The organism is Aequorivita marina, from assembly GCF_031631895.2.
GTDB classification, from domain to species: domain Bacteria; phylum Bacteroidota; class Bacteroidia; order Flavobacteriales; family Flavobacteriaceae; genus Aequorivita; species Aequorivita marina.
Genome location: NZ_JAVMBW020000012.1, coordinates 57,672 through 101,293, shown reverse-complemented (window position 1 = coordinate 101,293; position 43,622 = coordinate 57,672). Strand labels below are relative to the sequence as shown.

General features: G+C 36.1%; 38 protein-coding genes (1 of these 38 only partly in view). 24 read left to right on the top strand and 14 right to left on the bottom strand.

Annotation, left to right across the window (positions count from 1 at the left end; translation table 11 throughout):
* Together QPK98_RS12370 and QPK98_RS12365 are read right to left on the bottom strand one after the other, a co-directional pair.
* Positions 1 to 616: hypothetical protein (locus QPK98_RS12370; protein WP_310993769.1), on the bottom strand; the 616-nt coding region annotated here is incomplete at its 3' end.
* Positions 617 to 786: 170 nt separating this feature from the next.
* Positions 787 to 2,199 carry a tetratricopeptide repeat protein gene (locus tag QPK98_RS12365; RefSeq protein ID WP_310993768.1) on the bottom strand — a complete coding sequence of 471 codons (1,413 nt, stop codon included), beginning with the start codon at positions 2,197 to 2,199 and terminating at the stop codon, positions 787 to 789.
* 2,003 nt (positions 2,200 to 4,202) lie between these two features.
* Here QPK98_RS12365 and QPK98_RS12360 point away from each other — a divergent pair.
* Together QPK98_RS12360 and QPK98_RS12355 are read left to right on the top strand one after the other, a co-directional pair.
* Entirely contained in the window at positions 4,203 to 4,439 is a 237-nt protein-coding gene (locus QPK98_RS12360; protein ID WP_310993773.1) for a helix-turn-helix domain-containing protein, read from the top strand.
* Between the two features lie 268 nt (positions 4,440 to 4,707).
* Entirely contained in the window at positions 4,708 to 5,130 is a 423-nt protein-coding gene (locus QPK98_RS12355; RefSeq protein ID WP_310993767.1) for a DUF6943 family protein, read from the top strand.
* 84 nt (positions 5,131 to 5,214) lie between these two features.
* Here QPK98_RS12355 and QPK98_RS12350 read toward each other — a convergent pair whose 3' ends face one another.
* The 5 genes from QPK98_RS12350 to QPK98_RS12330 all read right to left on the bottom strand — a co-directional run bounded on the left by QPK98_RS12350 (position 5,215) and on the right by QPK98_RS12330 (position 9,803).
* Positions 5,215 to 5,457 carry a hypothetical protein gene (locus QPK98_RS12350; RefSeq protein ID WP_310993766.1) on the bottom strand — a complete coding sequence of 81 codons (243 nt, stop codon included), beginning with the start codon at positions 5,455 to 5,457 and terminating at the stop codon, positions 5,215 to 5,217.
* 173 nt (positions 5,458 to 5,630) lie between these two features.
* Complete coding sequence (locus tag QPK98_RS12345) at positions 5,631 to 6,044, bottom strand: DUF5675 family protein (RefSeq protein ID WP_310993765.1); 414 nt, start codon at positions 6,042 to 6,044, stop codon at positions 5,631 to 5,633.
* A 3-nt stretch (positions 6,045 to 6,047) separates the two neighbouring features.
* Positions 6,048 to 6,803, bottom strand: a complete 756-nt coding sequence (locus tag QPK98_RS12340; RefSeq protein WP_310993764.1) for a hypothetical protein — start codon at positions 6,801 to 6,803, stop codon at positions 6,048 to 6,050.
* A gap of 1,450 nt (positions 6,804 to 8,253) precedes the next feature.
* Positions 8,254 to 9,390 carry an FAD-dependent monooxygenase gene (locus QPK98_RS12335; protein ID WP_310993763.1) on the bottom strand — a complete coding sequence of 379 codons (1,137 nt, stop codon included), beginning with the start codon at positions 9,388 to 9,390 and terminating at the stop codon, positions 8,254 to 8,256.
* Positions 9,387 to 9,803, bottom strand: a complete 417-nt coding sequence (locus tag QPK98_RS12330; RefSeq protein WP_310993762.1) for an LIC_13387 family protein — start codon at positions 9,801 to 9,803, stop codon at positions 9,387 to 9,389. The genes QPK98_RS12335 and QPK98_RS12330 overlap by 4 nt, the downstream gene beginning before the upstream one ends.
* Positions 9,804 to 9,886: 83 nt before the next feature.
* Between QPK98_RS12330 and QPK98_RS12325 the strand changes: the two genes are divergently transcribed.
* A complete protein-coding gene (locus tag QPK98_RS12325) occupies positions 9,887 to 10,519 on the top strand; it encodes a TetR/AcrR family transcriptional regulator (protein WP_310993761.1) in 633 nt (210 codons plus the stop codon).
* Between the two features lie 148 nt (positions 10,520 to 10,667).
* On the opposite strand, the gene QPK98_RS12320 is transcribed toward QPK98_RS12325, so the two are convergent.
* The 3 genes from QPK98_RS12320 to QPK98_RS12310 form a co-directional block, all read right to left on the bottom strand.
* Positions 10,668 to 11,012, bottom strand: coding sequence for a hypothetical protein (locus QPK98_RS12320; protein WP_310993760.1), 345 nt, complete (start codon positions 11,010 to 11,012; stop codon positions 10,668 to 10,670).
* Complete coding sequence (locus tag QPK98_RS12315; RefSeq protein WP_310993759.1) at positions 11,009 to 12,283, bottom strand: bifunctional DNA primase/polymerase; 1,275 nt, start codon at positions 12,281 to 12,283, stop codon at positions 11,009 to 11,011. The genes QPK98_RS12320 and QPK98_RS12315 overlap by 4 nt, the downstream gene beginning before the upstream one ends.
* Before the next feature lie 301 nt (positions 12,284 to 12,584).
* Positions 12,585 to 13,061 (bottom strand): hypothetical protein, encoded by a 477-nt coding sequence (locus QPK98_RS12310; protein WP_310993758.1) that lies wholly within the window; start codon positions 13,059 to 13,061, stop codon positions 12,585 to 12,587.
* Positions 13,062 to 13,442: 381 nt separating this feature from the next.
* Here QPK98_RS12310 and QPK98_RS12305 point away from each other — a divergent pair, with 381 nt between their 5' ends.
* The 11 genes from QPK98_RS12305 (at position 13,443) to QPK98_RS12255 (ending at position 28,753) form a co-directional block, all read left to right on the top strand.
* Positions 13,443 to 13,658, top strand: coding sequence for a hypothetical protein (locus QPK98_RS12305; protein ID WP_310993757.1), 216 nt, complete (start codon positions 13,443 to 13,445; stop codon positions 13,656 to 13,658).
* A gap of 326 nt (positions 13,659 to 13,984) precedes the next feature.
* On the top strand, positions 13,985 to 15,022 hold the full coding sequence (locus QPK98_RS12300) for a helix-turn-helix transcriptional regulator (RefSeq protein ID WP_310993756.1): 1,038 nt from the start codon (positions 13,985 to 13,987) through the stop codon (positions 15,020 to 15,022).
* A 58-nt stretch (positions 15,023 to 15,080) separates the two neighbouring features.
* Entirely contained in the window at positions 15,081 to 15,257 is a 177-nt protein-coding gene (locus tag QPK98_RS12295; RefSeq protein WP_310993755.1) for a hypothetical protein, read from the top strand.
* A 160-nt stretch (positions 15,258 to 15,417) separates the two neighbouring features.
* Positions 15,418 to 15,834: a hypothetical protein gene (locus QPK98_RS12290; RefSeq protein WP_310993754.1), complete on the top strand. Its 417-nt coding sequence runs from the start codon at positions 15,418 to 15,420 to the stop codon at positions 15,832 to 15,834.
* Complete coding sequence (locus QPK98_RS12285; RefSeq protein ID WP_310993753.1) at positions 15,831 to 19,490, top strand: DUF6079 family protein; 3,660 nt, start codon at positions 15,831 to 15,833, stop codon at positions 19,488 to 19,490. The genes QPK98_RS12290 and QPK98_RS12285 overlap by 4 nt, the downstream gene beginning before the upstream one ends.
* A 9-nt stretch (positions 19,491 to 19,499) precedes the next feature.
* Positions 19,500 to 22,100 carry a DNA methyltransferase gene (locus QPK98_RS12280; RefSeq protein WP_310993752.1) on the top strand — a complete coding sequence of 867 codons (2,601 nt, stop codon included), beginning with the start codon at positions 19,500 to 19,502 and terminating at the stop codon, positions 22,098 to 22,100.
* A 156-nt stretch (positions 22,101 to 22,256) separates the two neighbouring features.
* The gene (locus QPK98_RS12275) at positions 22,257 to 22,607 is read left to right on the top strand and encodes a helix-turn-helix domain-containing protein (protein WP_310993750.1); all 351 of its coding nucleotides are present in this window, start codon (positions 22,257 to 22,259) and stop codon (positions 22,605 to 22,607) included.
* On the top strand, positions 22,607 to 23,917 hold the full coding sequence (locus QPK98_RS12270; RefSeq protein WP_310993749.1) for a type II toxin-antitoxin system HipA family toxin: 1,311 nt from the start codon (positions 22,607 to 22,609) through the stop codon (positions 23,915 to 23,917). The genes QPK98_RS12275 and QPK98_RS12270 overlap by 1 nt, the downstream gene beginning before the upstream one ends.
* A gap of 1 nt (position 23,918) precedes the next feature.
* Positions 23,919 to 26,687 carry a DEAD/DEAH box helicase gene (locus QPK98_RS12265; RefSeq protein WP_310993748.1) on the top strand — a complete coding sequence of 923 codons (2,769 nt, stop codon included), beginning with the start codon at positions 23,919 to 23,921 and terminating at the stop codon, positions 26,685 to 26,687.
* Positions 26,680 to 28,128 carry a PglZ domain-containing protein gene (locus QPK98_RS12260; RefSeq protein ID WP_310993746.1) on the top strand — a complete coding sequence of 483 codons (1,449 nt, stop codon included), beginning with the start codon at positions 26,680 to 26,682 and terminating at the stop codon, positions 28,126 to 28,128. Before QPK98_RS12265 ends, QPK98_RS12260 begins: the two co-directional genes overlap by 8 nt.
* A 1-nt stretch (position 28,129) precedes the next feature.
* A complete protein-coding gene (locus QPK98_RS12255; RefSeq protein WP_310993744.1) occupies positions 28,130 to 28,753 on the top strand; it encodes a hypothetical protein in 624 nt (207 codons plus the stop codon).
* 247 nt (positions 28,754 to 29,000) lie between these two features.
* Here QPK98_RS12255 and QPK98_RS12250 read toward each other — a convergent pair whose 3' ends face one another.
* Positions 29,001 to 29,588 (bottom strand): hypothetical protein, encoded by a 588-nt coding sequence (locus QPK98_RS12250; protein ID WP_310993742.1) that lies wholly within the window; start codon positions 29,586 to 29,588, stop codon positions 29,001 to 29,003.
* Between the two features lie 166 nt (positions 29,589 to 29,754).
* Between QPK98_RS12250 and QPK98_RS12245 the strand changes: the two genes are divergently transcribed.
* The 3 genes from QPK98_RS12245 (at position 29,755) to QPK98_RS12235 (ending at position 32,223) form a co-directional block, all read left to right on the top strand.
* The gene (locus QPK98_RS12245; RefSeq protein ID WP_310993741.1) at positions 29,755 to 29,946 is read left to right on the top strand and encodes a helix-turn-helix domain-containing protein; all 192 of its coding nucleotides are present in this window, start codon (positions 29,755 to 29,757) and stop codon (positions 29,944 to 29,946) included.
* Positions 29,947 to 29,985: 39 nt separating this feature from the next.
* Entirely contained in the window at positions 29,986 to 30,129 is a 144-nt protein-coding gene (locus QPK98_RS12240) for a hypothetical protein (RefSeq protein ID WP_310993739.1), read from the top strand.
* Between the two features lie 255 nt (positions 30,130 to 30,384).
* Positions 30,385 to 32,223, top strand: coding sequence for a DUF885 domain-containing protein (locus QPK98_RS12235; RefSeq protein WP_310993736.1), 1,839 nt, complete (start codon positions 30,385 to 30,387; stop codon positions 32,221 to 32,223).
* A gap of 213 nt (positions 32,224 to 32,436) precedes the next feature.
* On the opposite strand, the gene QPK98_RS12230 is transcribed toward QPK98_RS12235, so the two are convergent.
* Both QPK98_RS12230 and QPK98_RS12225 read right to left on the bottom strand, forming a co-directional pair.
* The gene (locus tag QPK98_RS12230; RefSeq protein ID WP_310993735.1) at positions 32,437 to 32,889 is read right to left on the bottom strand and encodes a DUF420 domain-containing protein; all 453 of its coding nucleotides are present in this window, start codon (positions 32,887 to 32,889) and stop codon (positions 32,437 to 32,439) included.
* Positions 32,890 to 33,126: 237 nt separating this feature from the next.
* Complete coding sequence (locus tag QPK98_RS12225) at positions 33,127 to 33,888, bottom strand: YebC/PmpR family DNA-binding transcriptional regulator (RefSeq protein ID WP_310993734.1); 762 nt, start codon at positions 33,886 to 33,888, stop codon at positions 33,127 to 33,129.
* A gap of 739 nt (positions 33,889 to 34,627) precedes the next feature.
* Between QPK98_RS12225 and QPK98_RS12220 the strand changes: the two genes are divergently transcribed.
* The 5 genes from QPK98_RS12220 to QPK98_RS12200 all read left to right on the top strand — a co-directional run bounded on the left by QPK98_RS12220 (position 34,628) and on the right by QPK98_RS12200 (position 40,733).
* Positions 34,628 to 35,566: a LysR family transcriptional regulator gene (locus QPK98_RS12220; protein WP_310993733.1), complete on the top strand. Its 939-nt coding sequence runs from the start codon at positions 34,628 to 34,630 to the stop codon at positions 35,564 to 35,566.
* Between the two features lie 425 nt (positions 35,567 to 35,991).
* Entirely contained in the window at positions 35,992 to 37,374 is a 1,383-nt protein-coding gene (locus QPK98_RS12215; protein WP_310993732.1) for an MmgE/PrpD family protein, read from the top strand.
* A 383-nt stretch (positions 37,375 to 37,757) separates the two neighbouring features.
* Complete coding sequence (locus QPK98_RS12210) at positions 37,758 to 38,642, top strand: phosphosulfolactate synthase (RefSeq protein WP_310993731.1); 885 nt, start codon at positions 37,758 to 37,760, stop codon at positions 38,640 to 38,642.
* Between the two features lie 145 nt (positions 38,643 to 38,787).
* A complete protein-coding gene (locus QPK98_RS12205; protein ID WP_310993730.1) occupies positions 38,788 to 39,516 on the top strand; it encodes a YggS family pyridoxal phosphate-dependent enzyme in 729 nt (242 codons plus the stop codon).
* Between the two features lie 104 nt (positions 39,517 to 39,620).
* Entirely contained in the window at positions 39,621 to 40,733 is a 1,113-nt protein-coding gene (locus tag QPK98_RS12200; protein WP_310993728.1) for a GIY-YIG nuclease family protein, read from the top strand.
* 656 nt (positions 40,734 to 41,389) lie between these two features.
* Here QPK98_RS12200 and QPK98_RS12195 read toward each other — a convergent pair.
* Complete coding sequence (locus QPK98_RS12195) at positions 41,390 to 41,707, bottom strand: hypothetical protein (protein ID WP_310993726.1); 318 nt, start codon at positions 41,705 to 41,707, stop codon at positions 41,390 to 41,392.
* 439 nt (positions 41,708 to 42,146) lie between these two features.
* Between QPK98_RS12195 and QPK98_RS12190 the strand changes: the two genes are divergently transcribed.
* On the top strand, positions 42,147 to 42,584 hold the full coding sequence (locus tag QPK98_RS12190) for an RrF2 family transcriptional regulator (protein ID WP_310993724.1): 438 nt from the start codon (positions 42,147 to 42,149) through the stop codon (positions 42,582 to 42,584).
* 143 nt (positions 42,585 to 42,727) lie between these two features.
* Positions 42,728 to 43,622, top strand: the 5' portion of a protein-coding gene (locus tag QPK98_RS12185) for an NAD(P)/FAD-dependent oxidoreductase (RefSeq protein ID WP_310993722.1). Its footprint extends 431 nt past the window's final position; the window shows 895 of its 1,326 coding nt (coding positions 1-895); its start codon is at positions 42,728 to 42,730; its stop codon lies beyond the right edge, outside the window.

Here is a 43,622-nt window from a genome sequence, read left to right as displayed (position 1 = left end):
ACACCCCATCTTTTGAGGTATCGTACAAATCAAACCAACTACCAGTGCTATAAGCTGCTGGCTGGCCAATCATATCCTCATTGGTTACTTCCCAAATAGGTGTGCCGCCATCGGAAGTTGTGGCCGAAATCCCCACCCAATAGCGGGTTTCGTATTCGCTTTGGCCTTCAAGAACAATGGGGGTAAGATCCCACAAAACTTCATAAAGGTCCATATCTGCATCATTGTAAAGAAAAGTGTGAGAAGTGGGCACCACTACTTGGGAGGTAACTTCATATCCTGGATACATATATGGATAGCCATATTCATCTTCAAAAATCCAAATAGTGGCAGAGGTTATGGTCTCTCCTTCTGCGATGGCCATATTTGCCATTATGCTATTTAGGGTAAGATCGGAATCAACAGGCACAAGAATGTCATTGGCTGCAATTTCACCGTTGGCTTCGTTACATTCAATGCCGTCGGAAAAACCACTGCTGGGGTTGGTTACATCACAATTGCTTGTATTTCTTTGGGATAATAATGGTTCAAGATCAAGATTAGATTTTGCCAATAAACTAGAACTTACTAAGAGTCCTATACCAATTGCAAAAAATTTGAGGTAAATGTTTTTCATAAATTGAGGAGTTATTGAGGTTAATTATTAAAAGTCCAGGACAAGTATAGAAGATATGATTCAAAAGGCAAAAATTTCACCTTCCCGATACATTCCCGACGGCTTAAAAAAATACTCCTCAATAAATCCCAACTCACACAACACTTCATAACCAGCTAACTACGTGTGTTTTAAAAAGCATCAAACCATTCATAAGTATCTACGGTTTTTGGGATGTTTAATTTCTTTCGAATTAAATATCGTTTGTTTTGAACTGTTTTGGGAGCGATAAATCGGTATTTTGCAATCTCTTTTGTAGGTAATCTCAACTTTAATAATGCACAAAACTCTGCATCAGAATGTGTGATTTTTGGATTCACTTCCTCCAGTTTCTGAATAAACCCAGGATAGACTTCCTTAAAATATATTATAAATGCAGGATTGTTTTCCTTTACCAAATCAATCAACCTAAGATGATCGTCGCCAATAGTCTGATTTCTTATTAAATATTGCTCACTGATTTTTTCTTGGGCAAGGAGAAGTTTTTTTCTTCGGATTCCAATAAATATATAAACCGTTAAGAGCCCAAGCAAAATAATACTTGAATACAGATATATTTTATAAGTCCTGGCATTGATACCATCCAACAGATTGCGTAAAAATTTATTTTGGTTTTCGGAAATATTAAGCCGTAATGAATCCTTTTTGTACTGATACAATTGTGCAGATTCCGTAAGATTCAACTTTTGATAAGTCTCAATCATATTATCATATAAATCTAATAGGTTTATATGGATTTTCGAGCCCTCAATTTTTTCCGCCTTCACGAAATAGGAAATAGCCTCATCATATTCCTTATTTTGCATGGCAGCTTCGCCTAGAATCAAAAGGTTCATAAATTTCACATGTCCTAAATTATAACCTTGATCTATGGAGTTTGATAAATGTGAGTAATATTGTGCAGAATCTAATTGATTCATCTCGTTATAAACCTGAGCCAAATTAGAATAATACAAATACATTAATTCATGTTTTCTTTCTCCCTCAGGCATGTTACTCACTTCCTCTCCTGATAATTTGATATACTTCAGTTGATTTTTAAAATCTTTTTTCTGTTGATAATAATTAGAGTAAGCGATATGAAAATTATTTCTCAAACCCGAAGAAGACGTTCCTTCCTTATTAGCTTGATTGACAAATTTCATTCCCTCTTTCAATTGCTCAAATGCTTTCTCAGGCAGTCCATTAAAAAGATAGGCCTCAAAAACATAGTACTTTCCAATAGCTTGGAAGTCTGTCATCTTATGGGTCTTTGCTCTATTGAACAAAGAATTTGCGGTCATTTTTAAATTCTCAAAGTCGATTTTCGCCTTGTAATAAATACATTGATTTACAAGAGCTAAAAGCTCGACTTCCCTTTCACTAACCTTTCGAGCTTCTGCTTCTATAAGCTTTGCCTCCAGGAACTCTTCCTCAGAATTTTTATTAATAAACCGTCTGTTCTCTTGGATTCTTTCCAATAAATCTTTATAGATAGTAAAATCCTGTGCGAATAAAAAGGACATACCAAAACAAAAGAAAAGTATAGCACCGGAATATTTCATTTTATATCTTTATAAGTTAAGCAGTAAGTCTCTGTGTTTGTTAATCGCTCATTACTTCTCCTTACAATCAAATAACGTTTCCTGATAAAAGGCAGCGAAAATAATTTACTGCTGTCCAAAATAATAAAAAATAATCAAGCAATTTAATCATTACTCAAAATAAGAATTGAGATAAAATATATTCTGGCTGTCTAAGGTGTAAAAATTAAATCTCCGTGCATTCCTCCTTATTCTCAAAATCCTTAAAACCAAGCTTATCTTCTCGAAGTCTCCAAAAATAGCCAAAAGACAATTTCACATCCATTTTCTTCGAAATTTAGGGATCAATTACGATTTCCTCCCGTCACACAAACCCACTAAGAACTAAGCATCAATCTTCGGGAAGACAGGTAAAGCGGTGTTCGTCAGTCGTTCCATTTTGTTCCGCAAAACATCCCGACAAGGGTATACAAGCAGCTATGCGTTAATATTTAAAAAAAATAGCTACCCTTGTCGGGACCATAACTAGCACCGCTGCGGCGACACGTCCTCGCTGGCACTATTTATTTGTCTTGCTTCACACACTTCCCTCCTTCCTCACCCGTGGCTACTCCAGCCCCCAAACGCTGCGCAAGGTGAACGCAAAACTCAGCTCGCTGAAGTTTTGCTGAACCGCAGCCAACGTTCGCACCGCAACCCCAATAAGGTGTTCGCAAGCTCACAACTTAATAATTGGGGGCTGCCGCCACTTGTTAATTCAGCTCGCCTGCAGGTCGCTTCGGGCTGATCGGGCTGTCACGATTTTTGCAAAAAGCCACTTGCCTACAGTCGCTTCATTTCACTCATTCGTGCCTCATTCTATCAACGCAGCCACTTTCGGCAACCCGCACAAGAGTAGCTCATTCCCTCCACTACACGAGCCTACGCAACTCCATTTCGCAATACCACATCTAAAATCTTAACTCCTTTCACTACTCATAAAAAATTAGTAAAAACCACCATATAAACCACCCCCAGGCATTGCTCCATTACGGCTCTGGCAGCGTTCTGTTTCTTTCTATCGCTACCCTTGCCTTTCCAGCCGCCGAAGCAAAAATTCGCGCCAGCCCTGCCGTAAACGGTAGGCGTCTACCACCCTCCTACCTCGGGTTTAGGCATCCACCACCCTTGCTCCGCTCGCAGGCGGCTCGCATTATAGTTCCAGCAATCCATTCCGTTCCTCTCCATTCCTCGCTTCCACTATAGCTCCGCTTTGGTTTACCTGCCTTTTCAGTCTCAAACCAATAAAAACCATGCTATAATTCTAACTACTAATTTCACATTCAGCATAAATAAGAAATATACTTTTTATCAGCATGCCATAATCATCAGAATCCGTTCCTATATATTTAAAAACAATAGCGCGGTTGTCGTATGATGTAGAAAGAACGAAGTCATTTTTAAAAGAACGAAACCTATATTTTTTCACCTCTTTAATTAAGGATTAAATGAAGATTTCTTTGATTTCCATTTAGAGTCGGGATAATAAATTAAAGAAACCTGAATTCCGAGTCAAATTAACACTCCGGTATAGGGTGGTAAAAACTCAAACATATAGCAAAGGTACAGGCGTGCGGATGCGAGAGCCGCAAGGATACGCTTCGCCTGTTTGGAAAAAATCTCCACCCTGCGGGTCGTATTTTTCCCCACAGCCCTTGCACCAAACGCACCGATCCTGTAGCACAAGGCATTATGTTTAAATTTTTATTTAGAGTCCGTTTAGGCAGCCGGTGGTTGTTGGCGGGCATTCGCACCTCGGGCAGTCCGTTCCTAGTACGTGCGCATTACGTTGGCTTTAAAGAGTACACGTTGCGCATCTTCTGGGTAGAGTGCTGCCTTACAGAGCTCCCATATTAGGGGGCTCTTTTTTTTATCGTTCCTCGAAAAACGACCTTTAAGAAACTTAAAAAATAAGAAATGCTAACTAAAACGATTGAAATTACGGAAATAACAGTGGATAACTTAGCAGATCAAGTTGCAGCAAAATTGTTAGTAAAATTAAACACTACATAAATGAATTACAGACAAATGAAAATGATGTTTACCTAACGCGAACAGAAACAGCAGAGTTTTTTAAAATAAATTCTTCAACACTATGGCATTGGACGAAACAAAGGAAACTAAAGTCATACGAAATAGGGAATCGACGCTATTACAACAAAATGAAGTTAATCGAAACCCTAAAAAAGAATGAATTACGCCATTCATCCATTTCTAAATGAAGAACACTTCAATGCTTTTCTAAATTTATGAAAACAGTGCTGCAAAGGTAGGCGGGTTGCCCCCCACCTCAGCCAAAACGGGTTTTCAAGGTCAAGCCCTCCGGGTTTTGATGAAAATCTCCACCCTTTGGGTAGTATTTTCATTCAAAAACCTTGACACCCCTAGCACCCCGCCTAATCGAAAGCTTCCTCTTTTCTTTCTTTCCGAAAAAAAATATAAGCGGAAAGGAAGAAATTCAAAATATGTTTAATCTTAAAACTTTGTATTATGAAAGCTTTCAAAATCAAAACACACAAACCAGGGAAAACTTACTGCTCCCCTCATTTCTTTATCCTTAATAAAGGAAAGAATGCCGGAAGACCAAGCCGCTGCTCTTTTTCAAATTCATTTGTTGTCTTTACCAATACACAAAAAAAGGCCCATCAGCTTTATTGGATTTGCAACATCCTTTTTCATGGCTATTACTTCAAAACCTATTTTTCAGGATCTGTAATCCCCTTTATTCACATCGGTCAGGTAAATTCACTTTTAAAGAAAATGATTAAAAACTATGAAGGCCATCATTGGAACGGCCGTTTCAACGCTTTGGAAGAATTGGAACACCTATCCACCCACCTCCTACACCAGCAGCGTTGTCTGGAAGAATACAAGATTGCCCTCCTAAAATCTTATAATCTCAACAGAGAATAAAATGACTGTATAACACAGAAAAGCCCGGGATTAAATCTCGGGCTTTCTTATTATTTCTAAAATCTAACAGTAGAAGTCCAGGCGCTAAACATCTTCCTCTTTATCCTTCTTCTTCCGAAAATTTACATCCGACTTAAAATAGGCCGAAAAAATATTCTTAACCACAATCTTTAACGAAAAGGAAACCGAAAAACTAACCGCCGCACCAACAAACGCCAAAATTACCGTCCTGATTAAATCCTCAGATCCAATGATCGGCCAAGTCGCCAATACCGTTCCGCCACAGGTTCCCATAATAGTCGAAAAAGATCTAAAAGGCATCATCATATTTTTAATTTAAATTCAAATGAGTTCCGTCTTTACCTTGATTACTTACCACCGCCTGACTAACAATAGATGCTACCATCGGTGCCGACAAGATCACGGCTCTCATAGACCCCAATACAATTCCGATACTCCATAATGTCTAAAAGGGTTTTGGAGTGGGTTTCTTATAAGGCTCAATTAAATTCATAACCAGCACCTTTAATAGTAAGTAATACAGTTTCTTTTCGTTCAAAAGCTTGATGGCATAATGACAACACTTTTTGCATCGCCATCGGCGAATTAGAGCCGCGTCCTATTCTCGTTAATTCCAAAACTGGAGCAATGCCCCCCTGAAACTCTTTTTTAGCATAATTAGCAGCATGGATTAAAATCAGATTTCGACAATATACCTCCTTCACCAAAATATGATTCCCAAACTTTTTTGAAAACCGAGCCTTCAATTCATAACGCCCCTCAGGAATGCAAGACTCAAAACGCCTGTTCTCTCGCCAAGGCAGTTCAATGGTAAAGCACACAAACCGAGTATTCAAAAAGAGGGCACCATGGGTACCCTCTTTGTAATAACTTCGCGCTAAAACCAGTTCCATAATTTATGGGGTATCGGTAATCACAACAGACAGCGCATTAAAAGCCCCATTTTTCAGAGGATACATTTGTCCATTAACCTCCTGGTAAAACTCCACCCCCAATACCTGGAGTACAGGTAAAGTTGAAGCAGGGGTCAATACAGCTGCTAAATTTATTAAAGCCGTATCAGGAGCAGTATACGGCAAAATACCCGAGTCATCCATTTCAAAAACAAAAGCTTCATCCACAAAATTCAACTCCGTTCCCCCCATCACCAATCGGAAATGTGTGGTTCCTTCCGGTGCCGCAATACGCATTAACGGACTAAAAGGGTCCAGATCTGCCGTAATATCTCCAGTCACGCGATCAAAAGCAACATCATAGGGAGCAAAAAGAGTCGTACCCAACTTCCCTCTAATATTAAAGTCAAAACCATTTAAAAGCCCCAAATCACCATCTTGAATAGTTCGCTCTCCCCTTGCGTTCACAGGATCCGTTTTTGTCACGGCAACCAGATCTTTAGTTAATCTACTGGTCACTCGTTTATCCTTCGCATTCTGCAATAATAGCCGAATGGCATTTCTAATAAGCTTTCCACCTTTTCCCGCACGTCCAAATTCAGAACCATTTTCACGCGTTCTTTGGAATGCAGGATCCGTCATAATACGATTCTTTTCGATCCCACCCTTTTCCCGGGCCAAATGACCGTCACTCGTCTTGTAAAAGGAAATATCGCCAATAGTCCCTTTCAATTTGATAATACCTTTTTGTCTAGCCATTACAATATAATTTTAAGTTCTCAACAAAACACCGTATTTTTATCCTAACACACGATTTTGACCTGCCACCCATTCCGAATACGTACCTTTTTACCGAATCTTCCGGTAAAACACAGCTATTTTCAAATATGGATAGGGTATAGATAAAGCATAGATACAGTATGGATAGTGTATGAAAAAAGTATTATGAAGTCAAACCGAGTGTGTATATTCCCAAAAGACGTCCAACGCATCACTGGCAGAAGTGAGCGCTACGGCAGATTACTCCTACACCAAATTCGAGAGCATTTAGACAAACAGCCCCATCAGTTCATCACCGCAGAAGAATTTGCCGTTTTCACAGGAATAAAAGTCCAGACCGTCAATGAATTCCTCAAAGATTAACAAACCCCAATAAACCCTACACTAGAAAAACTCCGAATAATTTGTATATTTATTCCGAATTGGGTGTTAAATCAATTCAATGTTCATCAAAATAAATGTACCCATTTTGGTTCCCTTTTTTAAAATAAGACTCCAAATCACTGAAAACCAATACAATACACCAAAGGTTCAAATCCTGTCATCCCGACTTAACGGAAAATGATCCAGCAGAGCTGGATCATTTTTTATTTCCAGCAACGTCAAAAGCTCGCTTTTGTAAGTGGATGGAAATAAAAAATGAAAAACGCGACAGCGTTCATTTTCCATTTGCAATGAGGGTTTATTAGGATTCTGTAAATCCAATCAATATACTCTCAGTAGATCCTTATGGATTCAAAAAAATGAAAAACGCGACAGCGTTCATTTTCCATTTGCAATAAGGGTTTATTAGGATTCTGTAAATCCAATCAATATACTCTCAGTAGATCCTTATGGATTCAAAAAATGAAAAACGCGACAGCGTTCATTTTCCATTTGCAATGAGGGTTTATTAGGATTCTGTAAATCCAATCAATATACTCTCAGTAGATCCTTATGGATTCAAAAAAATGAAAAACGCGACAGCGTTCATTTTCCATTTGCAATGAGGGTTTATTAGGATTCTGTGAATCCAATCAATATACTCTCAGTAGATCCTTATGGATTCAAAAAAATGAAAAACGCGATAGCGTTCATTTTCCATTTGCAATAAGGATTTATTAGGATTCTGTAAATCCCCCCGCTGGTGCGCGATTACATCGCGTTCCAATGCGTTGAACTAAAAAACAGAGTAAAAAAACTACAAAAAGCAACGTGTTCTTTTATTACAGAGAAGTATAAGAGTCCGATATAACCAAAACCGGAACAACCAACTCCTGAAAACCCATCCCAAACCAGACCAATCCCCATAGTGGCTAATCGACTAACAGCCGGTTTAGTCAACACTGCATTCATGTTCGGTTCCCGAAAAGTCGGGACAGGCAGTACCGGCCACACAGCCTGCCCCGATTTTTATCGGGGAATGCTTAGTTATTCTCTGTAGTTATTTTCAATAGTTCAGCTTATAAATAGAAGTTGATTTTTTTTCAGTGATTATTTTTGGTATTAATTTCATAATGTTATTCCTGAAAAAGATTCCAACTCTGTTATCTAAGTGAGCTGTTCTACCAACTGTCCAGCTTGTATTTATAACTTTTTCGGCATTCTTTTTTCTAATTTTTTCGAGTTTTTGAAATGCTAAATTTGTACTGTTTTCAGTTGATAGACATTCTGCAATTACAAAAGCAGTTTCAATGGCTTGACAAGCACCTTGCCCTAAATTTGGTGTAGTTGCGTGAGATGCATCTCCGATTAAACATACATTTTTATAATGCCAACTTGAAATTGGTTTTAAGTCCATCATTTCATTGAAAATCACATTCCTTTTTTCTGTTGTAGATATTATTTCTTTAACTAATGGACTGAAATTTGAAAACAATTCTTCCAAATGAGCATTATAAAATTCCTTTTTATAGTCAGTTTTATAATTTGCAAGTGCGTACCAATACACTTCATTTTCATTAATTTTAACAAAGCCAAAACGTTTTCCTTTTCCCCATAACTCGTTCAATTCTGCTTGATATTTTTTTGGAATATCCATTTTTACTATTCCTCTCCAACATACTTGTTTCGCTTTTCGTATTTCAGTGTTGTCAATGATTGATTTTCTAACCACAGAATGAATCCCATCAGCACCAATTAAAATATTTGTAGTGTATGAAGTGTCGTCTTCAAAAGTGAAATTTACTTCATCTTTTACTTGATTTAATGACTTTATTTTTTTGCCTAAATGTATTTTTATGCCATTTAATTCATTGACCAAAATATTATGTAGAGTGGCTCTATGAATAGCATATGTTTTGACCTTATGTTCAAGTTCTGCGTTTTCTAAATTTACCTTGGTAATTGTATTTAGTTTTTCATCCGTTATAAGCATAGAATCTGTATAACTACCTAAAGCCGAAATCTTATTATAAATGCCTAATCTTTTAAAAACCTGCATTGCGTTAATTGCTAAATTAATACCAGAACCTGCCTTTTTTAATTCTTTTGATGCTTCAAATATTTCTACCTCAAACCCTTTTTGTTTTAAAGCAATGGCAGAAGTTAACCCTCCAATTCCTGCACCTATTATTGAGATTTTCATTTTCTAAGTTTAATAATTAATGAAATTGCGAATCCTAAAAGTGCAATGCCTGTGAATACAATTGGCACAATAAAAAAATATTTAATTGATAAAACGAATGAGATTACACAAATTATATTGTTAAGAATTATAATGTTAGTTGGAATAGTTGACGCTTGGTTGTTTCTCAAAATCAGAATATTTAATAGTCCATAACCAAAAAGTAATAATCCCATCATTAAACTATAACCTTGATGAAAGGAAAATATATTGGTTTCACTTCCTAAAACTTCTATAGGGAATTCTTTCATTTTTATGATGAAATCATTTTGTGATTCCGTTTTTGGACTTGTTAAATCTGTAATTGTGTGACCGATACCAACGAATATTAACGACCAACTGGCTATTTTACTGCTGATTTTTTCAACTTTCATTTCTATTAATTTAAAATTAGGTCAAAAGTACTAATTTATTTTGTTTTTAGGTCAAGTCTACTATTTTTATTTATCTTTGTAAGATGAAAAAAACCAAAGAAATAATTTTAGACACTTCTTTAGAATTATTTAATTCACTTGGCTTGTCTAAAGTAACGCTTAGGACAATTGCCAATAAGATGGAAATAAGTCAAGGGAATTTAAATTATCATTTCAAAAAGCGTGAAGATATTATTGAGGCTTTGTATTTTCAATTGGTACAAAATATTGACAGTAGTATGTCTTGTATTAAAGAGCCTAAAAACCCTTTCCAGTTATTAGTAAGTATTTCTCAAACAATAATGTTCAATTTTTATGAATATCGTTTTTTCCTTCTTGATTTTGTTCAAATTATGCGTGAAAACGAAAAGATAAAAACTCATTATTCTGAATTATCTACTCACAGAGAGCAGCAGTTTTTAATGATTTTTAAGTTATTAATTGAAAATGATTTAATGCGAAAAGAAATATTGCCAAATGAATATAAAAACTTGTATAAGCGTTTTCAGATGTTAAGTGAGTTTTGGATTTCTGATGTTGAAATTTATAATTCTAAGACTACAAAAAAAGTAATCCCAATATATTCGGAAATTTTAACTCAAGCAATTTTTCCTTATTTAACTTCAAAAGGTCAAAAAGAATATCATTCTATTCTTTCAGTATCGGGTGATTTTTAATTACAGAGAAACGTGTTTGTGTATGATTAGTGGCGTGTTTCAGCAACTAATTTAGCAAATACAAACCAAATAGAAAATCCGCGAGGATTTTCGTAAGTAGGCGAGAACCTAGTAATTATTTATACACGGTGTTGCCCACAGTTTTTTTTCAGAATGGCATTGTATCTAAAAATATTTTCTCGTCAAATTTTTTCACTACAATTGATAATCGAGAGTGTTTATGTTTACTGTCATATAAATTATAATATTCAATTAATTTATCCTTTTCCCATTTAGGTTTTTCAATTTTAAAAGTTAATTGTCCGACCGAATTTTCTTTTGCACAGAGAAGCATATATTTATAAAATATATAAAAGCTTACTTTATTTGGCCAATCTGTGATTACTTTTTTAGATAGCAAATGAGGAATAAAATAACTGGGATTAAAATTTAGACAAGATTCAACTAGTCCATTCAAAATCTCTTGGTTAGTATGATGTTGTTCTCTTTTCATACAATGTTTTTAAGCTTTTCTAATTTCCCTTTGTATAATAATTCTTTAACACATTTAGCAAGAATCGTAACATCTGAATTGGCATTATGGAACTGCTTAATTTTGTGATTAAAAAGGTGTTCAAATAACTCTGTTAATTTCGGAAATTTCGGCTCTGGGTTTAGTTCAGTTGATAACAGTTCTGTGCCAAAATCCATTGTGCAAAATTTTTCCAAAGAATCGAAATTAAAGTCAATCTGATATTTGAGAAATTCGTTTTCGAGAATAGACATATCAAATTTTAAATTATGAGCAGAAATGATTTTGCAATGTTTTAAGTCATAAGTCATATCAAGAAAAACATCCGAAGGTTGTTTTCCAATCTTTTTAATGATTGAAGGGTTTAACTTGTTGACTTTAAACGCATCAGAGTTTTCGTTAAAATCTGAATTTACTAATTCTGTAGTCTTTTTATAAACAACTCCTTTAGTGTCCATTATCATCCAAGATACTTGAACAATATTAGGGATTTCCCCGTTTTTTATTAGGCCATCGGTTTCTATATCAAATAAGAAAAATAAGTTTTCTTCTATTTTCGAAAGGTCAATTAAGTTAATATTGTTGGGTAATTTGACATTTCTATGTTTTTCTTTTGAAAGTGAGAAATATACTTTCTTCTTTTCAATTTCCGAGATATTTAAAAATAGGCTTTCAATAATTTTAAATTTATTGATATCTACAAAATTTGGTTTCTCTTTTGGAAATTTACAATTGGTAAAACTATAATTTGAACCAGATTTATGTAGAGAATTAGGTAGAACAATATGTGTACTCCATAGTAATTCTATTTTTTCAAATAAAGCTGTATTATCTAAATTAGGTGGATATGATGAGGCAACTTGGTCTTCTTCCAAGGCTTCAATTAAGTCTGAAAAAAAGTATATGTGATATCCATCTAAACTCCCAGTTTTTACAACCCATTGATAACTTTTTGGAAGTCCTAAAATAATTAATAAATCCTCAATAAATCCGTAATTGGAACAACCGTCAATATCTAAAATATGTAGATTTTCAAATCCAGCTATCGTTCCAATTCCAACAGCATTATTCCAATCATAACTCTCAAGTTCTTCAATTTTTTGTCGTGTATTTTTGAGATGCTTCCATTCGTGGTAAGGACCTTTGAGGATATTCGCATCATAAAAATTATGTTCTGTAATGTAGTTAGTAATACAAGTGATATTAAAACCTAGTTTGAACAAATGTTTTCCTAAAATTTCAATTTCGGTCATATCAGTTTTTTGCTTAATAAAATTTCTAAACAATTGAATACTTTATCATAATCATTTTCACTATTTACAGATAATTGTATTTCGTTTTCGGCTTTATTATAATTGTTTGGATAAATCTTTATTAATTCTCGGATGTGCTTTTCATTATTAATAATGAACCACCTTGGCCACCAATCAAAATAGTTGGTAAAAAAATAAAAAAACCAAGCATTGTCGACGTAATCGATTGCATCTTGTGATGCCAACCATTCAAAGAATAGATTACAGCTTTTTGGATAGTTTTTTTTATAAATTGCGTAATTCATTCTTTTTCCAATTTTTCTATTTGCTTAACTAGATTATTAGCTATTATTGAAGCATTTTTTATTAATACGAAATTACGTTCATATTGATTTTCAGAAACTTCAAATTTTCCATAATGAATTATATTATCCCGAATTGTTTGTAAAAGCTCATAAAGTGCTCGCTCTAAACTTTTATTGTAACTATGCTGTACATTCTTTTTTAAAATTTCTTTTCTTAAAAAATCGGTTGAATTTTTGACTGTAGGTCGAACCTTAAAATTGTTAGCATTGGATTTTATATAATCTTGTTTTATTAGTTCCGCTATTTCATTTTGACAAATTTCCGTTGCATTTGTTGTTTTAGCTACAAAATCTAGATAATTACCACTTTTATATTTATTTCGCCCATAATTTTCGATATAAGTATAGCAATCACGAAAGTTATCTCTGTGATGTCGGTATTTTTCTGATACTTTTTCTTGAAATTCTCTCATTTTTTCAAATTATGCCCAACAATCATATAAACCTCATTTCCATAAAACATGGCGTATATCCCTGATGGACACTACAGTTTATACTGATTTAACCTCAAATGTACCCGAATCCTATTTATAAACCAAATGAAATGTTAACATCAACCATTTAATGTTAAAAACCAACCCAAATCCCCCGCTGGCGCGAGCGTCACGCTCGTGCCTTCTCCATCCTACATCCACAATCAAATTACAAAAAATAAAATTACAGTATCTTTAACTAACATTTAAACTTTTATGAGTAGAAAATATAAGCCTGACTGTCGGCAGACAGGTTTTACAATCCAAGTGCTGCATATTTTTGTTCTTTCGCGGTTATCAATTGGATAGACGTATTTACGCATGAAGCCTATTGAGTTATGGAGCGCTCCAATGAATAAAGAGAAATTTAATTATATCCACAATAATCCCGTAAATGCTGCTCCGGTTACTGAGCCTTGGGAATGGAAGCACAGTAGTGCCAGAAATTATGCTGAGCTTGATGCGGTTATTGAAATTGACGAAATTGGATTTCTTGGTCAGCCATGGTCTTTAGGGAATGCCGAGAGAGTTTCTTGAACCTTGTTTATTGTGAAACACGAGCGACGCGCTCGCGCCAGCGGGGATTCTGTAAATCCTATCAATATACCCCTTATAGATCATACAGACATTGGTATGCCCACTATAATCAACATAGAACCAAAAAACCTCCCTTCACAGTCTGGTATTTTAGTATGATTTTACCTGATAACCAACCTAATATATATTGACCTCAAAACTGTTAAAGCTTTCACAAAACAATTTGTATATTTGAGTCTTAATTATCACTCTTTTCACACTGTTATAGCGTAAAAAGACAGATATACATACCCCATATTTGGGATTCCAATTTTGACCAACCAATAATGTCCAACAGTAAACACGCCCATTACCGATACAATATTCTAGATAAAAGTTTCCGCCGAAGGGAGAAACCCTTGAGCTTCCAAGAATTGATGGATGAAGTCAACTTAAAAGTTGCAGCGGTTTATCCAGGTGAAGGAATTTCGGTTCGCACACTAAGAGAAGATATCCGTTTGTTTCGTGATGCTAAAATTGGTTTTGGGGCGCCTTTAGAGGTGAAAAAAGTAAATGGGAAAGACGTTTATATTTATTCCAATCCCAATTTCTCTATTGCGCAAAAACACCTCTTGCCTTACGAACAATATTTAATAGACGCTGCCCAACAATTATTGGAACGTTATGACGGCCATCCCAAATACGATAAGCTATCGGAAGCTTTGGTTCTATTCCAAGAAGAAGAAGGTGCTACTACCCTACCCGATTATCACAAGATTCTGTTTTACGATAAAAACGAGGCGTATGAGGGTCTAAGCCATTTAAAACCAATGTTCTTAGCGATAAAGAATAAGGATGTTTTAAAGATAACTTTTCAAGGTTTTGGAAGTACCGAGACTCAAGAATACGCTTTCCATCCCTATGTTTTAAAACAATATAACCAGAGATGGTTTGTGTTTGGCTATAATGAAACGGCCAATATAAATCAATGGAGTATTCCTTTAGATGAAAGGCTTAAGGATTTCGAGACTGTTGAAGATGCAGGATTAATAAAGGATAAAACAGATTGGACTAGCTTTTTTAATGAAATGGTTGGTGTACGAAAACAAAGCGTGACTCAAGATGAGCCCAAGGCAGAAAGAGTCGTGCTGCGTTTTTCACCTCAGCGATTACAATATTTTAAAACCAAGCCCATCCATCCGTACTGGGATGAGTTTACCGAAGAAGGAAAAGAAGATCAGGTGTTTTTTGAAACCGTAATTAATTTGGAATTGATACAGCAGATACTTTCTTATGGGAAGGATGTGGAGGTATTGGAGCCGGATAGTTTAAAAGAAAAAATGAAAGAGCACACAGCACAAATGCAAGAATATTACAATAACTGACTGTGCAATTAATCTGCAACCACTTTTTGTTATTTTGCAGAAATTGAATAATAGGGATATGAAAGTAAAAAACGAAGATAATTTGATACTACTTGCCAGCTATATGTTTAATTGCGCCAATACTGCCATTCATTTTTTTGATTCGGAGTATAAAAAGATAATAGATAAAGAATTCAAAAGCCATATGGATGGGCTTTATATTTATAAAAAATACAGTATGGTTAGTGGAAATTAATCATCATATACTCCAATAGATATTATCTTATGTAAAAGTTTTGGAAGTACTAAAACCAGAGGGTTTAAAAAACAAACTAAAAGAGCACTGTGAGGGAATGATGGAGTATTAAGTAAACTGAAACTCTTTCTAAAATGAAGACCAATATTTATTTAAATAAATGAAAAACATAATACATTTTATCAAAACCCACCCACGAAATAGGCTAATTATAGTCAAAAATGATTTTGTAGATGTTCCTTATGTTGATATTGGAAAGTCGCTTTCCAAAAGACTAAGAGGTGAATTAGAAGAAAAAAGCCTTCCATTAATAACTTCCAAAGTCTTTGATGAAATTGTAGATTTGAATCTGAAATATTCTGAGGATCTTAGAAATTATATAGCCATAAAGAATATTGGAATACTGATGGAAAAAGAACTCAAAATTGACTTAAAATCAATATTAGAGAAACATTCCCGAGGAACTACCTTGATTGTAAATTGGGATGGAGAGATTGAAGACAGAAGCCTGTACTTTTTGTCCAAAGAAAAAGGTGTAGAAATTAATTTAAAAGATATAAGTCATTTAACATTATGAAATATAAAGAACTAATAAACTTCGAACCAATAACGGAAATTGTGAAGTTTAGCCGAACAAAAGATTCCGATTATCAAATATCCTTGATAAAGACATTCGTTTTCTCAGAGACTTTTAAAGACCACCTTATTCCGCTAATGATAAGGAATCTCGACTTTACACAAAGTGGAGAATCTTTTGGATTGCAAGTAGTCGGTAACTACGGTACGGGGAAATCGCATTTAATGTCATTGGTTTCTTTAATAGCAGAAGATGAAAATTTAATCGAGCTCGTAAATGATCCCAAACCAAAAGAGAACTTATCTGCTATTGCCGGAAAATTTAAAGTCTTACGTTTTGAATTGGGGAATACCGAAAGTCTTTGGGAGGTGATAACATACCAAATTGAAAACTACCTAAGTGAAATAGGTGTTACCTTTTCCTTTGATGGTCACGGACCAAAACCATATTTCGATAAGCTCTTATTGATGATGGCTGAATTTGAAGAAAAATTCCCAGACAAAGGATTCTTAATAGTTATTGATGAAATGCTCGCATACTTGAAAGGACGTAGTGCTGCCGATAAACTCAATCAAGATTTGGCAGTGCTACAGGCTTTAGGACAGGCTTGTGATGGCTCAAAATTCAAATTTATCTTTGGGGTGCAGGAAATGATATATCATTCTTCTGAATTTCAATTTGCTGCCGAAATGCTTCAAAAAGTAAACGACAGATATAAGGATATCATTATTACAAAAGACGACGTGGCCTTTATAGTGAAAAACCGTCTTTTAAGTAAAACCGAGCATCAAAAACAAAAGGTGAAAGAACACTTAGATCCATTTCTAAAATTCTTTACCGATATGCATGCACGTACTCAGGACTATGTGGATCTATTTCCAGTACACCCCACCTACTTTGAAAACTTCGAGAAAATAAGAATAGGAAAAAGCCAACGTGAGATTTTAAAAACGCTATCCAAACAGTTTTCTGAAATGCTAGAACAGGAGGTTCCTGCTGAAAATCCTGGATTGCTTACCTATGATCGCTATTGGGATGACATGAAAAAAGAGCAGGATCTAATGGCAATTCCTGATGTTAGAAGAATAAAAGAAATTACAGATACTATAGACGATAAAATCACTTCCCATTTCATAGGAGTTAGAGCCTCTAAAAAACCTGTAGCTGAACGAATTGTCAATGCCTGTGCTATTAAATCTTTGCAACAGGAACTGAAAAATCAAAATGGCACCAACGCCGAGCATTTAGTAGATGATCTATGTTTAACAGATCCCTTAGCATCAGACAGAGATTTCCTTATAGACATTATAGACTCTTCTGCCCAACAAATTATTACAGCAACCTCAGGTCAGTTTTTTGACAGGAATGCTGAAAACGATGAATTTCATTTACGGATCGAAGGTGGAATCAATTTTGATCAGAAAATTAAAGATTATGCCGCTACCATGGCCGATTCTCAAAAAGATGAATACTTCTTTAAATTCCTTGAGGTCAACTTACCGTTGGACCATAACACATACCGCACTGGATTTAGAATATGGCAGCATTCTATTGATTGGAAATCCCATAAAACGTATAGAGACGGTTATATTTTCTTCGGTAATCCAAACGAAAAGTCAACTACCCAGCCACGACAGCATTTCTATATGTATTTCATGCCTATTTTTGATCAGTCTAAGAAAGGTCGAAATCACGAAGAAGATGAAGTGTATTTTGTTTTTGATGGTCTATCCCAAGAGTTTAAAGATGCTGTAGTATTATTTGGCGCCGCCTTGGCGCTAGAGGTTCGAGCAGATTCTTCACAAAAGCTTATCTACGGCCAGAAAATCGATGAGTTTAATAAAAGGGCTAGAGTTTTGTTCGATCAAGAATATGTACAAACCACTAAGGTAGATTATCAAGGTCAAGAAACTCCATTAAGCGGATATTCCCTGCCTGGAACTGGCTCCAGTAAAGAACAAGTGTTTTCTGAAGTTACCTCTACTGTCCTAGAAAAATGGTTTGAGAATGATCGCCCTCACTATCCTAAATTCACACAACTAAACACCAGTGTAACCAAAGACAATCTTGACCGTTTGATAAAGCAAGCATTGACAAAAATTGCAAACCCTGATCAAGCAACCAGGGATGGAGAAGGAATTTTATCAGGTTTAGGATTATGGGTGCCAGGAATGTTAGACTACAGTCATTCTCCTTATGCAAAAAGTTTGCTCGAGATGCTGAAAGACAAAGGCGAAGGCAAAGTACTAAATAGAGACGAAATTATTGAATATGTAGATAAAAGTGACAACCTCTGGCTTTCCAAAGATTTTCAAATTGAAGCGGAATTGGAATTTGTAGTTATGGCTACATTGGCTGCCTTGGGAGAAATAGAAATCACTTTGTCCTCTGGTAATACTATCAATTCTACCAATTTACAAGAGCTAAAGAATATTGATAAACAGGATTTCTTTTCATTCACCCATATAAAGCCACCTAAAGGATTAAACCTGGCAGCTTTAAAAATGATGTTTGTAAGCCTTTTAGGGAAAGATTTAAGCAACCATCTCAGAGATCCTTCTACTTATACCAGCTTGGTGAATGCTGCCAGTGAATGGGCTAAACGCACTGTCATTTTATCAAATAAAATACAAGGTGGCTTTATTTTTCATGGCATTGAAATAGTATCTCCATCAGATGCAGCAAAATATGAAAGAGAGTTTTTAAAGTTCTCTAGGTTTTGTGATAAACTTGCTAACTATACTTCCGAAGCAAGGATTAAAAACTTCCAGTTCTCCGTGGAGGATTTGAACAGTCTTCTTCCTATAAAAATTGAAGTAGAAAGCTTAGAAAAGAAACTACAAGCCTTGGATGTCCTTAATGCTGATATTTCCTATTTGCAGCAATCAAGACAATATATCACCGACGATAACTTTAAGAAGGAAATAACCGATGCATTAAATCAGCTCGGAACAGTAGTGGGTTCAAATAATCCAAAGGAAATGGAAACCTATAAAGCAAAGCTTACCCAATACAAGGAGAATTATGCGGATTGGTATCTAACTACGTATTTAAAGTATCGAATTAGTGAGCGGGACAATACCCAAAAGCAAGCTTTATTAGATTCTGAGGAAAAAAATATCTGTGATATTCTAAAAGATGCAGATTTTTTATCAACAGGTCAATATGCAGACCTAGAGCGCCAACTCGCTAGTTTAAAGCCTGCCGATAATAAGGTTAATAAAAACCTGATTTTAACCGCTCCCTACCAAGATTTTAATCCTTTGGAATATGTGGGCCAGGAAGGTCTATCAGTTAAACAGCTTAAAACAGATTTAAGCGATCTTTTAGAAAAATGGGTAGAGACTCTAAAAGAAACTTTGGAAGATCCTGTGGTCAAGAAAAATATGAGTCTTTTAGGAGATTCGCAACAAAAGCTTCTTTCTGCATTTAAAGCTGATGCTATTACATTAACAAAAGATAATGCCCTCGCCATACGTAAAGCAATTATGGTTTTGCACCAAGGTCTTGAAAAAATAGAATTGAGTTTGGAGGGAATGAAATCGAAGTTCAATAAACCCTTAACGCCTGATGAGGCTATAAATGCCTTTCGAGATTATATAGATAGTGTTTCTATAGGTAAGAAGCGAGAGAGTATTAGAATTATATTAAAATAAAGATTTACTATGCCAAATACAGATACTTCAGATAAAATTACAGTTCTAGGAAAAACTTTTAACTCCGAAGAAGAACGCAGAACCTACTTCCGGGAGGAGCTACGAAAAAAACTGCCAGAGCTAAAAAAAATGGATGGTTTTCCTATTGGGGAAGATGAAGATATTTTAAATCTTTCAGATCCACCGTTTTATACAGCTTGCCCAAATCCTTGGCTTAATGATTTTGTGGCAGAATGGGAAGAAGAGAAAAAAGCATTGGAAAAAGAAGGAAAGCGTGACGCAGATTTTGAAGTTACAGAGCCTTATGCAGCAGATGTCAGTGAGGGAAAGAACAATCCAATTTATAATGCCCATTCTTACCATACAAAAGTGCCTCATCCTGCCATAATGCGTTATTTACTTCATTACACGCAGCCTGGCGATATTATATTTGATGGATTTGCAGGAACCGGAATGACTGGGGTGGCTGCATCCTTCATATCAGATAATAAAAATCCCAATGGAATACGTAATTATGGTAAAAGACATTCCATACTTGGAGATCTAAGTCCAATAGCAACTTTAATCTCTCATAACTTCAATTCACGGCAGAAAACAACTTCTACTAAAAAAGAATTAAATAAAATAATAGAAGAAACTTGGCAAGAAGTTTCGTGGATGTACGAAACGAAACATACGAAAAATATAAAGGGCTTTATAGATAATACAATTTGGAGTGATATTTTTTTATGTGAAAGTTGTCAAGGCCAAATAATTTATTGGGATGCTGTTGTCGATTATGAAAACAAGAAGATTTCATCTACTAATATTCTTTGTAAATCTTGTGGTCATCAAAATTCTAGAAGAGGAATGGAGAGAAGTTTTACCTCAATCTTTGATAAGAATCAAGATACTGTAATCAGAAAAGCTGCTGACACTCCAGTGATGATTGAATACTCTGTAGGGACAAAAAGATATAAGAAGTCTTTAAACGATTTTGATAAAGAATTGTTAAGTCGAATCGACACATTCTCTACAGAAAGTTTATTCCTCCCGAAATCGAGAATGATGGAAGGTAAAGAATCAAGAAGAAATGATAAATTAGGTATGACACATACCTATCATTATTTTACTCGAAGAAACCTTATTACTTTAGGAGTTTTCTATAATAAAATTGTTCAAAGTGATAATTTTTTGAAACACCTTCCTATATTAACTGCTTCAATTTCAAGAGCTACTCAGACAAATCGATTTAGATTTGGTGGTACGGGTGGGTTAAGTGGTACGTTATATATTCCATCATTAAAAATTGAAAGATCAGCAATCCCCTTAATTAAGAGTAAATTTAGGGACATATATAAAGCGGAGAAAATAAAAACGTGGACAGAAAATCTATCAATAAATACTACCCAATCAGCTACGGATTTTCCGAATTTTAAAGCTAACTCAGTTGATTATATCTTTACAGACCCTCCATTCGGCTCAAATATATATTATTCTGAACTAAACTTCATCAGCGAAGACTGGTTGAAGGTGTATCAAAATATTTCAAAAGAAGCAATAGAGAATTCAGGCCATGGAAAAGGCTTTGTTGAGTATATAAATTTAATGTCAGAATCTTTTAGAAATTACTTTCGGGTTCTTAAACCCGGAAAATGGATGACTGTGGAATTTAGTAATACGAGTGCTGCTATTTGGAATGGAATCCAAACCTCCATACAAAATGCTGGTTTTATAATTTCAAATGTTGCAGGTTTAGATAGAAAGCAAGGAACTTTCAAAACAGTAACGACAGCAACAGCAGTTAAACAAGATTTAGTAATATCATGCTACAAGCCATCTTCAGAGTTTGACAAGAAATTCAATCAAAATAAAAATTCAAATGTTTCAATCTGGGATTTCGTAGAAGAACATTTAAATCATTTACCAATTCACTTAGTGGCAGGAAATTCTACTACTGCAATTATAGAACGTAGCCCAAAAATATTATTCGATAGATTAATCGCATTTTATGTTCAAAGAGGTTTACCAGTTCCAATTGATGCTGGGAAATTTCAGCAAGGCTTACGCGAGCGTTTTATCGAACGCGACGGGATGTTCTTTACCAATGAACAAGTACAAGAATACGATAAAAAGAAAAAAGAAAACCCAGAGTTTATACAGTTGTCGCTATTAGTTTCTACCGAGCAAGATGGCGTATTATGGTTAAAGAATTTATTATCCAAAGAACATTTAACTTACCAAGATATTCAACCGCAATGGATGCAAGCTTTAGCTGGCGTTAGAAAAGGAGATGTTATTCCAGAACTGGCAACCATCCTAGAAGAAAACTTCTTAAAAGACGACGAAGGAAAATGGTATGCACCAGATCCGGAAAACGAAGCAGACTTAGAAAAACTTCGAAACACACGTCTCTTAAGATTGTTTGAAGGTTATAAAAAAGAAATTGAAAATCCACGGGCCAAAATAAAAGAAGTACGGGTTGAAGCCTTGCGTGCTGGATTTAAACAATGCTACCAAGACAAGGATTTTAAAACTATTGTCAGTGTAGGTGACCGCATCCCCAACAATCTATTGATGGAAGATGAGGTGTTGTTGCAGTTTTATGATATAGCCAGCTCAAGGATTTAAATTTACTTCTTCTTGTTTTTATGAATGATTTATCATACGTTAAAGGGTTGATAAGCTCCTTATGTATGATAAATAGCACATAGCACATGATGAATGAAATTATTTTAATGTATATTTGAGTGAGTTATCATACATTAATAATAAAACACTGGAGCTATGACTGATTTATCACACGCACCAAACTGGAATGCTATGAGCGATCATGCATTGAACAAAGCTATTGGCACGTTTATAAAAGAGCATCGATTAAATCAGAATAAAACACAACAAGAAGTTGCAAGTGCAGCAGGGATTAGTCGTTCTACTTTAAGTTTATTAGAAAATGGTAAAACAGTTACCCTTACAACTTTTTTACAGGTGCTTCGGGTTTTAGATCTTTTATATATCATGGATAATTTTCTAATTAAAAAGCAAATAAGCCCCATAGCATTGGCAAAATTGGAAAAGGCAAAAAGAAAAAGAGCCAGTAGTACAAAAGAGACAGACACAACGGAAAGCGACTGGTAATGATAAAAACGGCATTTATAAAAATATGGGGAGAAACAGTTGGTGCTGTTGCTTGGGATGAAAGCCAGCAATTAGGAACATTTGAGTACGCACCAAAATTTACCCCCTTAAATTGGCAATTGGCGCCACTTAAAATGCCAGTTTCCCAAAATAGAACCATTTTTTCTTTTCCAGAATTACGTCTACAACGCAATAGTGAATTCAATACATTTAAAGGTTTGCCAGGCTTGTTAGCAGATGTCCTACCAGATAAATATGGAAATCAGTTGATTGATATTTGGTTGGCGCAACAAGGACGTTCATCAGAAGGTATGAACCCTGTAGAAATGCTGTGTTTTATAGGAACCAGAGGAATGGGTGCCTTAGAATTTGAACCCACGCAGCTAAATAATTCGAAGAAAACATTCAAAGTTGAAATTCAGAGTTTAGTAGATATAGCTCAAAAAATGATTTCCGAAAGAGAAGATTTTAAAACAAACATTCAACGGAATGACGAGCAAGCTATTAAAGAAATTATAACCATTGGCACCTCCGCAGGTGGCGCAAGACCAAAAGCAGTTATCGCATTTAATGAAGAAACAGGTGAAGTGAAATCTGGACAAACCAGTGCTCCAAAGGGTTTTGAGCATTGGTTAATAAAACTAGACGGTGTTAGTGACGTGCAGGTTGGAGAAACTAAAGGCTATGGTAGAATAGAAATGGCATATTACTTAATGGCAAAAGAATGTGGAATTGATATGATGGAGTCGCGTTTGCTTGAAGAGAATGGAAGAGCACATTTTATGACTAAACGTTTTGATCGGGAAGGCAGCACAACCAAACACCACATTCAGACTTGGTGTGCAATGAAGCACTTTGATTTTAATGAAGTCACGAGTTTTAGTTACGAGCAACTTTTTCAAACCATGCGCGAGCTAAGGTTATCCTATCCTCAAGCAACAGAGTTATTTAGAAGAATGGTTTTCAATGTTATTGCAAGAAATTGTGACGATCACACAAAGAATTTTGCTTTTCGCTTAAAACAGGGAATGGATTGGGAATTAGCACCAGCTTATGATATTTGCCACGCATACCGACCCGATAGTGTTTGGGTAAGTCAGCATGCTTTGAGTATAAATGGAAAACGAAAAGAGATTACAAAGCAGGATTTGTTAACCGTAGCAAAGGCAATGAATATAAAAAAGGCAGCGGAAATAATTGATGATATTAACGCTGTAGTAAATCGTTGGGATGAGTTTGCTAAACGTGTAAAAGTAAATCCAGAAAAGAGAAAGGCAATCTCTAAAACATTATTAAATTTAGATTTATAAGATGCTATATAAAGGGAAATCCTGTGAAATAGTTGGGGAGAAGGAAGTATTCGGGCAACGCATAGCCTGGATACGGCTTTTGGAAGATAATAGTTTTCTAGAAGTGCCTTATGAAGATTTGGAGAAACCTGAATCCATTTACTCAATTGCCTATTTGCGGTTTATTTCTATTGCAGCAAAAATTAAAGATGAAGTAGCTAAGAAAAATATTCTCGCGCCTTACGAAAGCAGTTTAATCCCATTGCCGCACCAGATTTTGGTTTTGGAAAAGGTGATGCAATCTCAGCAAAATCGCTTTTTATTGGCGGATGAAGTGGGAATGGGAAAGACCATCGAAACCGGCTTAATTCTGAAAGAACTAAAAATAAGAGGTGACATAAAACGAACTTTGGTTATCGTGCCAAAATCCTCTATGATGCAATGGCAAAGTGAACTTAAAGATCATTTTAATGAGGTTTTTCATCTGTACGATTCAGAAATGATAACCTCAATGGCACGTACGTTTTCCATTATCAATGCAGATGAGGAATTTAATTTCTGGACCCAACACAACCAAATAATCGTCTCTACCGACGCACTTAAACCTTTGGAAAAACGACAAGGTTGGTCGCAAGAACGGGTAGATGAATACAACAAATACAGAATGGCTGCTGTGTTGGAAGCAGATTTCGATATGGTAATAATTGATGAAGCCCATAAAATGGGAGGTGCGAATGCCACGGTGTCAAGATATATTCTAGCACAAGAGCTTTGCAATAGTGTTCCGAATGTATTATTACTCACGGCCACACCTCATAGAGGAAAAGAAGATCATTTTAGAAGAATACTTCAACTTTTAGATCCAGATGCTTTTACTGGCGTGGGATTGCCTGATATTGAGGAATTGGAACCGTATGTAATCCGTACAGAAAAACGCTTCGCAGTAGATTACGATGGTAAAAAGCTTTTTACCGAACGGCAAACCCATCGCTTTGATGTGTTTTTGGATATCAACAAGCATCAAAAGCAAATGGCTTTATACGATGCTGTGACCAACTACGTGCAAAAAGGATTCAATACGGCAAAACGGACAAAAAACAATGCGACAGGTTTAATTATGATTTTGTTTCAGCGACTGGTGAGTAGCTCTACTGCTTCTATACTTTCTGCTATGAAAGGTAGGCTTGAAAGACTGCGCTTGGGAGAGGAAAACCAGATGGAAGATTACGCCGCTGAGGTTGATAACCTAACTGATGATAATGGAGAGGATATTGATTTTGACGAAATATATCAGTATGATCCCCGAGGTTTTGAAGATGAAGAAGCCTTGCTTTCTTCACTGATAGTACAAGCAGAAGATTGTATCGATACTGAGACCGATGCAAAAGCTGAGGCTTTATACAATAAAATCATAGAACTACAGCGTGAGAATAATAATCCCGACATAAAGATTTTAGTATTTACTGAGTTTAGGACCACGCAAAGAATGCTTTGTGATTTCCTTCGTAAAAAGGGAAGCAAAGTAGCTTTTATCCACGGTGGACAAGATTTAGACGAAAGGAAAAGAGCACTGTTGCAATTTAAGAATGAGTCTCAAATTATGGTCGCTACTGATGCAGCGGGAGAATCACTGAATATGCAGTTCTGTCATATTGTGGTAAACTATGATCTTCCGTGGAACCCAATGATGATAGAACAGCGCATTGGAAGGGTAGATAGAATTGGGCAGAAGAAAAAAGTCCAGGCTTATAATATGCTCACCAACAACAGTGTGGATTTACGAGTTTATGAAGTGATAGAGGAAAAACTCAACAACATAATTGAACAGTTGGGAATCGATAAAACTACCGATGTCCTGGATTCTGCAATTGATATGAAAAAAGTCAATAAGTTGTATTTGCAAAGCCTCTTAAATCCTGAGCGATTCGACTTTGCCAGTGATCAGTGGTTACACGAGATTAAAGGTAAATTAAAAGATTATAAAAGTACAGAAAGAATACTCCCTCAAGTAGATGAATCTGAAATCGATTTTAAAAAAGCAGCAGAAATCAAACACAGTCCGCTACCCTATTGGTTGGAAGCTTTAATTGAACAATACACTATTACTCAAAATGGTAGTGTTATTAAAAGTCAAGCCGGTTATTCGGAGGTGCATATAAAGAACACTTCCAAAAAGATTACTTTCGATTCCGAAGTGTCCTTAAATCAGCCAGGTATAGAGCATCTTAGTTTACAACACGATTGGGTTAAGAAATTATTGAATGGTTTAGGAGAGTTTGATCATAAAAATGGTGTTCCCGTCATCACCTCAGAACTTGGCCAGGAAACTCCGGGTTACTGGAGTCTTTGGCAAATAACTGCCAAGAATGGTTTTGAAAACAAAACCCAATATCAAGCTTTCTTTCTATCCGACACTGGAAAACAATATAGTGCCTACGCCAATGACATTTGGAATAGGCTGATAGGTGGTACAACCAACTTCCGAATAGAAGAAGTGCAATCCGACATGGATATTTCTGAAATAGAGAAAACTTTAAATGATTCCCTATATGTGGTTTTTCAAAACTTGCAAGCGGAGGTTTTTAGCAAGATATCTGCTAAAAAAGAAAACCGAATAAATTCATTTAATTTTCAGAAATCAAGAATTGATAAAATAGGGATAGAAAACATTCGCCTATCCAAGCTTTCAAAACTCGAAAAGCAACAAGAAGATTGGATGAGAGATTTTAAAATGGACAATAGGGTTATTCCTGGTATTAAACAATTACTAAGCATACGAGTGGATGGCTAAAGGGATTATTCAACATATAGTTCAAGATTTAAAAGAGTATTCTTCCCAAGTTCTTCTTGTTGAAAACACAGATAAGTTTTTGAGTCGCGAAGAAGTCTTAAGCACTTTACTAACTTATGGAATTCGTGTAGTTCAAGGAACCAAAATTCATCAACGTGTAGAGTTTGAGCTTAGAGAAGACGACGAAGTATTATTACTCCTCAGTCAGGATAATACAGATTATTTAGAAGATATAACAAAGACAGCTACGGCTATTGATTTTGATCTTAAAACCTACTTTGGAGGGTATCATATTCCTTCTATCCGAAAGATAGAAATATCAATATTGGACATTCTTTTTAGTCAAAAACAAATCATCTCCCTAAATAGGATAGAAACCTTACAGCTTATTGATAGAATTCGTCAAGAGCGAATGCCAGCGCCTGAAGTCAGTTTTGATATTCCAGCTTTTATCGACACCTTGGATAAAAGGCTTGAAGTTGAGCCAATCAATTGGTCGGAGGTGTGCAAAATGATTTCGAAGGCTGTGCTAAAATCAATTAGGACTTCGCAAGTAGAAACACTGATTACGTCTTTAGGAGAAACAAATACTGCTTTTCAAGAAAACATTAAAACCTCTTATCAGGCAACCAAAAACTCAAATGCGATAAAAGGCCCTAAGATTGTTTCTAAAATCTTGGAATATCTTAGCTCCAATTTCCTAGAGAAGAAAGTTGCCCTTGTCGTTGTTGATGGCCTTGCTTTTTGGCAATATGAAGTATTAAAAAATAAACTGCCAAATGCCAAAAGTGAAGATGTAATCTACTCCTGGCTTCCATCCATTACACAACTTTCCAGACAAGCCATTTTTAGAGGCGAAACTCCACAAAAAGAATATAGGCAAGGCCCAGCAAACGAAGAAAGACTTTGGAAAAACTATTGGAAAACTAAAGGGATCAATGAGTTTCAGATTCGATACAATCACGAAAAAATTGATCTGTTAAATCTACAAAGCATAACAAAATTTGCCATTGTCTTTAAAGACCTCGATGAAAAGATGCACAGTTCATCAGACTATAAAGACCTCCTTGATCTTACAGAAAACTGGATTGAGCGCAACGATATTTACAATGTGGTAAAAACACTTAAAGAAGAAGGCTTTTCAGTATTTTTAACCACCGATCACGGGAATATACAAGCAAAAGGATGGCGAGGTTTGCAGGGCCGCGAAAAACTAGGAACGCAACAATCCGGAAGCAGAAGTAAAAGACATTTGGAATACACAGAGGAATGGTTGTTTGAGGATTTTATTGCAAACAATCCGGAATTAAAAGATTCTTTGTCAACGGAAAATCAATCTATCTATATTAAAGACAATCTAAGTTTCTCGTCAGAAGACACTTTAGTCACCCATGGTGGAGCCCACCTGCTTGAAGTTTTAATTCCTTTTATTGAAATCTAAAATGAAGAATAAGTCAATTGATATCAACCAAAGAATACCTTTAGATACGCTCTATATCGCTTTAGAAAGCTATCTGGATGACAATTACAGTAATGACTACGTGCTTGAACAATTGCGCTTAGAATTCGATGGTGAGAATAGATTAAAAAAGGCATTGCGAATTGTAAATAAAGTGATTCAAAGAAATCCATTAAATGGTTTATTGTTAGAGAATTCAGCTGAAGTTAAGACCGCAATCAAAAAGAAGGTGGATCGCGATATTATTTTAATTGCTTTATTAAATAGTGCCTTTCCATTTTCATTTGATGTTTTGCAAAAATTTGGAAAGTTTTTTGCAGTTCAAGAAGTAGTTAATACAGAAACAATGAAGAAGTCTATTTCTAATGTGTATGGTGGTAACAGAGCAACCGAAAATGGATTATATAGTGTTATACCTATGTTTTTAGAAGCTGGATTCTTTAAAAGGCCAAAACAAGGGATATATGAATGGACTGGCGGAATTTCTAGCACCAACAAAATCACTAATAAGATTTATATTGAATCCTTTAAAGTAAACAATCCGATGGCTGGTGCGGCAGAAGGTCAATTAAGGGATCCATATTTTAAGTTTGTTGAATATAATTAATTGCTTTGTGCAAATACTCTGCACACCAATGCACAATATTTGCATCAGTTCTTTGAAAAACCTAGACCAAAATTATTGATCGCGTATGCTGGTTCCGATTAAATTGGGACAATGATCGGCATACAAGCCCAGTCTTTTGATTGGGATGAACGTAAGTTGGTAATTTTAGAAGTTGCTCTTTTTTAAAACTCATTAAAGAGAACTTAGCCAAGCTTATTTGTTTAAAACGATTTTTTTATTTTGTAACTTAAAAAGTTCCTTTCTCCATTTCTCGTATTACTCCTTTATCCATACACTTCCTGATGCCATGAAACGTAGGACTCATTCTATTAAAAACATTTGTTGTCCCTCTATATCGCTTCGATTTCCAGAGTTCTTTATTATTAGAGTCATAAACCACAACACTAACTCTCGCTTCTCCCATTGCTCTCCGAAGACGAAACTCGAAAATTAAATCTGCTTCTTCTTCCTTATTCACTTTTCTTAAACTTGAATGGCGTTCAATCTCTGCTTTCCATAAGTCTTGAGATGGGGCAGTTTTACTATCGGCAGTAGTCTTTACGAAAATGGCTTTCCGCGAATCAACAGCTTTAAAAGTTGTAGGAAAGACCTCTTTGTCACCGTTTTCAAATATGATTTCTTTAACTTCACTTTTATTCACAATATAAAGAGGCCCGTCAATATTGGATTGTTTTTTAAATTTTATATTATCAGGGGTAATTTCGAGAACTTTTACTTCAATTTCCTCTCCGTCTGATTTTACCATCAAATCTTGTGCGACAGCACCAATGCTTAACATCAATAGACATAATAGAAATATACATTTTTTAATCATAATTTTAGTTTTTAGTTTTATGAACTTCTTAAGTTCAACTAATAAACGCAACTTTTAGCGGAATGATAATTTGCTAAATATTTTTTCAGAAGAAAGAAGGGAATATTTTCCCTCCTCTCCCTGAATGGATATTTGCTTATATTGTTCTCCGTCTAAAAATTGCAATATGAGTCAGATAACCTTAGCGCAAAGATATGAAATTGCGGCATTACACGAACTTGGAAAAACACAGGAATACATTGGTAATCTTCTGGGTTTCCATAAAACCACTATAGGCAGGGAGCTTAAACGAAACTGCGATAAGAGGAGCCCCAGCTGGTGCGCGATTGCATCGCGTTCCAATTATTTCTTTCCCTAAAGCTCAAATCAAATGAGAAGATTGTTAAACATAGTAGTCATGGAAACCAGAATCAAAAATGTCGAAGACCTCAACAACACAGGAAGCCAAGCCTATAAAATGAAAGAAAACGCAAAGAGCTCTTTAAAGCACCTCACTAAACAACTACCCCCGCTAGTGCGCGAGTCCGCTCGCGTTCCCTAACAACTCTCATCCCAGTACCCAAATTCCCAAGCATTCCTTACCCTACAACAACCAACTTCAGCATCAAAGCCTCGATTTCGTTCTCAATTTCATCCTAGACTTACCTTCACATCCTTGAACTATATAGACTTTCTTTTGGCCGCTCCTACACATAACAATTTTACAAGCCTCTAGCTTCGGTTATTTCCGCTTTAGACAGGTGGTTAGTTAAAAAACATTATATTTAGAAAAAAATTCTGAAAAGCCAAAAAGACGATGATAAAATCAGTGCTAAAACCAATAGCGATTCTCCTTACTATTTCTGCGATCATTTCCTGTAAAACCGAACAAACTGAAAAACCATATACCGACGAGGAAATTGCGGCAGAATCCAATAAAGCAAATGATTTTTTTCAAAAGTCATTTGATGCCAGAGTAGATCGTTCTCCTCAATTTCAAACCCGACTTGGAATAAAAAAGGACTACGGAAAACTAGACGATAATTCGCCTGAAGCTGTAGAAAAAGAGTTTCAAATCAATAAGGAAGAACTTGCTTGGTTAACAGACTCCATAAGTGTAAACGCGCTTTCTAAAGAGGCTTTGTTGAGCTATAAACTCTATAGCCAAAAACTGGAAAATGACATCGACGATTATCAATACAGATTATACAACTACCCTGTAAACCAAATGCACGGGGCGCAATCTGGTATGCCGGCATTCTTGATAAACATGCACCAAATTGATAATGTTGCAGATGCCAAGGCGTATATCTCTAGGCTGAATGGCTTTAAGGATTACTTTGCCCAAGTGGTTGCGAACTTAAAAGAACGGGAAGCAAATGGTATTGCTCCCCCTAAGTTTGTTTACGATAAAGTAGCGCAGGATTCAGAAAATTTATTGGTGGGGCAACCTTTCGATAATTCTGATACTCAAAGTACTTTGTTGGAAGATTTTATGAAGAAAATAAATCAATTGGATATTGACGATGAAGAAAAAGTCACTTTAGAAACTCAAGCAAACCAAGCTTTATTGACTTCGGTACAACCAGCTTATAAAGAACTTATTGTATTTATAAATGAACAAAAGGAACGAGCAACAAAGGATCATGGCGCGTGGAAATTTCCCGACGGTGCGGCATTTTATAACAATGCACTGAACAGAACCACCACTACCGACTTAACTGCAGATGAAATTCACGAAATAGGATTGCAAGAAGTTGCCAGAATTCATAAAGAAATGGATAGAATCCGCGAACACGTTGGATTTGAAGGCGATTTACCGGCATTTTTTGAATTTATGAGAACAGACGAGCAGTTTTATTATCCTGCAAATGAAAAAGGGAGAACTGCGTACCTAAAAGAAGCTGTGTTTTTAATTGACAGTATGAAAACAAGGTTGGACGAAATTTTTATCACCCAACCAAAAGCAGAACTTATTGTAAAGGCAGTTGAACCTTTTAGAGAGAAATCTGCAGGAAAAGCATTTTACAACCGTCCGGCAGCCGATGGCTCAAGACCTGGTATTTATTATGCAAACTTATACGATATGGAATCGATGCCAACTTATCAAATGGAAGCTTTGGCCTATCACGAAGGGATTCCCGGCCACCACATGCAATTGGCAATTCAGCAGGAATTGGACAACGTACCGATGTTTAGAAAATTTGGCGGCTACACGGCATACACCGAAGGCTGGGGCTTGTATTCTGAATTCATCCCAAAGGAAATGGGCTTTTATGCCGATCCGTATTCAGATTTTGGCCGATTGGCAATGGAACTGTGGAGAGCTTGTAGATTGGTAGTGGATACGGGAATTCACTCTAAAAAATGGACCCGAGAAGAAGGAATTGAATACTATACAGAGAATACGCCAAACGCAGAACTAGATGCTGTAAAAATGGTAGAGCGACATATCGTTATGCCCGGCCAAGCAACCGCCTATAAAATTGGAATGATGAAAATTTTAGAATTACGCGAAAAGGCGAAAAATGCGTTAGGTGAATATTTTGACATTCGTGAATTTCATGAAGTGGTGCTATCCCACGGCGCCATTCCCTTAAATGTTTTGGAGGAGTTTGTAGATGAATATATTTCTTCTAAGAAGGTAAATAGTTGATTTCTAAATTGGTGTGAACAAATATTAGGACTGGAATAAATTTTTAAAGAATTGAAAATAGTCGCTGGTGCGCGAGTCCTCTCGCGTTCCTAAAAAGAGGGGATGGGACTTACGCTGGGTTTAAAACATCATAGCTTTTCTAAACTAGAGCCAGTCAATTCAATATTCATCAAACTAGCTGTACCGCATTTGTTTTCTTTTCTAGACAACAAATCACACCAAGTTCAAAGTCATCAAATACACAACCAAAGCCGTAATGGCAGTATAAATCAATCCGCCAAAAACGATATAAGCCAGTCTTTTATGGGTTTTTGAAAATTTACCTGGCAGATTCTTCTGAAATTTTCTATTGGATAGAATAATTAGGATGGTCCATAATAAATAAGTTAAGACCGCAACGATTATATGGGAAACTAAAGTAATGGTGAAAAAACTAGAGCCGTGATAGTCACTTTTTGACGCCAAACTCCCCGATCCTCCAGAATACCGAATCAACACCTCCAATGCCAACACGCCGAGCACACAGATAAGAAAGATTGTGTTTTGGATTTTTCGGTGGGTCTTATACTCTTTCTTTTTCGCGAGGCTTACACCGTAATAAATTCCAAAAGGAGAAAAGAGGGTGAGCAGCAAAACTGCGGTCATAATGAGAACGGTGAAATTCATGGAATGCTGTATTAAATTAAAATGGTATAAACTTTCAGTCTTTAAAATGTAAATATGGAAACTTTTGGAAGCTTAAAAAAATAGAATTCCTAATATCTTTTATACCAAGTCAATAAATCAAACTTTATAGCCCGGAAAAAAGTAAGGGATTTTTCTCAAGACCTATGGTTTATAGGAATTACGCCACACAAAACCCTTAAAAGTGCTATCTCTTGAAGAAGGCGTGCAAAAAACTTTTTACATTTCGCTCTCCATTGCAGCAATCAACTCATCGGTGACCTCCAAGCTGTGATAAACATTTTGAACATCATCATCTTCTTCGAACTGTTCTTCGAGATCCAAAATCTTTTTTGCGTCGGGCACTGAAAGTTCCACCGTATTCATAGGGATGCGGTTCAAGGTGGAGTTAACAACTTCAATGTCCATTTGTTCCAAAGCCTGCGACATTTTACCAAAATCGGTAAAATCGGCGTAGATGGTCAAAAAACCTTCCTCCAACTCCATTTTCTCTGCGCCGTACTCGATAAGAGCCAATTCCAGCTCATCCAAGGGCATCGGGATTGATTCTTCTTTTATAGTAAAAACACTTTTTCGTTCAAACATAAACTCCACAGAACCGTTCACCCCCAGGCTTCCATCGTTTCTGGAGAAAATGGCCCGTACCGATGCTACTGTCCTATTGGTATTGTTAGTGGTGCATTCCACAAAAAAGGCAATTCCGTGAGGCCCATACCCTTCAAAGGATACTTCCTCATACCGCTCTGCATCATCACCACTGGCTTTTTTAATGGCGCGTTCAATGGTGTCCTTAGGCATATTGACTCCCTTGGCGTTCGCAATGGCATTTCGCAAAGCGGGATTGGCATCAGGATCACCGCTGCCACCTTCCTTAATAGAAACGTAAATCTCCTTGATTGCACGAGTAAACTCCTTCGCTCGTTTTTTGTCCTGCGCTCCTTTCCGGCGCTTGATATTTGCCCATTTACTATGTCCTGCCACAATGTAAAATTTTAAGTTCTTTGATTTTCACCAAAGATAAAGATTGTTAGTCAGAGAAGAAAGTAAAGACCTACACCGGTGCTTATGCGCGCGCACTATTTATCAAAAAATAATAGTCGTGTCCGACTAAGACATAAGACCGCTGCGCTGAAAGACATAAGACGTAAGACTTGCTTTTTAATAGATTGAAAACTAGATAAAATTGATTAAACATACTTTTTAATCGATAAATTTTGATGCTAAGTATAATAGCATGCTGTCATTAAATAAAAATATTCTAATTGCCTATTATCTTTGACCCAACAAATTTTCTCACTCTTTTAATCGGACACTAATGAAAAAATAATAGTATCCGATTAAAATAATTTAAAACTCACTTGTTTCAATAATAGCACACTTATAGCGTGTTTTTGATAAAATGACACCTTGGAATTGGATTTCTAATTAAACAGAAACGTCTTAAAAGCATATAAAATGAAGCTAAGCATTTCAAGCCATTACTAGTCTAGCCAACACCTCCCTCCCTAGTAAAGCAAGTTGTAGGTCTTTGGTCATAAGTCGTAGGACGTAGGTCGTACACCGAACATCGTAAATATTGGTCGGACACCAATATCTTGAAAAGCGTAAAATGCAATACCTAGAGACTACTCAGTTAAAAATACGAACTATCAAAAATGCCATTCCCCTCACAGATAAATAGTACTTTTATAAAAGTTTTAAATCACAGAATGAAAAACCTATGAATTTTCATCAATTGAAATATGTTGTTTCCGTAGATACCCATCGGAATTTTTCGCGTGCCGCCGAAGACTGCGATGTTGCACAATCTACCTTGAGTAGAGAAATACAACGTTTAGAACAGGAATTCGACATTATGATTTTTGACCGCACCCGGCATCCCGTAGCCCCTACCATGAAAGGAATTGACCTTATTGAACAGGCAAAAAAAATTCTAAAAGAAGAAAATCGCTTTGTCTCCATAGCCCAAAAGAAAGATAATCGACCAAGCGGTAACTTTCGGCTCGGTGTTCTCGCCAACCTTGCGCCATACCTTATCCCTCTGTTTACGGAACAAATAACAAAAAAATACCCGGAATTGAATTTGGATATTTTTGAAATGGGAACTACAAAAATGATATCTGATTTTGAGATGGACGCGCTCGACGGTGCCATTTCAATCACTCCTTTTCCTAAAGAAGGCTTTTATGAAACCTCGCTGTTTGAAGAGGAATTTGTGCTTTATGTAGGTCGTGGCCATAAGCTTTCGAAACTTTCAAACGTAGAATGGACCGATATTCCGTGGGAAGAACTTATACTACCAGAATATCTAAAAACTTACTTTCTAGAAGAGCAGCCACAACGCTTTCCCACCCAAATCTCAAATAAAAACTTAAAAAATATTAGCTTTCAAAATGGTTCTCCGGAAACCATCCGTAAGATTATAGACCGAAACGGAGGCCTTACTTTAATCCCGCAATTGGCCTGCCTATATATGGGCGAACGCCGGTTAGAAATGGTTCGCTCCATCAAAGATCCCGTATTAAGCCGAACCATTAGTTTTGTTGCCCCACGTGGATTTCAAAAAACACGACTCTCCAAAGTAATCCTCTCTGAGATTATCAAAAGCATTCCTAAAGATATTGAACTGAAGTTGATTGCTGATTTAGAGGATAATTGAGATGCTTTAAGATTGCTTTAAAAAGAATTAAACGCCAAAACCAAATCATGAAACCTCTTAAACCTACAAAGAAGTTTTCTTTTAGTTTCAACAAAGAATCCCAAGTTAGGTGATTTATAGTGGTTGAGCCTGCCCCTAACCTGAATGATAGTTTTAATCAAGTTCTTGTTTTGGGGCTAAAGCTCAATTCAGTCTATTCACACTTCATTACCCCCGGGTTAAAACCGCTGGGCTATTCGTAAATACTTCAAACTGCAAGTAAAAACACGGTGACAAATGTAAGGTCGCTGAGCGTCTGCTTGGCGTATATACCGAAGCTATCGCTTTTAGCTATACTTCGTATCGCCTTTGTGTCATTGACTTCACTGTTCTTTCCCTGTACTTTTATATCATCAAAATAAGAGATAATCTAAAAACAAAATACCATGACAGAAGTACAAAAATTAGCAAGCTTCGTAAACTCTCGAAAGTATTCAGACTTATCTGAAGCTGCAGTTCGGGAACTAAAAATCCGACTCCTCGATTCCTTAGGATGTGCCATTGGCGCCCTTAATGGCGAGCCTGTAAAAATGGTAAAAGAACAATTAGACGACTTTGGCGGAAATCCATTGTCAACATTAATAGGTGGCGGGAAAAATGCACCAGACAGAGCTTCATTCTACAACTCAACTCTCGTGCGCTATTTAGACTTTAACGATAGCTACTTGGCAAAAAATGAAACCTGCCATCCTTCAGATAATATAGGTAGTGTTTTGGCAGCTTCAGAATACGCCGATAAGGATGGGAAAGAGTTCCTAACCGCTCTGGCCATTGCCTATCAAGTGCAATGTAGATTGAGCGATGAGGCTCCAGTAAGAGATAAAGGTTTTGACCACACGGTACAAGGTGCCTATGGCGCAGCAGCCGGAGCAGCTTATGCCCTGGGCCTAGATAAAGAGAAAACAGCAAACGCCATTGCCATTGCCGCAACTGCTTATAACGCACTAAGAGTTTCAAGAACCGGAAACCTATCACATTGGAAAGGTTTAGCCTTCCCTTCAACCGGATGGACATCCACTCATTCAGCTTTCTTGGCAATGCGCGGAATTACAGGACCAGAAGAGGTTTTTGAAGGTAACAAAGGTTTTAAGGAAACCATTGCAGGAGACTTCACTTTAAATTGGGAAGAAGAAGATCTAGAACGGGTTACAAAAACCATTATTAAAAAGTTTAATGCCGAAATCCACTCGCAAGCAACTTTGGAAGGTTTACAAGACTTAAAGCGAAAACACCAATTTGACCCTGCCGGAATTGAGCGTATCGTGTTAAATACTTTCGATGTAGCTTACAATATCATTGGCGGCGGCGAAGAAGGCGGTAAGAAAAACATACGCACCAAAGAAGAAGCCGATCACAGTTTACCCTATATGATGGCGGCGGTTTTATTAGATGGCAATGTGCTTCCAAAACAATATACTCCAGAGCGAATTGAAAAAACGGATATTCAAAACTTGCTTCAAAAAGTACAAGTAAACGAGAAAAAAGAATACTCTGATCGCTTCCCATTTGAAATGGCGAATGATATAACCATAAAATTCAAAGATGGTAAAGAGTTATACGTTGAGAAAACCGATTATGAAGGTTTCACCTCTCGGCCTGCTTCTTGGGAGTTTATTATATCAAAATTCAATAACCTTACAGCAGCGTTTATTTCCGAAGAGCTTAGAAACGAAATTATTTACACCGTAAAAAACTTGGAAAAACACAATATCAAGGAGCTGATGCAACTTCTTGAAACTGTTGGAAAACCTCAATTGATGGAGGTTTAAAATGAATTTTTCTTTCCCTCCCTGACATCCACTAGGGTTAAAGGGTGGAAATATTCTCAAAGCATCAAAAACTGAATTAATAATTTTTAATGATTTAGAAGAATGACATAAGGCGAAAAGGATTAAGGCATAGTACATGTTCCTTATCAAAATAAGATAAGTTGTAACTATTGACCCTAGAACAGAAACCCTCCTGTTTTACCCAATCCCTAAAGCGAACCAAGATGATTTCTGTGCGCACACCCTTTAGGACTGGGGAAGGTGGACAGAAGCATCAAACCATAATAACTGGTAAAAAGCTACAAAGATTTAGTCATAAGCCTTCACTCCTATCGTCTTAAGTCAATCAAAAAAAAATCATTTAACCTTTAAATATAAATATCATGTTAGACACAAAAGAACTTATTAAAGATCCAAAAGATTTAAATGGAAAAGATAAAAATTTCATTGTAAACCCAGTCGGTTTTGATTGGTTACAACGAAATGATCGTTCAGAGAAACCTCGAAAAACAGGGATGACGGAAATTAGAGCAGCCTATTACTCCAATTTTGGGTTAAGCTACTTCAAGGACCTTTTGGAAACCAGCGGAAACTATGTAGATAGCATCAAATTTGCCGGTGGATCCTTTACCTTTATGAACCCTGAAAAAATTAAGGCTATCAACGATTTAGCACACCAATATGGCGTGTTATCTTCAACCGGTGGATTTATGGAATACGTACTTACCAAAGGAAAAGATGCAGTAAAAAAATATATTCACGAGTGTAAGGCCCTAGGTTTTGATATTATTGAAATTTCCACAGGATTTATTTCAATTCCAACCGACGACTGGTTGCGCGTAATTGAAGAAGTTCAAAAGGCTGGATTAAAAGCAAAACCTGAAATTGGCGTTCAGTTTGGAGCTGGAGGAGATGGAACAATTGCTGAGTACGAAGCTGAAGGAATTCAAGACGTAGAATACGCTACAAAACAAGCAAAACGTTTCTTAGATGCCGGAGCTTATACCATTATGATGGAGTCTGAAGGTGTTACCGAAAACGCCAATCCTTGGAAAGTAGGCGTTCCAGCAAAATTCATCAGCGAGCTCGGTTTGGAAAACGTAATGTTTGAAGCAGCAGATCCACAGGTTTTTAAATGGTATATCAAAAATTATGGACCAGAGGTTAACCTATTTGTAGATCATAGCCAAATTGTTCAACTTGAAGCTACACGTCAAGGAATTTGGGGAACCAATGACATTTGGGGACGAATTGTCACCTATAAATAACTAAAAGAAAACCTGCCGTTTCTGATGTATTTTTCAGCTTGGTAGGTGATTTTTCATAACCTCAAATACATGAATAGCAAAACGGATAGAAGTATCCGTTTTGCTATTATTATCTGTATCTTTGTTAGAAATAAAACATTGCGAAATGTCGGAAACCATCACACAAAATTTAAAAACAATTCACAAAAGAATTCAGGCTGCTTGTAAAAAAGCGGGTCGAAACCCTGATGAAGTACGCCTTCTATTGGCAACAAAAACAGTAGACTCAGACCGGATTAATTTCGCTTTACAACAAGGCGAAACGCTTGTAGGTGAAAATAAAGCCCAAGAATTACAGCAAAAATGTGAAGCGATTGCAGCCTGCAGCCCTGAGGTTCATTTTATTGGGCATTTACAAACCAATAAAATAAAAGATGTTATTCAATATGCCTCGTGTATAGAATCTATCGATCGGGTTAAGTTAGCTAGGAAATTACACAATCGCCTGCTCTCTGAACACAAGACAATCAATGCATATATTCAAGTAAACACGTCATACGAGGATAGTAAATTTGGGGTTTCTCCCGAAAATGCCTTAGCCTTAATTAAAGATGTTTCTCAATTTGAAACCATTAAGATAAAAGGCCTAATGACCATCGGACTGTTTAGCTCAGAGCCTGAAAAAGTGAGAAAATGCTTTCGGTTATTAAAAACTATTCAAACGGAAGCTATGGCATTAAAGCTACCAGGAGTTTCCTTGAAAGAGCTTTCCATGGGAATGAGTGGCGACCTAGAAATAGCTATAGAGGAAGGAGCAACAATTGTTCGGGTTGGTACCGCAATTTTTGGGGAACGCATTTACCCAGACAGCTATTATTGGGACGAGACAAAATAAAAATTGGAAGTATAGAAAAGCATCGTGATAATTAGATTCTGTTTCATAAAAAAAACCTATTCAATCTCACCTACTAATTGTAAATTAAACTATGCAAGCATACTATGACTAGCGAAAAGACTAAGCAAATGTTGGCAGACCTCCCCCACTTACCTGGAGTTTATAAATACTTCAATAAGGCGGGAGAACTTATTTATGTTGGTAAAGCTAAAGATTTACGTAAACGAGTAGCTTCATATTTTACCAGAGATTACGATAGCAGAAAAACTCAGAATTTGGTGGAAAGCATCAATCGGCTTGAATTTACCATCGTTAATACCGAGCGAGATGCGCTGCTATTGGAAAATTCCCTTATCAAGCATTTTCAACCTCGTTATAACATCAACTTAAAAGATGATAAAAGTTATCCGTTTGTCGTTATTAAAAACGAACCATTCCCAAGAGTATTCCTTGCACGAAACTGGATCAAAGATGGTTCTGAATATTTTGGTCCTTTTACGAATGTTGGTAAAATAAAGGAAATGTTGGAATTAATCAGAAGCCTTGTCCCACTTCGGAAAAATCATACTGAGCTTTTTATTCGTATAACTGAAAATGGAAAGCTTAAAGTGAGTCCAGAGTACTATATGAAAGATGGTGAGCAGGAGGAAAAAATATTGACGATGGCCGAATACAATATCGGTCTTCAACAAGTACGAAATATTTTTAATGGCAAATTTGCGTCTGTAACCAGGCTATTGCGAAAACAATTAAGGGAAAACATTGAGGAAATGGAGTTTGAAAAAGCCGAGCGGCTACAACAAAAATTAGAATTTATTAAAGAATACAGAGCGAGCAGTGAGATTATCGATACAAAAATGGGCGATTTAGATGTTTTCACCCTTCGTATTGAAGAGACTCAGGCATTTGTCAATTTTCTTCAGGTAAGGAAAAGTGCTATTTTGCAAACCAATACCTTCACTTTTAAACCAAAACTAAATACTTCAAAAGAAGAAATTCTGGTTTCAGCAATACTTTATCTTCAAAAAAGAGTGAAAAGTCTTGGGAAAGAACTGATTGTTCCATTCGTTATTGAACATCCTAATCTAAAGTCTAGAATCACCATTCCCAAAAGAGGCATTAAGCGAAAACTACTAAAGCTCTCCCTAAAAAACCTCAACTATTTTTGCGATAATAGCAAGCATTACTCAGTTACTGAGATCATGACTAAAGATTGATTACCACAATAAATTGCAGATTTTCGGTCTTCCCAAAAATAGGATTCCAAACTATAAATTTTTAATGAATATCCGCGATCAGTAATATGATTGGTTGGTTCTAATTATCTGTTAATTATTGCGTCTGCAAGCGAACCTTTTTAGGTATCGAAAATAATTATGTTTTGATAAGGCAACATACCATAAGATAAGCAACGCTCTAGCAAAAGCTCTAACAAAAACCCTAACAGCTTTTCTGCACATAACCGGTTAAGGCCAGCCCTGAAAGGGCAATATGTATTACGCCCTTTCAGGGCTTTGTGTGTCATAGGTTTGCACCACCGAGCCTTGCCTGCCCGATGTTACGATGTTTTCGCCCTTTCAGGGCTGGTTTAATAATATCCTTTAGATCTAGGTTAAATATTATGATGCCTTACGGACATTCGAAAATTTGTAAATAAACCACTATGATCCAAAGTACCATAGATTTTTTAAATAGACAGAAAGTCTGTTTGATTCGTGAAATTAATAAAGTCTCGTCTCATCTAAGTGCATTTTTAGAGAATAAATAGATTCGTGAATATTCGCGGAATTCGTGGCGAAAGTTTTTAGAAGCTAAAGCGAGATTTACTAAAGCACATAGTTTTCAACTCAATTTGAAACCAATAAAATTTTCACTAGATCGCTTCTTCCGATAAATCGTACTTTTCGATTCTATCCTTTCCTTCTTCTAGTTCTTTGCAATTAGGGCACACGTGAACTAATCCATCTTTAACTTGATACCCATCAACATGTTCCTTTACAAAACCTTGAATAAGCATGTATGAGTCTTTATTGTTGTTTACATCTACTTGCTTATCTTTATACAGTTCCCGTATTTTACCATCGTACTCTTGATACCCCCAGCATAAGGCACAAACGCCTTCTGGGGCATCGTTGACAGTTTCATCTTCAGGTTTCTTAAAAAACTCCATAATTGTTTTTACAATATCCATAGTATTCTTTTTTTTTATCTTCTTCTAATTTAAGAATTTTAAAAAACGAAAGCAAGAAAAACAGAGAATACCTTACTATCAATAGTATAAAATGATTTAATTCCAAACCGGTAAACAGCCAGCATAACGCAACTTTTTTTAAAACAATTGAAGGGCACTATTTCAAAACAACAACAATTCATTCTAACAAGAAAAAAAGCCTGTTTTGTAGTGTAAAACAAGCTATAACTTAAAGTAATTACGGGTTTAATAAATAGATTAATTCATTTATAATCAATATTTAAAAGGTGTTTATATAAACTTATGCTACAAGTGAAATCATAAACAAAAAAATATTTAAAATTTCATTAAAATAGAATTACGAAAAGAGAAATCAGCCTTCTATTAATCATTTGCTTACCTTTGAAACTGAAGATTACTTTAGCTTTATAAATACAATATGATTTCAAAATCCTGTAAATACGCCATCCGTGCAACTGTCTTTATCGCTTCCAAAGCCAAGGAAAAAATTAAGGTAGGCGTTAAAGAAATAGCAGAAGAAATTGAAGCGCCCGAAGCCTTTACGGGTAAGATTCTTCAAGCATTAAACAAAAGTAAAATTGTTACATCTGTTAAAGGTCCTTATGGCGGGTTTTACTGCGATGAAACCCAGCTCAGTTTACCAATAATTGATGTGGTTAGTGCCATTGATGGAACCGGAGTTTTTACCGACTGTGTTTTCGGCCTTCACCAGTGTTCTGATGACCACCCCTGCCCCATGCACTTTGAGTATTCCAAGACCCGCGATAAAATGCACAATTCTTTTAAAAACACTACTATTAAAAGCTTAGCTGAAAACCTCAGTACAGGCATCGCCTTCCTTAAAAACCCACAGTAACCAAACTTAAAATTACATTTACCAATGCGATGTTATTTTATAACGGATAAACACATCTTCTATGGAATTGTTTGTATCTTTGTAGCACAAAATGCTATAAAAGTTATTAGCATTCAAGGATGTATAAAATAAACTATATACCGATGAAAAAAGATGAAATGAATACCAGACGTAAACATATAGTAATTATAGGTGGTGGATTTGGCGGAATTGCAACTGCAAAAGCCTTGGAAAATGCCAATGTTGATATCACTATAATCGACAGGCTAAACCATCATTTATTTCAACCTCTTTTATATCAAGTTGCTACGGCCGAATTATCTCCTGGCGATATCGCTGCTCCTATCCGCGCAATTATCAATAAAAACCCAAAGGCAAAGGTTATTTTAGCCGAGGTAAAAAAGATAGACCCTAAAAATAAATCGGTTCATTTACAAAATGGAACTTCAATTACGTTCGACCAACTGGTTATGGCTACCGGTGCTCAATACAACTACTTTGGGCATGAAGAATGGGCAGAATACGCACCTGGAATGAAATCGGTATCTGATGCTTTAAAAGTTAGAGAACAGCTGCTAATGTCTATGGAAGAAGCCGAACAACTTCAAGATCATAACAAAAGAAAATCGCTTCTAACCTATGTTATTATTGGCGGAGGCCCCACAGGGGTGGAAATGGCCGGAGCCATTGCTGAAACTGCTGGAAATGGTTCCAAACACGGGTATAAAACTATTAAACCAGAAGATGCCAAAATCTATTTAATTGAAGCTGGGCCAAGAATTCTAAATGCTTTTCCCGAATCTTTAGGCGAAAAAGCTCGAAAAACCTTAAAAAAAATGGGCGTAAAAGTCTTACTGAATACCCCCGTAACAAATATTGAAAAGAACAAGGTTCATCTTAAAGTGGGATCTATAGAAACCCCAAATATTATCTGGGCAGCCGGAATTAAAGCGTCTTCCCTTTTAGATTCATTAAAAGTGAAACAAGATAGAACCGGTCGTGTATTTGTTAGTCCAGATTTAAGCATTCCGGAGTATC

Bases quoted from the DNA above. Each gene is read 5' to 3' on its own strand.
- QPK98_RS12365 (WP_310993768.1), bottom strand. From the start codon at position 2,199: ATGAAATATTCCGGTGCTATACTTTTCTTTTGTTTTGGTATGTCCTTT.
- QPK98_RS12355 (WP_310993767.1), top strand. From the start codon at position 4,708: ATGAAAGCTTTCAAAATCAAAACACACAAACCAGGGAAAACTTACTGC.
- QPK98_RS12350 (WP_310993766.1), bottom strand. From the start codon at position 5,457: ATGATGATGCCTTTTAGATCTTTTTCGACTATTATGGGAACCTGTGGC.
- QPK98_RS12345 (WP_310993765.1), bottom strand. From the start codon at position 6,044: ATGGAACTGGTTTTAGCGCGAAGTTATTACAAAGAGGGTACCCATGGT.
- QPK98_RS12340 (WP_310993764.1), bottom strand. From the start codon at position 6,803: ATGGCTAGACAAAAAGGTATTATCAAATTGAAAGGGACTATTGGCGAT.
- QPK98_RS12335 (WP_310993763.1), bottom strand. From the start codon at position 9,390: ATGAAAATCTCAATAATAGGTGCAGGAATTGGAGGGTTAACTTCTGCC.
- QPK98_RS12330 (WP_310993762.1), bottom strand. From the start codon at position 9,803: ATGAAAGTTGAAAAAATCAGCAGTAAAATAGCCAGTTGGTCGTTAATA.
- QPK98_RS12325 (WP_310993761.1), top strand. From the start codon at position 9,887: ATGAAAAAAACCAAAGAAATAATTTTAGACACTTCTTTAGAATTATTT.
- QPK98_RS12320 (WP_310993760.1), bottom strand. From the start codon at position 11,012: ATGAAAAGAGAACAACATCATACTAACCAAGAGATTTTGAATGGACTA.
- QPK98_RS12315 (WP_310993759.1), bottom strand. From the start codon at position 12,283: ATGACCGAAATTGAAATTTTAGGAAAACATTTGTTCAAACTAGGTTTT.
- QPK98_RS12310 (WP_310993758.1), bottom strand. From the start codon at position 13,061: ATGAGAGAATTTCAAGAAAAAGTATCAGAAAAATACCGACATCACAGA.
- QPK98_RS12305 (WP_310993757.1), top strand. From the start codon at position 13,443: ATGAAGCCTATTGAGTTATGGAGCGCTCCAATGAATAAAGAGAAATTT.
- QPK98_RS12300 (WP_310993756.1), top strand. From the start codon at position 13,985: ATGTCCAACAGTAAACACGCCCATTACCGATACAATATTCTAGATAAA.
- QPK98_RS12295 (WP_310993755.1), top strand. From the start codon at position 15,081: ATGAAAGTAAAAAACGAAGATAATTTGATACTACTTGCCAGCTATATG.
- QPK98_RS12290 (WP_310993754.1), top strand. From the start codon at position 15,418: ATGAAAAACATAATACATTTTATCAAAACCCACCCACGAAATAGGCTA.
- QPK98_RS12285 (WP_310993753.1), top strand. From the start codon at position 15,831: ATGAAATATAAAGAACTAATAAACTTCGAACCAATAACGGAAATTGTG.
- QPK98_RS12280 (WP_310993752.1), top strand. From the start codon at position 19,500: ATGCCAAATACAGATACTTCAGATAAAATTACAGTTCTAGGAAAAACT.
- QPK98_RS12275 (WP_310993750.1), top strand. From the start codon at position 22,257: ATGACTGATTTATCACACGCACCAAACTGGAATGCTATGAGCGATCAT.
- QPK98_RS12270 (WP_310993749.1), top strand. From the start codon at position 22,607: ATGATAAAAACGGCATTTATAAAAATATGGGGAGAAACAGTTGGTGCT.
- QPK98_RS12265 (WP_310993748.1), top strand. From the start codon at position 23,919: ATGCTATATAAAGGGAAATCCTGTGAAATAGTTGGGGAGAAGGAAGTA.
- QPK98_RS12260 (WP_310993746.1), top strand. From the start codon at position 26,680: ATGGCTAAAGGGATTATTCAACATATAGTTCAAGATTTAAAAGAGTAT.
- QPK98_RS12255 (WP_310993744.1), top strand. From the start codon at position 28,130: ATGAAGAATAAGTCAATTGATATCAACCAAAGAATACCTTTAGATACG.
- QPK98_RS12250 (WP_310993742.1), bottom strand. From the start codon at position 29,588: ATGATTAAAAAATGTATATTTCTATTATGTCTATTGATGTTAAGCATT.
- QPK98_RS12245 (WP_310993741.1), top strand. From the start codon at position 29,755: ATGAGTCAGATAACCTTAGCGCAAAGATATGAAATTGCGGCATTACAC.
- QPK98_RS12240 (WP_310993739.1), top strand. From the start codon at position 29,986: ATGGAAACCAGAATCAAAAATGTCGAAGACCTCAACAACACAGGAAGC.
- QPK98_RS12235 (WP_310993736.1), top strand. From the start codon at position 30,385: ATGATAAAATCAGTGCTAAAACCAATAGCGATTCTCCTTACTATTTCT.
- QPK98_RS12230 (WP_310993735.1), bottom strand. From the start codon at position 32,889: ATGAATTTCACCGTTCTCATTATGACCGCAGTTTTGCTGCTCACCCTC.
- QPK98_RS12220 (WP_310993733.1), top strand. From the start codon at position 34,628: ATGAATTTTCATCAATTGAAATATGTTGTTTCCGTAGATACCCATCGG.
- QPK98_RS12215 (WP_310993732.1), top strand. From the start codon at position 35,992: ATGACAGAAGTACAAAAATTAGCAAGCTTCGTAAACTCTCGAAAGTAT.
- QPK98_RS12210 (WP_310993731.1), top strand. From the start codon at position 37,758: ATGTTAGACACAAAAGAACTTATTAAAGATCCAAAAGATTTAAATGGA.
- QPK98_RS12205 (WP_310993730.1), top strand. From the start codon at position 38,788: ATGTCGGAAACCATCACACAAAATTTAAAAACAATTCACAAAAGAATT.
- QPK98_RS12200 (WP_310993728.1), top strand. From the start codon at position 39,621: ATGACTAGCGAAAAGACTAAGCAAATGTTGGCAGACCTCCCCCACTTA.
- QPK98_RS12195 (WP_310993726.1), bottom strand. From the start codon at position 41,707: ATGGATATTGTAAAAACAATTATGGAGTTTTTTAAGAAACCTGAAGAT.
- QPK98_RS12190 (WP_310993724.1), top strand. From the start codon at position 42,147: ATGATTTCAAAATCCTGTAAATACGCCATCCGTGCAACTGTCTTTATC.